The following is a 57,671-nucleotide window of genomic DNA, read 5'->3' as shown; positions in this document are numbered from 1 at the left end:
TTTCCGCTAAGCTCGCTAAGCCGCATGATGCTTTTCCCCCTCTTTTTACGCTTACTAATCTATATCCCTTTTCAGGGACAGTTAGAAGTATTTTTTTAGACGGGGAGGGCCCCCAGCCTGCAGAGAAAAAGAAAAAAGGCCTTGCAGGTATGCCTGGAACAAAGCATACGCAAGGCCCCTGTTTACTCTTTCCAACCCTCTAGGGGACTGATTAAGGAACTGGAGTAACTATCGGTAAAAATTTGATTGGCAAGCGAATTTACGCTTTCCTCTGTCACTTCATCAATTATTTCGACTATTTCATCAAGCGATTTATGTTTCTCTAAAAGCAGCTCATTTTTCCCGTTCCTGCTCATCCGGCTGTTGGTACTCTCCAGACTGAGCATTAAACTGCCCTTTAGCTGTTCTTTGCTGTTATGCAATTCTTTTTCTGTGATGCCCTCGCGCTTGAGGGTCCCGAGCGTTTCCTGGATGGTTTCATACAGGCTGTCAAGCTGGCCTGCCCCTGTGCCGCCGTAAATCGTGACAAGGCCGCTGTCCTGATAGCCGGAATGATAGGAATAAACAGAATAAGCAAGCCCACGCTGTTCCCTTACTTCCTGGAACAGGCGACTGCTCATGCTACCGCCAAGGATGTTATTAAGTACGATTAAACTATAAACATCCTTATGGCCGATTTGCAGCCCTTCAAATCCGAGGCATAAATGGGCCTGTTCCGTTTCTTTCTTTCTTGAAAGCTTGTTCTGGTGGAATACCGGCTTTACAAGTTCTGCTCTTCCGTTGCCACCCTGATACGAACCAAAATAGCTTTCCACTTCTTTTATAAAGCTCTCATTTACATTGCCCGCAATGGAAATGACAACCTTATCCGGTGTATACATTTCATGGACATATTTTTTCAACGAATCGCTGTTAAACGTATTCAATGTTTCTTCTGTGCCTAAAATCGGAAATCCAAGCGGATGTGTACCATAAACAGCCTGGCTCAGTAAATCATGGACGATGTCATCCGGAGTGTCTTCATACATTTTAATCTCTTCTAAGACAACATTCTTTTCTTTCTTTAATTCTTCTTCATCAAACGTGGAGTTAAAAAACATATCTGAGAGTATCTCAAGGGCCATGCCTGCATGGTTATCCAGCACCTTAGCATAATAGCAAGTGTACTCTTTGGAAGTAAAGGCATTTACCTGTCCGCCGATACTGTCAAAAGACTCCGCGATTTCCCTGGCATTACGGTTAGCGGTGCCTTTAAAAAACATATGTTCCAAAAAGTGTGAAATCCCATTAAGTTCCGGCGATTCGTGACGTGAACCTGTTTTAATCCAAACTCCGATGGCGACGGAACGGACTGTCGGAATATTTTCTAGTACAATTCTGGCTCCATTTTGGCAAGTATATTTCTTGATCATGAACATTCCTCCAATTCTTTGCTGCAATAAGAAGCGGACGCCCACCTCTGGGGGAACGTCGGCTAACTACTGCCACGTCCTGTGGCAAACACCGACGTCACAAATCCTCGAAAAGCTGCACTTTTCTTCGTGCGATGTAACACTAACGAATCCTTCCTTGTCCTGTGGAAGTACTTTAATGAACGATCCTGGTTTCTTCCAGAGCTTCTGTAACGGTAACTATATGAAGATTTTTTCTTTTTATTTGCTTTATTAATGTTTCTAAAGACTGGGCCGTCGAATCCGTGGGGTGCATCAGGACAAATGCCCCCGGATGGAGTTTTGAAAGCACCCTCGAGGTTAATACGTCAGGGGTTGGCTTTTGCCAATCGATCGTATCAACGCTCCACATGATTGTGCCCATTCCCATCGAATCTGCTATATTGACAGTCTCATCCCGGTAGCTTCCGCTCGGGGGAGCAAACCATTTCGCCTTTACTTTATTATTTGTCACAGCTTCTATCACTGCATTCGTTTTCTGCAGCTCGTTTGTGGACGCTTGGGATGAAAGTGTCTGCATATTAGGATGAGAGTATGAGTGGTTGCCAATTTCATGGCCGCCTTCCTCGATCATTTTCACGAGATCCGGATTATTCTTTGCCCATCTTCCTTCAAGAAAAAACGTCGCTTTTACATCATTTTCTTTAAGTGTGGAGAGCATGTCCTGTAAATACTCGTTACCCCAGGCAACATTAACCAAAAATGATACAACCGGTTTTTCTGGATGTGCCCGGTAAATCGGTGCTGGTTCCAGGTCGTCCAAATGGATTTTAGGGGAAATCTGCCTGTATATAAGTTTTTTCTCATCAAATTTCCCGGACTTTTTCATGATATGGTAGGATGCTTGAACATCCACTTTGATCCCGTTATAGCCGGGAACGGTTTTCCACACCGGATCAATTCTTGCGTCCATAGGCGGCGATTCATATTGCTGGCGTTTAGATTGAATTTCTCTATAAAGGCTGTCTTCCTGCGAAGCAGTAAAGGCCGCCTCTTCTTTTAACACAATCATATAATGATGTGTATAAGGATTTTGCACTAATAACCATGATATACCTGCAATGGCAGTTATCGCAACTATCTGCTTCCAATTATTATTCATTTTTCCGTCCTCCTTCATACAAAATGTATGAGGAAAATGGACAAGGTAGAACATTGGGTTGTGACTCCCTTGGCCAGAAGCCTGAATCATTAGAAAACTCGCCGGATGGCGAGCCTTTGTAAAAGCGAAGACACAGCGAAGTTAAGCCAACAGGATGTTGGCCACACAGGCGTTGATACAGGATCTAGCACACATAACCTGTGTTCAGCACTATGCAATCAAGAAAGTTTTATCTTGCCTGCCAAAAAAAGCATGCGATTCTAAATAAACCGCATGCATATGAATATGCCTTTGTTATTCCTTGGTGTTCTCTGCTGACTCTTTTTGCTCTTTTAGGACAGCTTTACGGGATAGGTTGACCCTTCCCTGTTTATCGATTTCCGTTACTTTGACAAGGATTTCGTCCCCGATTGCGACAACATCTTCAACCTTGCCGACTCTTTCCTCAGCAAGCTCTGAAATATGGACCAGGCCATCTTTTCCATTGAAGATTTCCACGAAAGCGCCGAATTTCTCGATACGTTTTACTTTACCAAGATACATTTGACCTACTTCCACTTCCCGAACGATATCCTCAATGATCTTCCTGGCCTTCTGGTTCATTTCCTCATCTATGGACGAGATGAAGACAGTGCCATCTTGCTCGATATCGATCTTTACGCCGGTTTCTTCAATGATTTTGTTGATTTGTTTTCCGCTTGGCCCGATTACATCCCGGATCTTATCCGGATTGATTGTCAAAGTAAGTATTTTCGGAGCATATTTGCTTAATTCCCCGCGCGGCTGGTTCAAAGTCGCGATCATCGAATCAAGTATGTGCATTCGTCCCCGTTTTGCCTGCTGGAGGGCTTCTTCAAGAATTTCTCTGGAAAGGCCTTCGATTTTAATATCCATCTGCAGGGCAGTTACCCCTTTTTCTGTGCCCGCCACTTTGAAGTCCATGTCTCCCAGGTGGTCTTCCATTCCCTGAATATCAGTCAGGATTGTATAATATTCACCTGACTTAACAAGTCCCATCGCAATCCCGGCAACCGGCGCCTTTATCGGAACGCCTGCATCCATCATCGCAAGGGTGCTTGCACAAATGCTTGCCTGGGAAGTGGAACCGTTCGATTCCAGCACCTCGGACACGAGCCTTATCGTATAAGGAAAGTCCTTTTCAGCAGGAATGATTGGTTCGAGAGCCCTTTCACCCAACGCCCCATGCCCAATTTCACGGCGTCCTGGCCCTCTCATCGGACCTGTTTCACCGACGCTGAACTGCGGGAAATTGTAATGATGCATAAAGCGCTTGGATTCTTCCGTCCCAAGCCCGTCCAGGATCTGTACATCGCCAAGAGCCCCTAATGTACAAATAGAAAGGGCCTGCGTTTGGCCGCGGGTAAATAAACCGGAACCATGCGTTCTAGAAAGCAAACCCACCTCAGAATATAGGGGCCTGATTTCGTCAGGATTGCGGCCGTCAGGGCGCACCTTCTCTTCGGTTATAAGACGGCGGACTTCTGACTTTACCAGTTTATTCAGGATTTCTTTAACCTGCTTGAGCTGGGCATCATCAGCTTCTTTTTCCTCAAACCCGGCAAGCACGCGGTCTTTCACTTTTTTGATTGCATCCTCTCGGGCATGCTTTTCCTGAACCTGAACCGCTTTATTGATGTCATCCTCACAAATTGACTTGACCTGTGCTTCAAGCTCCGCATCCACTTCGTATAGAATGATTTCCGTTTTTTCTTTGCCGATTTCATGTGCAATGCTTTCCTGGAATTCAATCAATTTTTTGATCTCTTCATGGCCGAACATGATCGCTTCAAGCATCGTTTCTTCCGGCACTTCATCAGCTCCGGCTTCTACCATATTAATGGCATCCTTCGTTCCGGCAACCGTTAAATTGATATCGCTATGTTCCATTTGTTCCACTGTCGGATTGATAATGAATTCATTATTTACCCGGCCCACAACAACCCCTGCAATCGGACCCTGAAAAGGAATGTCAGAAACTGATAGCGCAAGGGATGAACCGAACATGGCCGCCATTTCTGTTGAACAATCCTGGTCAACGCTCATGACAATGCTGATAACCTGGACTTCATTCCGGAACCCATCCGCAAATAATGGGCGGATAGGACGGTCGATTAAGCGGCTGGCAAGGATCGCCTTTTCACTTGGCCTTCCTTCCCGTTTAATGAAGCCGCCAGGGATTTTCCCGACAGCATATAATCTTTCCTCATAATTAACTGTCAATGGAAAAAAGTCCAGATTCTTTGGCTCTTTTGAAGCGGTAGCAGTACTTAATACAGCACTGTCACCATATCTGACAAGGACCGCGCCGTTAGCCTGCTTGGCCAATTGGCCGATTTCGACAGTGAGCTTCCTGCCGGCCCAGTCGAATGAATAAGTTTTCTTATCCTGTGCCATTCTTTGATAAACCCCTCTCTACTTCTTCAAATCAGGGGCCTGGTATATTACCTGAACCCTTATTAGATGAATGATATATATGTCAATGTGTTTAAACCCTATAAAACAAGCTATCCTTATTATGCACGAAAAAAACAACCGTTAACAGCGAAATGGATGAATTATGTATAAAATGACCAAATTCATTGAAATACTGCTCAATTTACTCTGGTACTGATTCCGCTTCGCCTAAAAATTAGAAAACTCGCCAATTGGCGAGCCTTTTGCAAAGGCAAAGACAAAAGCATAGTCAGGCTCGCTGGATGTAGTCACACAGGCATAGCCACAGGAGATGCGCTTAGTCTGTGTTCTGACGTTAGCAGAAAACCCGGCAAGTCCGATTCCGCGGACGACGGCAAGCCGCAAGGGGGCTATTTCACCCGGAATTATGTAAATAAGCCTAACAAAAAAGCGGGAAAATTCCCGCTTTCATGAAAGATTATCGGCGTAAACCTAACTTAGTGATAAGTTCACGGTAACGAGTAACATCTTTATTACGTAGGTATGTTAAAAGATTACGGCGTCTACCTACCATTTTAAGAAGACCGCGACGAGAGTGGTGGTCTTTCTTATGAACGCGCAAGTGGTCGTTCAAGTTGTTGATTTCTTCTGTAAGGACAGCAATCTGTACCTCTGGAGATCCAGTGTCAGTCTCATGAGTTCTGTACTCATTAATTAGTTCGTTTTTGCGTTCTTGTGTAATAGCCATCCATTTCACCTCCTGTTATTTCATGAAATCCCCGATTACCCAGCAAGCGCCGGAGAGTCGACTAGCCAAGTAATGGTTATTTTTCATACAATAAATAGAATACATCTTTTCGAAATAAAATGCAAGTCTAAACAGTAGTTTTGCTAAAATAAGCGTGTGCTTCCGCTTTGTCTGCTTCGATTTGCTTGATAAGTTCATCGAGCCCGTTGAATTTTTGCTCGCTTCTTAACCGTTTATGCCATTCGATTTCAGTTTCTTTTCCATAAAGATTTCCATCGAACGAGAGAATATGCACTTCAACGGATGGATGTTCAGGCCGTTTTTCATGAAAAGTCGGTTTATAGCCGACATTGCAGACTCCATCATGCCAGCTGCCGTCTATTTTTATACGAACGGCGTAAACCCCAGTGGCTGGGAACAAATAGTTATCGCTCACTTCGATGTTCGCTGTAGGAAAGCCAAGCTGCCGCCCCCTCTTCTCTCCATGGACCACAATGCCCTGAGTCGAATAAAAGCGCCCCGCTAAATGATGGAATTGGGCAAAGTCCCCTGCGTCCAATGTTTCCCTGATTCTAGTGGAACTGACTTTGTCGGCATCAAGCGTCTGTTTTTCGACAGTCGTATGCGAAAAGCGTCCCCTTGAATGGAAAGGCAGCGTTTCCATCGTGCCTTTTCCGTACCGGCCATACGTGTAGTCGAAACCCGCCACCACATGCCGGACATTCAAATTAATTAAATAATCATCAACGAATTCCTGTGGCAGCAAGGAAGCAAAGTCTTGCGTAAAATGTATGATAAACAGGTAATCGACACCCAAATCCTCAATAAGGGCGATCTTATCCTGAATCGGTGTAATATAGCGTACATGCCTTACATTTTTGCCGAGGACCGCAGATGGATGGGGATCAAACGTCATGACACCTGAACGAATTCCATCCAGCTTGGCTTTCTTTACGGCAGTCTGTATTACTTTTTGGTGTCCTTTATGAACACCGTCAAAAAAGCCGAGCGCGATGCATAGAGGCGGCAAATCGTCGGCATTAAATTGATGAGGATGCTCTATTGCAATTACTTTCACGGTCCATTCTCCTCTTTCTTCCGGAAAAACTTATAAATCCTGAGCTAACACCTTTATTGGCTTGATTAGATTTGCTTTATTAGGGTGAATGCTGTAAATTGCAAGTGCCTTTTGACTGCTGTCCACCATCACAAAAGGGATTCCCTTTGTAATTGGCAAATCCTCAGGCTGCTCCATGACAGCACCGTTTTTAACTTTCTTTGCTACTGTATCATTAATCTGATATTTCGGCAAATGAATTAGGCCCCTTTCCAAAGGCAGCAGAAGATCCTCTTGTCGCCCTGAGGCTGCCATTTCTTCTACTTCCTCAAAGGTCTTGCAGTCTTCTCGGGTAAAGCCGGCTGATTGGATCCTGACAAGGTCAGACATATGGGCAGGATAACCCAGCCTCTCCCCAATCATCACAGCGAGTGTCCTGATATAGGTTCCTTTGCTGCAACTGGCCCGGAAGCGAAAGGACACGGTAGCTCCCGTAAATTCTTCCCTGTCATCAAGTAATGTTAGCTCATGGATGGATACCGTCCTGGTTGGCCGTTCCACTGCAATCCCTGCCCTCGCATATTCATATAACTTCTTGCCGTTTACCTTTACCGCCGAATACATAGGGGGTGTTTGCTGAATTGCACCAGTTAGTGAAGCCAGCACTTCAAGAATCTGTTCCCTCGGGAATGCGGCGGACACAGGCTGTTCCTCCACTTTTTCTCCGCTTGCGTCTTCAGTCGTTGTCGAAAACCCTATTGTTACTTCCCCTTCGTAAGCTTTCCCGGCTTCTGTTATGTACTCGGCTATTTTTGTAGCCCGTCCAATGCATATGGGCAACACGCCTGTCACATCTGGATCAAGCGTTCCAGTATGACCCACCTTTTTTGTTTTTAAAATCTTCCTAAGTTTAAATACGCAATCATGCGATGTCATTCCTTTTGGTTTCCAAAGCGGCAATATCCCTTCCAAAAGCATCCACCTCTTTCAGTGATACATATGATTTTGTTTATTGTAGTATAAATGAAAGTCCGATTCCATTACCCATCTTACAATGTTACTGATCACCCGCCTGTTTCAGGGTGTTCCCTTCTTTCAAAAAGCAGAAAAAAAGATAGACAATGAATGTCTATCTCTAATTCAAGCCGTGTGCCACTACCGCAGCAGCAACCCCACGCAGGAAAAAATCTATTCATCATCCCTTGGGGCGGCTTTCTCTTCCGCATGGATTTGATGGATCAAGGTATCAATCCTGTTTCCATAGGCGATCGATTCATCAAATTCAAACGCGATTTCCGGCGTTTTTCGCAGCCGGATCCTCTGTCCGATTTCAGAACGGATAAATCCTTTCGCTTTTGCCAGGCCTTTAAGCGTATTTTCTTTTTGTTCCTCATCACCAAGAACCGAAATATAAACGGTTGCCTGTTGGAGATCGCCAGTCACGGCAACGTCGGTTACCGTGACAAAGCCAATCCGTGGATCTTTGATTTTGCGACCGATGATCTCAGTCAGCTCTTTCTTCATCTGTTCGCCAACACGATTTGCACGAAGGCTCATAAAATCACCTCGCTAGCTTAAAGCCATTCTATATCTGTTATTGTACGTTCAAGTTCCGGAAACGAATCTAGAAATTGCAGGGCATTCTGCAATTCTCTCTCAGTAGCTGCACGTGAAGATGCCACGGTGACAATGGCAATTTTTGTCCTTTGCCAAACATCCTGATATCCGGTTTCCGCTACCGAAACATTGAATTTTTGCTTGAGCCGTGTCATCACTCGCTGGAGCACGGCCCTCTTTTCTTTTAATGATTGGGCATCGTGAATGACGCATTCAAATTCGGCTGAGCCGATCATTACTTGCGTTCCACTTCTTCCATTACATAAGCTTCGATTACATCGCCTTCTTTGACGTCATTGAAGTTTTTAATCGTAATCCCGCATTCATAGTTTTGGGCTACTTCTTTAACATCATCCTTAAAGCGTTTCAGGGCATCGATTTCGCCTTCGAAAATTACAACACCCTCGCGGATTAGGCGTACGCCGCTGTCACGTGTGATTTTTCCATCAGTAACATATGAACCGGCAATGGTTCCGACTTTTGAAACTTTAAATGTCGTACGGACTTCAGCCTGGCCAATGATTTTTTCTTCAAACTCAGGGTCAAGCATCCCTTTCATCGCAGCTTCGATTTCCTCGATTACTTTATAAATGATGCGATGCAGGCGAACGTCGACGTTTTCTGATTCTGCAGCACGCTTGGCATTGACATCCGGGCGTACGTTAAATCCGATTACAATAGCATTTGATGCAGTTGCCAGAATGATATCTGATTCGGTAATCGCACCGACGCCTGTGTGGATAATTTTAACTTTAGCGCCTTCCACTTCAATTTTCTGAAGTGAAGCAGCAACCGCCTCTGCTGATCCCTGAACATCCGCTTTTAAGATGATATTCAGTTCTTTTATTTCCCCTTGCTTCATTTGTTCAAACAATGTATCCAAAGTTACACGTGATTTTTCGCTGCGTTGTGTGGCAATTTGTTTCTGTGAGCGTGCTTCCCCGACCTGGCGCGCTGTTTTTTCATCTTCGAATACGATAAACCGGTCACCAGCCAGCGGCACGTCATTCAAACCTGTAATTTCGACCGGAGTTGACGGACCTGCTTCTTTAACGCGGCGTCCCAAATCATTAACCATGGCACGTACACGTCCGAAAGTGTTACCAACTACGATAGGGTCACCAATTTTCAGCGTACCGTTTTGAACAAGGAGGGTTGCCACAGAACCTCGGCCTTTATCAAGCTGGGCTTCAATAACGGTTCCAATTGCCCTGCGGTTGGGATTGGCTTTATATTCTTCCACTTCTCCCACAAGAAGTATCATTTCAAGCAGGCTATCTATTCCTTCTCCGTTTTTCGCTGAAATCGGAACAAAAATAGTCTCGCCGCCCCACGCCTCTGGTACAAGGCCATGCTCAGTCAGCTCTTGCATTACGCGGTCCGGATTGGCTGCCGGCTTATCCATTTTATTAACGGCGACGATGATTGGAACCTCAGCCGCTTTCGCATGGTTAATCGCTTCAACTGTTTGAGGCATTACTCCATCGTCAGCTGCGACGACAAGTATAGTTATATCTGTGACTTTCGCACCACGTGCACGCATGGTAGTAAACGCTGCGTGTCCAGGTGTGTCAAGGAATGTGATTTTCTTATCATTAACAGTTACCTGATAAGCACCGATATGCTGGGTGATGCCTCCCGCTTCCCCTTCGGTCACTTTTGTATTCCGGATCGAGTCAAGCAAGGTGGTTTTACCGTGGTCGACGTGGCCCATGATCGTAACGACTGATGGACGTTCGATTGCATCGGCTTGATTATCGTCCGTCACCAATGCCTCAAGGTCGGTAATATCCACTAAAATCTTTTCTTCCACTTCGACATCATATTCGCCTGCAACCAACTCGATTGCATCTTTATCAAGCGATTGGTTAATCGTTGCCATTACACCTAGCATGAAAAGCTTCTTAATGATTTCAGAAGGTTCACGGTGCAGCTTCTTCGCCAGTTCGGCAACCGTCAGGGACTCGGTAAAAGTGATTTTTGAAGGCAGCTCTCTTTCTTTTCTCTTTTGAACAGGAGCAGACGTGTGCTGCTGAGGTTTTTGTCTGTTTTTATTACGGTTATTGTGGTTATTGTTCCTATTATTATTGCCCTTGAAGACTTTGGATTCTTTCTTCTGGTTTTCCTGGGAAGTTTTCTTTCCAGCGACAGGCTTAGGTATAGGCTTCTTTTGGATCTTTTCGGTCTTTTTCACTACACCAGTATTATCATCCGCTTCAGCTTCGTACGTTTCCAGTGTGGAAGGATTCTTCTGCTGCGGGCTTTCAGCCTGCTTTGGTGCTGAATTTGGTTCAGTTTTAGGTTTAGGATTGTATTTGTCATTCAACTTTTCAACGGTTGTATCTTCTAGTGCTGTCATATGGTTCGATACCTCTATGTTCATTTCTTTCAGTTTATTAATAACGTCCTTGCTTGAAACGTTTTTTTGTTTTGCATATTCATATACTCGTAATTTGGTCATGTGTTCACCCCCGTAAAATTTAATCGAGCAGCGTCTGGAGTTTTTGTGCAAAACCATTATCCAGAACGGCAACGGCGACCCTCTCCTCCTTGCCGATCGCCTGGCCGAGAATGGACCTGTTTTCCACTCTTTTGATAGGCACTTTATAATAGGCACACTTATCAAAGATTTTTTTTTCTGTATTTGAGGAAGCGTCAAGAGCAAGCAAAACCAGCTTTGCTTTTCCGTTCCTTATCTCCTTGATCACTAATTCTTCTCCGGAAATCAGCTTACGCGCTCGATTTGCCAAACCTAATAGAGACACCCATTGTTCTTGTTTCATGAATTCGGATGCTTCTCCTTTTCCGCCAATTCCAGCAATTGTTCATAAATGGAAGGATCGATTGCCGCTTCCAGGTTGCGCTCAAGCACATTCTTTTTCTTGGCAAGCTCAATGATCGCCGCATCCAGGGTCAGATAGGCCCCTCGGCCGGATTTTTTTCCGGTCGGATCAATGCTTATTTCCCCGTCTTTTGTGCGGACGATCCTGATCAATTCCTTTTTCGGCTTCATTTCACCTGAAGCGACACACTTACGCATCGGAATTTTTTTGCGGCTATTCATTATCGATCACCTCCTGTCATGCTTACTCATTGTCTTCAGAAAATTCATCGTCACTTTCAAAGCTATCCCTGCTTAAGAGAAATTCCTGTTCTTCCACAGGATAAATGCCATTCGCGCGTGCTTCTGTTTCACTTTTGATATCTATTTTCCAGCCGGTCAATTTCGCTGCAAGACGGGCGTTTTGACCCCGTTTTCCAATAGCGAGAGAAAGCTGGTAATCCGGTACGACTACTGTAGTGGCTTTTTCTTCTTCCTGGACAATGACCTCAAGCACCTTTGAAGGGCTTAAAGCGTTGGCTACAAAGACAACCGGGTCTTCTGACCATTTAACGATGTCGATCTTTTCGCCTTTCAGTTCGTTGACAATCGCCTGCACACGCTGGCCTTTTTGTCCCACGCAGGATCCTACCGGATCGACTTCTTCATTATCGGAATGCACAGAAATTTTCGAACGGTCCCCCGCTTCCCTAGCCACTGATTTGATTTCTACAGTACCATCGAAAATCTCCGGGACTTCGATTTCAAACAGGCGCTTTAAGAGGCCCGGATGTGTGCGCGACACGAAAATCTGTGGACCTTTGGAAGTTTTTTCAACTTTTGTGATAAACACTTTGATCCGGTCATGGGGCTTGTATTGCTCATTTGGCATCTGCTCGCCCGCAGGCAGCAACGCTTCGATCTTCCCAAGGGATACGTAGATAAACCGGGAATCCTGGCGCTGGACGATACCGGTCATGATATCTTCTTCACGGTCGATGAATTCGGAGTAGATGATGCCGCGTTCTGCTTCCCTGACGCGCTGGGTGACAACCTGCTTTGCCGTTTGCGCTGCAATTCGGCCGAAATCTTTAGGCGTCACTTCCATTTCCACTACGTCATCGATCTGGTAGCTTGGATTGATCGTTTTTGCTTCTTCCAGAGAAATCTCAAGGCGCGGATCGAATACTTCGTCAACGACATCCTTTCTGGCAAAAACTCTCATGGTGCCTTTTTCAAGATTTAAGTCGATACGGACGTTTTGAGCCTGGTTAAAATTGCGGCGATATGCGGAAATGAGCGCAGCCTCGATTGCGTCAATTAAAACATCCCTGGAAATACCCTTTTCCGTCTCCAATATATTGAGAGCATCCAATAAATCACTGCTCATGGTTGGTCCCCCTTATCATGATTGTTCTGTATTTACTAATTAAGAAAAAGTGACCGCCAGCCTTGCTTTTGCCACTTTTTCATATGGAATGACGACTGATTTCTTCCTGGTCTTAACCGTAATTTCCAGCGTAACTTCACGTCCGTCAAAACCGGTTAGGATACCTTCAAATTCTTTTTCATCCAGGATTGGTTCATATGTTTTTATGTACACATTTTTCCCGATCGCCTTTTCAAAGTCCTTTTCTTTTTTCAACGGCCGTTCAGCACCGGGTGATGAAACCTCAAGAAAATAGTTTTGCGGAATCGGGTCGACCTCATCAAGTTTCTCGCTAAGCTTTTCGCTGACCTGACCGCAATCCTCAATGTCCACTCCGCCCTCTTTATCAATATAAACGCGGAGAAACCAGCTTTTCCCTTCTTTGGCATACTCAACTTCCACCAACTCCAGCCCTGATTCATCCAGAATCGGAGTTACCATCTCTTCGACAATTTCAGTTACCTTTTTACTCATACGCTGCCTCCATACATGGCCGGACTTGCTCTTTTATGCCGGTGCTGGCTGAACCGTGCGTGGCAGGATTCAGCCGGCATTCCTTTTGTCCGGAGCTTCCTAAGCATTTGCAAACAAATTAGTCATTTACAACACGAAAGAGTGGGTTTCCCCACTCTTGTACTTGGTTTCTTAGTATTTCCAAATAAAATATACCATAATCAATACTTTTTTGCAAATGAACCAGCCGGGCGTATTGTAACAGCACTCATTGTAACAAGTTAAAACAAAGAAAGCTGGTTCTGGTCCGGCAGGGATTCCAGGCAGCCCTGCTTGTCGAGGTACTCAAGAATTGTTTTTGATATTTTGCCTCGCTGCTGAAGGTCTTCCTTTGAAAGAAATTCCCCTTCTCCCCGTGCACGGACAATGTTTAAGGCTGCATTAGTCCCAAGTCCAGGGATCGAATTGAACGGCGGGATTAATGTATTACCCTCGATGATAAATTCATCTGCGCTTGATTTATATAAATCGACTTTTTGGAAAGCAAAACCTCTTTCGCACATTTCCAGAGCAAGCTCAAGCACCGTCAACGTATTCTTTTCCTTCGTCGACGCGTCAAGGCCTTTCGCGTTAATCTCTTCGATTTTTGAGCGGATGGATTGTGAACCGCGTACCATTGCATCGATTTCAAAATCTTCTGCCCTTACCGTAAAATAAGCAGCATAATACAAGAGCGGCAGATGCACTTTAAAATAGGCTATCCTTACAGCCATCAATACATAGGCAGCAGCATGAGCTTTAGGGAACATATATTTTATCTTCTTGCATGAATCGATATACCATTCCGGTACTTCATTCTTTCGCATTTCCGCTTCAAACTCGTCTGAAAGACCCTTTCCTTTACGGACGGATTCCATGATTTTAAAGGCAAGCGACGGTTCCAATCCTTGATATATCAAATAGACCATAATGTCGTCACGGCAGCCGATTACCTCTGAGAGTGTACAAATATTATTGTGTATCAGCTCCTGGGCATTTCCAAGCCACACATCGGTACCATGTGAAAGTCCTGAGATCTGGACGAGTTCCGAGAATGTTGTGGGTTTTGTATCTTCTAGCATCTGGCGGACAAAACGCGTACCGAATTCAGGTATCCCGAGTGTTCCGGTTTTACACATGATTTGGTCTTCCGTAACGCCTAGCGATTCTGTCCCTGAGAAAATTTTCATCACTTCAGGGTCATCCGTCGGAATTGTTTTAGGGTCAATGCCGCTCAAATCCTGCAGCATGCGGATCACGGTTGGGTCATCGTGCCCGAGTATATCAAGCTTCAATAAGTTATCATGAATGGAATGGAAGTCAAAGTGGGTGGTCTTCCATTCCGATGTTTTATCATCAGCTGGAAATTGGATCGGCGAAAAATCATAAATATCCATATAATCCGGAACTACTATGATGCCCCCCGGGTGCTGCCCGGTCGTTCTTTTAACGCCGGTACAGCCGGCCACAAGCCTGTCTATTTCCGCTCCCCTGAGATGAAGATTATGATCTGACGCATAACCTTTTACATAGCCATAGGCAGTCTTCTCCGCCACCGTGCCAATCGTTCCAGCACGGAATACATTATCTTCACCAAAAAGGACCTTTGTATAGTTATGGGCATGAGGCTGATATTCACCGGAAAAGTTCAAATCGATATCAGGCACTTTATCGCCTTTAAAGCCCAGAAACGTTTCAAATGGGATGTCATGACCGTCCTTTTTATATCTCTCGCCGCAATTCGGGCAATCCTTGTCCGGAAGGTCAAAACCTGAACCGACAGAGCCGTCATTGAAGAATTCCGAATGCTTGCAGCTTGGGCATACATAATGGGGCGGGAGCGGATTTACTTCAGTGATTTCCGTCATTGTCGCAACTAATGATGAACCTACCGATCCACGGGAACCCACAAGATAACCATCATCCAGTGATTTTTTTACAAGCTTATGTGAAATCAAGTAAATAACGGCGAATCCGTGGCCGATGATGCTCTTTAGCTCTTTTTCCAAACGGGCTTCCACGATTTCCGGCAGCGGCTCGCCATAAATGCGCCGTGCCATGCCGTAACTCATCTCGCGCATCTCGTCTTCGGCACCTTCAATTTTAGGCGTATACAAATCGTCTTTAATCGGTTTAATCGGGTCGATCATATCGGCTATCTTGTTGGAGTTTTCGACGACGATTTCTTTCGCCTTCTCTTTGCCGAGAAATGAAAAGGCTGCAAGCATTTCATCGGTTGTACGGAAATGGACATCAGGAAGTTTATGGCGGTTTAACGGATTGGCACCGCCCTGGGAACCAACAAGAATTTTTCGGTAAATTTTATCATTAGGTTCAAGGTAATGGACATTTCCTGTTGCCACGACCGGCTTGCCAAGCTTTTCACCAAGTTTAATAATATTCGAGATAATGCCCTCCAATGATTTCTCATCGCGGACATATTCCATTTCGATCATATGCTGGTAGACTTCTTTCGGATGCACTTCCAAATAATCATAGAATTCTGCGATATCCATAACTTCCTCAAAAGCCTTCTGCATCATTCCTTCGAACACTTCGCCCTTATCACAGCCCGAGCCAACCAGGAGCCCTTCCCGGTGCTTTTGCAGCTGAGAACGGGGTATGCGCGGCACACGGTAAAAATAGTTAAGATGTGAGATTGATACAAGCTTAAACAGATTTTTCAATCCGGTTTCATTTTGGGCAAGCAATGTACAATGGGAGGGGCGTGACCGCTGATATGCATTCCCCTCACCCATATGTTCATTAAGCTGATCATGGTAAACGATCCCTTTTTCAGCTGTATCTTTCAACATTTTCATCAGCAAATAACCGGTTGCCTCAGCATCGTAAATCGCCCTATGATGCTGCGTTAATTCGATATCAAACTTTTTGGCAAGCGTGTTTAGGCGGTGATTTTTGAAATCCGGGTATAGAAAACGTCCCAATTCCAATGTATCAATTACAGGATTCTCCGCTTTCGGATGCCCTATTTTTTTATAGCCGACATTCAAGAACCCCATGTCAAAGCTCGCGTTATGCGCAACTAAAACAGCATCGCCGGCCCATTGCCGAAACCTTTGCAGAACATCTTCCACTTCCGGTGCATTTTCGACCATGTCATCGGTAATCCCTGTCAATTCGATCGTTGTTGCTGACAGCGGATGGTGAGGGTTGGCAAAATCCTCAAAGCGGTCGATGATTTCCCCGTTATGCATTTTTACAGCCGCAAGCTCGATAATCGTATCGTATACGGCAGACAGTCCCGTTGTTTCCACGTCGAAGACCACATATGTATCTTCGTCAAGGACGCGATGGGCATCATTATAGGCGATCGGTACACCGTCATCCACAAGATTAACCTCTACACCGTAAATGATGTTTATATCATTTTTCTTACCTGCCCCATAAGCCTCCGGAAAAGATTGAACCACGGCATGGTCGGTTATCGCGATTGCTTTGTGGCCCCATTTTTTTGCCTGCGCAACCAATGCGGAAACAGGAGTCACGGCGTCCATCTGGCTCATGGGTGAATGCAGGTGCAGTTCCACCCGCTTTTCGCCTTCCGGTGCCTGATCAAGCCGGCCCGCCTTGGAAATTTCATTTATATCATTGGCTATCATGACCAAATCGCGGACAAATGTATCATTCTGAATGCTCCCCTGCGCGCGAACCCACATCCCTTTCTTGACACGGGAAAGCAATGCAGCATCTTCTTTATCACGTGAAAACATCTTGACTAAAATAGAGCTTGTATAATCAGTGACTTTAAATGTCAATAAAGTCCTGCCGCTTCGCAGTTCCTTTGTTTCAGCATCAAAAACAAAGCCTTCAATCGCAATCCGTCTTTCTTCATCGACAATTTGCTCAATTTGCCTAAAATCGGCGTCATCCTTAATGGTATAACCAATTTTAACAGGACCTTGATGTTCATTGTCCCCGCCGGACTTCTCATTTTCTTTCTTTTGCATTTCCGTAATGGCTGCAAGTGCCTTGGCTTCATCTTCTTTTTGCTTCTCGAGCATAAACTCCTGGTATTCCTCCTGGGAGCCTGAAACTTCGGCATCAAGGGATAAAGACGGGAAACCAAAGTTTTGATAAATGTTCGAGATAAGCCCGGAATACTTCCGCTTTAGCTGTCCGGCTTCCGCCTCATTGCGTGCTTTTACAATCAGGCGGTGCCCCGCAACCCTCGGTTCTTGTTCATTCAAAAGAGCCAAAAGCGCTGGCGAGATCCCTTCAAGTTCACCGATGCAATTTTTCCAGTAATCCTTGATTATTTCTTCGGTAACCTGGGGGTTTTCAACATGAATGCTGAATGAAACTGTTGCGATGTGCGCAAAGGTAGCCGAAAGATGAGTAGCCAGCCGTGTGTGGACACTGCAAGGAATCAGTTCCTCCAGCTTAAAAGAGAAACGCCAGCTTTTAGCTTCCCTTTCAATTGATAGCTTTTCGATTTCAGCACGGTAAAAATACTTAACAAACGCATCCTCCGTAAGTCCGAGCTGCTGGAGCAAGAGTTGAAATCTCTCTCTTCCACTATTCGGATTGTGATCCATTTCCGCTCTCTCCTATCTTTTCAATCCTAATCTATTAATACATTCAATTATCTTTAAAACCGCAATCTATAGCATCCAATACTTTGCAACTAAATATATGGCAACAGACGTAATTATAACATATCTATGTGTCTGGAATGATAGTGAAAAAAGTTAGTAATTTCTCCGTTTGGCGACTTTAGCAGATAAGAACGCATTGTACTTTCTTCTCCGCATAAAACGCCTGGCAGAAAGAAAAAAGGTACCATCGTAATGACTGATACCTTTCTTGAGCTTTACATTTATACCCATTATTGACCTGATAAAATCTGTCCAAGCATTTCAGAGAGTTTTTCACGGTTTACCTCGTGGACTTCACCGTTTTTTCGGAGTTTCACCTCTACAATTGAGTCCGCAGCCTTTTTACCAACAGTAATCCTTACCGGAATCCCGATTAAATCAGAATCGGCAAACTTTACACCCGGCCGCTCCTGGCGGTCATCCATCAAAACTTCATAGCCCTGTTTGCGCAGATCAGAATATAAATCTTCTGCAAGCTTCGCCTGGGATTCATCCTTCACATTGACCGGTATGACATGAATCTTGAAAGGAGCCAGATTTTCTGGCCATAGAAGGCCGTTTTCATCATTAAATTGTTCAGCAACAGCCGCAAGCGTGCGGGAAACCCCGATTCCATAGCATCCCATGATCATCGGCTGGCTACGGCCGTTTTCATCAAGGAACGATGCTCCCATTGCCTCGCTGTACCTGGTGCCAAGCTTAAAAACATGGCCTACTTCAATGCCTTTGGCAAATTGGATTGTGCCCTCTCCATCCGGGGACGGGTCCCCTTCAAGGATAAAGCGAAGATCCGTATAGGCAACATCACTGAAATCACGCCCCGGATTTAGATTTGTATAATGATAATCCTCTTCGTTGGCTCCGCACACTCCATTGACGATAGCTCCAACGGCATGGTCAGCGAGGATTTCCACATCACCGGACACATTCACCGGGCCGAGCGATCCAATCGAACAGCCAAGTATTTGCTTTGTTTCTTCCGGTTCTGCCAATTCTACGACTGAAGCGGCATAATAATTTTTCAATTTGATGTCATTCACTTCATGGTCGCCGCGTACAAGAACAAGAACATTCTTCCCGTCCACCTTAAATAGCAGGGATTTGATGCAGTCCTTTGCCTTTGCATGTATAAATTCCGACACTTCTTGAATCGACTTTTTGCCTGGTGTGTGAACCTTTTCAAGCTCTCTTTCAGCTTCTGTGGGTTTCTCGTACTTGGCCACAACAGGAGCCATTTCGATATTCGCTGCATAATTGGATGTATCAGAGTAGGCAATGGTATCCTCACCAACATCTGACAGCACCATAAATTCATGCGTATCTTTCCCGCCCATTGCCCCGGAATCCGCAATGACTGCCCTGAAGTTCAAACCGCACCGGCGGAAAATATTTGAATAGGCAGTGAAAAGCTTTTGATATACTTCATCAAGGCTTTCCTGATTGGCATGGAAGGAATAGGCATCCTTCATGATAAACTCGCGGCCTCGAAGCAAGCCAAAACGTGGACGCTTTTCATCGCGGAACTTCGTTTGGATTTGGTACAGAGACAAAGGCAGCCGCTTATAAGATTTCACTTCATCCCGGATCAGGCTTGTAATTACTTCTTCATGTGTGGCACCGAGGGCGAATTCGCGTTCATTCCTGTCTTTCAATCTCATTAATTCTGGCCCGTAAGAATACCAGCGCCCTGATTCCTGCCACAATTCAGCTTGCTGCAGCGCAGGCATCAAAAGCTCCACCGCACCTGCTGCATCCATCTCTTCCCGGATAATGGCTTCAATCTTTTGCAGCACCTTTTTTCCAAGCGGCATAAAGCTATAGACCCCGCTTGCGTTTTGCCTCATAAATCCTGCTCTCAATAAAAGCTGATGGCTCTTAATCTCTGCATCAGCCGGAACCTCCCTTAGTGTAGGGATCAGCGTCATACTCTGCTTCATCTATTGCACCTCATCATCATCTTCTAATTGTTGTGTTGCAGCAGTTACATATTTAAAATGAATATATTAATTTAGGGCGGCCTGCCAATACTTTGGGCTTTTTCATGTGAAACTACGGTTATACATGCTCGCTTTTTCCCTGGCCTATGCAGTTGAAGCCTTTAATGAGCCAAAAATCAACTACTTTATTTATTTTTAGGTAATTCTTTAGTTCACTTTATATAATGTGCAAAAAGAGGCAGCAGGGAACCTCGATTCTCTCCGGTTAGTTCAGGAAAAAACGCTGGATGTCATTCCATGTAACAACAATCATTAATAACATCAAGAGCGCAAACCCGATCAAATGTACCAGCCCTTCTTTTTGCCTGTCGATCGGTTTGCCTCTCAAAGCTTCCACTAGGAAGAATAAAAGGCGTCCGCCGTCAAGTGCCGGAATTGGCAGCAGGTTCATGATTCCCAGGTTGATGCTCAGCACGCCAGCCCATCTCATCAATGAGAATACCCCGGATTCAGCTACTTCTTCGGTTGATTTATAAATGCCGACAGGACCGGATAACGCATCAATGGTAAATTGCCCAGTCACTAACATGCCGAGCATTTCAAAAATTTTGATTGTCCATAAATACGTTTCCGTAAAACCATGGGTTATGGCCTTTAATGCCGATTTTTCCACAGGCGGATAAACACCGATTACACCGACCGTTTGGCCATCCCGTTCTACCTCTTTAGGAGTAACAGGGACCTCCAGCGTTTCACCGTCCCGCTCGACGACAAACTCGATTTCTTTGCCCGGACTTTTCTGGATGCTTTCCTGAACATCTATCCAGGTGGATACTTCATTGCCATCAATGGACTGGATTTCATCCCCTGCCTTTAAGCCTGAAGCGAGGGCAGCGCCATCCTTTGTCAACTCTCCCAACCGCGCTTCATCCACTACTATGCCCTGGAACAAGCCAATGACAAGAAAGATGACAAAGGCCAAAACAAAGTTCATCATCGGGCCGGCAAAAATGGTCATAGTTCGGTGTCCAAGTGATTTTGAGGCGAACTGGCGTTCAAATGGCGCAATTTGGGTTTCTACGCCATCTTCTACCGTCACAGCCTCCTTATGGACAGGGAAAGTTTTTAAAATATCTTCCTCGCCCTCCTCATAGCCTTGTATGGACAGCCCATGTTCCAAATCTGCCTTTTCCACTTCAATTATTCGGATATCCTGATATTTTTCTTTATTATTCAGAATGATTTTCTCTACAAATAAATCCTTATTCAGAATGAGGCCTACACGGTAGCCGGGCTTAAGTTCGACAGTTTCGGGATCTTCGCCCGCCATGCGAACATAACCCCCGATTGGAAGCAGCCTGATTGTATATAGCGTTTCCTTCTTTTTGAAGGTGAAGACTTTTGGTCCCATTCCAATCGCAAATTCCCGGCAAAGGATCCCTGCCCGCTTCGCAAAATACAGATGTCCTAATTCATGGAAGAAAACCAGGGAGCCAAAAATAATGATGAAAGAAATCACTGTTTGAATAGTTTGCACTTCTAATCACCTCTGTTTCAATAGTGTTTTTACAAATCCGCGCGTTTCCCTATCAATTCCTTGAATAATATCTAAATCCGGGGCAGCAATAGTGTTATGATTAGTAAGTGCTTTTTCAATTATCGTTTCTATTTCCAAAAAAGAAATCCTGCCATCAAGGAATCCAGCGACGGCTTCTTCGTTGGCGGCATTTAAAACGGTTGGCATTGAACCGCCGCTTTTCCCTGCCTCATACGCAAAACGAAGGCACGGATAGCGAACAAAGTCCATATCGGCAAAATGCAATTTCCCTATTTCAGCCAGGTTAAGCCGGTTTGAATTCATAAGCGGCAATCGGTCCGGATATGTCAGTGCAAATTGGATCGGCACCCTCATATCAGGTGTTCCCAGCTGTGCCATCACGCTTGAGTCGTGAAATTCGACCATGGAATGTATGATGCTTTCCTTATGCAGCAATACATCGATCTTTTCATATGGGAGACCGAACAGCCAGTGCGCTTCAATAACCTCCAGGCCTTTATTCATCATGGTTGCAGAATCAATGGTGATTTTCGTACCCATGGACCAGTTAGGATGATGAAGGGCCTCTTCAACGGTGACATTCTGAAGCTGTGCCCTGGTACGATCCCTGAAGCTTCCTCCTGAGGCAGTGATCACAAGCCGCTCAATATTCTTTTCTTTCTCACCTTGGAGGGCCTGGAAAATGGCTGAGTGCTCACTATCCACCGGAAGCAGCTTTACTCCCGCCCTTTTGGCTTCTTCGATGACTATATGTCCCGCTGTTACAAGTGTCTCCTTATTGGCGATCGCTATATCCTTTTTTGCCTTTATCGCCTGTAAGGTTGGATTGAGCCCGACACTGCCGATGACCGCATTCACAAGAATATTGGCCTTTTCGTGTACAGCGGCTTCAATAAGCCCTTGATCCCCATAAGTAAAGGCAATCCCGGATCCTGCAAATTCATTCTTTAAAGCTTCACAATCCTGCCGAAACTGGACAGAGACAAGCTCAGGCTGAAACTCTTCGATAAAAAGCCTGGCCTGAGGAAGATTTGTCCCAAGAGACATGGCCACGATCTTAAATTGCCCGGGATGCTGCCTTACTACATCCGCCGTCTGCCGGCCAATTGAACCGGTAGCACCTAATAGGCTGATATATTTCAAATTTATTCAACTCCTAAATAAGAAATGCGGAAGCACCCTTTTTCAAGTAACGCCGTCTTACCACTGCCAATCTGTGGCAAGCGTAGACGTCAGGACAAGGATTGGGTCACGAAGACACTTGGCTGCCAAAAAAATTTTTTTTGGTGACATCCTCGAGAAGCACGCTTCCATTCTCCAAGCTTTCCTTGTCCAGTGCAAGTCAATTAACCAAATGCAATAAATGCAAAATCGGCAAAATAAAAATCAAGCTGTCAAGCCTGTCTAAAATCCCTCCATGCCCTGGAAGGAGCTTCCCGGCGTCCTTGACACCATAGTGCCTTTTGAAGGCAGATTGCACCAGGTCGCCCATTTGTCCAAATATCGAAATCAACACACTCATCAATAATAAAGTTGCAAGGGTTGCATCAAGGCTGCTGAACATAAAAAAGAGCAGTCCTACGGCCAAACTGCTTCCAATTCCGCCAATGAAGCCTTCAACCGTCTTATTGGGGCTGATTTCGGGCCATAGTTTCCTTTTTCCCATAGCTCGCCCAACAAAATAAGCACCCGAATCAGTAGCCCAAATCGTAAACAGAGCGAAAAAAACATAAGCCAGGCTGGCCTCGCGGGTTTGATACAAATAAAAGAACCCCATTCCAACATATATAACGGACAACAATAGGAATCCAGCGTCATCAAATGTAAAACTGTTTTTGGTGGCGACTGTACTGATTAAAAATAAAATCACTGCCCAAAGGATAAGCTCCATTTTGCTGTAATCGAAATCCTTGATAAAGCCGGTGTAATGCTCAGGGAGCAAGACCAGCCATAACAGCAAGAATGAAATAATGGAAGGGAAAGAAAAAATGTGGATTTTTTTCATTCTAATCAATTCGGATAGACCAATTGTTGCCATTAGATATACTAAACTGAGGAATGGCAGCTTGCCCAATATTACCATTGGCAAAAAAATAGCTGCTGCGATGATTGCTGTGATGATACGTTGTTTCATTATTTTATGTTCCCCGCCTTCTTGAGCTAGACCCCGCCATATCGCCTGGAACGTTGTTGGTAAACTTCGATAGCTTCCAATAAATGTTCTTCCCTAAAATCTGGCCAAAGGACATCAGTAAACCAAAATTCCGAGTATGCCGCCTGCCAAAGCATAAAATTGCTCAAGCGAATTTCCCCACTGGTGCGAATAAGCAAATCAGGGTCAGGCAACTCGCTGGTCATCAAATACTCGGAAAATAAGTTCTCAGAAATATTTTCCCCTATTATACCATTTTTAGAATCGATGACTACTCTATTTACAGCTTCTATTATTTCGGCCCTGCTTCCATAATTCAGTGCAAAATTCAATATCATGCCGTCATTCGCTTTTGTGTCTTCAATTGCCTTGTCCACAGCCTTACGCGTGTGATCGGGCAAAGCTGATTTGTCACCGATCATAGAGACTTGGACATTCTCAGAAACAAGCTCCGGAAGGAATGTACCGAGAAATTCCTGGGGAAGCTTCATTAGATATTCCACTTCACTTTTTGGGCGTTTCCAGTTTTCTGTAGAAAATGCGTAAACCGTCAAGGTTTTGACACCCAGTTCATTTGCAAGCCTGGTAATCCTGCGGACGACCTTCATTCCTTCATGATGCCCGGCTACACGCGGGAGGGCCCGTTTCTTTGCCCAGCGCCCGTTTCCATCCATGATAATTGCGATATGGCGCGGAACTTCAACCTTCTTCACACTTTGAATTCTATTTGTCACATCCGAAGAAGCATTTTTTTTGAACCAACGCTTCCAAAATGAATACATACTTTTTGTCCCCCATCAGGTTGTACTCTATATCTACATCATATCGTTTTTTTCTCTATGTATGAATGATAATGGCAGATCTCTTCTATAATACCAAAAAAACAGTTCTTCTCCTAATTATTATAAACAAGGCTATTGCACAAGAAGGAGATGCTTTTAGTAATTGGCCCGCCAATGTAGAATGGCAGCTGCCCTAAATTATCTTATAGAATACTTTTCCGGACTTCAAGTTTTCTCTTTCACAAATGTGGTATCCGCGCCTGGCATAAAAAAAGGCGGCCTAAAGTGCGAATGGACAGATATGCTTTTAGCATGCTGCATGATGAACCAATAATGATTTGGATCATGCCGCGTGATCAGCAAGGGTCTGACAGCATTTACACTTTTGGCCTGCCAAGGTTTCAACAATCCATATGCGCGGGCGAAAAAAACACTTATTTATAGCCTAATGATTTTACTTATGATCAAACTTCTAGTATTTCTTTCTCTTTATTCTTTGTAATATCATCAATCTTACTGATATAGCTGTCCGTCATTTTCTGGATATCATCAGAATAGCCCCTCAGGTCGTCCTCTGTAATCTCACCATTTTTCTCCAGCTTTTTAAGGTCATCATTTGCATCCCTGCGGATATTTCTAACAGCGATCTTCGCTTCTTCCGCTTCCTTTTTGACGACCTTCACCAGTTCTTTACGACGTTCCTCTGTCAATGCCGGGATCGCAATGCGGATGATCGATCCATCACTTGAAGGATTCAGGCCTAAATCGGATTTCAAAATCGCTTTTTCAATTTCACCCAGAATTGTTTTATCGTAAGGCTGAATAACTAAAAGACGGGCCTCAGGAACTGAGACACCTGCCAACTGGTTAATCGGTGTCGGAGCGCCATAGTAATCAACGGAAATTTTATCAAGCAATGATGCGTTAGCCCTTCCCGCACGAATGCTTGCTAACTCCCGGCTATAAGCGCTTATTGCTTTTTCCATTCTTTCCTTTGAACTTGCTATCACGGTTTTTGGCATTATTATTTCCCCCTCACAATAGTTCCAAGCGTTTCACCCAAAACTGCCCGTTTTATATTTCCTTTTTCCATTAATGAAAAGACAATCAGCGGTATATTGTTATCCATGCAAAGCGAAGATGCCGTGGAATCCATGACCTCCAGGCCTTCCTTCAATACATCCAGGTAAGATAGCTCATCATATTTCTTCGCGTTCTTGTCTTTCACCGGATCAGCACTGTAAACACCGTCGACGTTGTTTTTTGCCATCAAGATCACTTCGGCTTCGATTTCCGCTGCACGGAGCGCTGCTGTTGTATCCGTGGAAAAGTAAGGATTTCCTGTTCCCGCGGCGAATATAACGACACGTTTCTTTTCCAGGTGCCTTATCGCCCTGCGCCTTATATAAGGTTCCGCTACCTGTCTCATGTCAATTGAGGTCTGGACTCGTGTTTCGATCCCAAGCTGTTCCAGGCTGTCTTGCAGGGCGAGGGAATTCATCACCGTGGCCAGCATACCCATATAATCGGCATTGGCACGGTCCATCCCCATTTCACTGCCTATTTTGCCTCGCCAGATGTTTCCGCCCCCAACTACTACGGCAACTTCTACACCCAATTCCGCAACCTCTTTGACTTGTTCCGCAATTGATTTAATTACCGAAGGATTTATCCCAAAACCTTCGTCCCCGGCCAAAGCCTCACCGCTTAGCTTCAATACGACACGTTTATATTTCGCGCTGCTCATCCAGAACCTCCAACTATGTATTCTTTATGTTCATCTTGATGCCTAATCGCTTTGAAAAGTGCATGACAAATTACAATTCCATTCGAAAATAGGGAACACTGGAGTGTTCCCTATTAAACAATTTATGCAAAGCAAATATAATCAGTCTTTTTTAACCTGGCTCATAACTTCTTCAGCGAAGTTGTCCTGGCGCTTTTCGATGCCTTCGCCTACTTCGTATCTTACAAAACTCTTGATTGTGCCGCCTTTTGACTTAACAAACTCGCCCACCTTTTGGTCTGGGTTCTTAACGAAGGATTGGTCCACTACGCAAATTTCTTCATAGAATTTTCCAATGCGGCCTTCTACCATTTTAGCTACGATCTTTTCAGGTTTACCTTCATTTAAAGCCTGTTGGGTAAGAACTTCACGCTCACGCTCGATTTCATCGGAAGAAACCTGATCGCGCGAAACATATTTTGGCCTTAAAGCGGCAATGTGCATGGAAACATCTTTTGCAGCTTCTGAATCAGTTGTACCTTCCAACAATGTCAATACAGCGATTCTACCACCCATGTGAAGGTATGCGCCGAACGCGTCGTTGTCACTTTTTGTCATCACTTCGAAACGGCGGAGGGTAAGTTTTTCACCAATTTTAGCGATTGCTGCATTGATGTGTTCTTCAACCTTTGTTCCGTTTTCCATAGTTTGTTCCAAAGCCTCTTCAACAGTTGCCGGTTTTTTAGCAAGCAAGTGTTCAGCCAATTCTTTCACTAACACCTGGAAGCCTTCATTTTTGGCAACGAAATCTGTTTCAGAGTTCACTTCAAGGATAACCGCTTCGTTACCTTCAGTAAGGATGTAAGTAGAACCTTCAGCAGCAATGCGGTCTGCTTTTTTCGCGGCTGATGCAATTCCTTTTTCACGAAGGAAGTCGATTGCTTTTTCCATATCACCATCAGTTTCTGTAAGTGCCTTTTTGCAATCCATCATGCCGGCACCAGTTTTTTCACGAAGTTCTTTTACCATTTGTGCAGTAATTGCCATAATTGGAAATCCTCCTCATATTATGTAAGTTTTTTTCATCTTTTACCATTTTGCCCGAAATTAAGCCCGGATTACAAGTTTCCGGCCGATTTTCGGCTCTAAAACCTTGAGAAAACAATGCAGATTGGCATAGTTAAAAGGTCCAGGAGCAAAAAAGCTACTTCCTGACCCGTCAAAAAAAGGTGATAAAAGGCCTTATCCTCTTATCACCTTCCCCTAACTAGTTAAGCAGTTGTTGTTTCAGATTCTGTTTCAACTTCCGGTGCTGCTGTTTCTTCGCCTTGCTTGGCTTCTAAGATAGCGTCAGCCATTTTCCCTGTCAACAATTTAACAGCGCGGATTGCATCGTCGTTCGCAGGGATAACTACGTCGATTTCATCCGGGTCGCAGTTAGTGTCAACGATACCTACAAGAGGAATGTTTAACTTATGGGCTTCAGCAACTGCGATGCGTTCCTTGCGAGGGTCAATCACGAAAATTGCATCCGGAAGGCCCTTCATATCTTTAATGCCGCCCAAGAATTTTTCTAGGCGTTCCCATTCTTTTTTGAGTTGGATGACTTCTTTCTTAGGAAGTACATCGAATGTACCGTTTTCTTCCATCTTCTCGATTTCTTTAAGACGGGAGATACGCTTTTGGATTGTTTCAAAGTTTGTTAAAGTTCCGCCCAACCAGCGCTGGTTTACATAGTACATACCGGAACGGATTGCTTCTTCCTTAACAGACTCTTGAGCTTGCTTTTTCGTACCAACGAATAGGACTGTTCCGCCGTTAGCAGCAAGTTCTTTCACGAAGTTGTAAGCTTCTTCAACTTTTTTTACTGTTTTTTGAAGGTCGATGATATAAATGCCGTTACGCTCAGTGAAGATATATTTCTTCATTTTTGGGTTCCAGCGGCGCGTTTGGTGTCCGAAATGCACACCAGCTTCAAGCAATTGCTTCATAGAAATTACTGACATTTTGTTTCCTCCTAAATGGTTTTGTTTTTCCTCCGCCCCGATCATTTCCAAACAGAAACTGTTTATTACAGCACCATCCGCATGAATCACGAAGCGTGTGTATTAACACCATGTCATAATATAGCACATTAAAGGTTTCCTGGTCAAGCGATTTCTAATGGCTTACATACGGAATTTTAGCAACAGCTCAATTTCGGTTTTTCCCCGGTTCAATCTTTTCGCTATTTCATCGACAGTCATGCCATTGCCGTGCATTTCATAAATTTGCTCGGATAGCGTTGGCTTCCCTTTTGTTAAAGAGGATTTCAGAGCTTCCTTGAAAGCCTCCTTTTCGATTCGTTCCCTGTCGGCGGGTACGGGGGTTGAGTCATCCCTATCGTTCAAAACGGTAATTTCAACTTTGTCTTTCTCCTCTGCCAATCCAGCGGGCTGATAGCCTGAAATGCCTTCAGTTTCATCTTTTAAAGGCTGTTTTTTATAGGCGGATACAGCGATATTTTTGGAAAAGATGACCGAATTGGTTTGGTCGATTCCATCCGCTGTTTCCTTTTTGGAAGAAGGCATTTCCCGATGAACATCCCTGTTGAGACCCGAAGATCCTTTTTTATCACCAGGGACCTTCGGCTGCCTGACTTTCTTAAGCAGCAAATCATTTTCTTCCTTCATTTCCATAATGAAGGCAGCCAGTAATTCTTCCATTTCAGCAACTGTTTCCTTTTGGCTTCTTTCTGCCTTGAGCAAACGGTTTTGGCGTTGAAACAGGATGATAACGGCCAGAATTGTGAGGATGTTTAGTATAAAAAGAATGAACATGATAAATGCGGACATATTACCCCTCTTATCCGGAAAAGTCAATGCTTGTTCCTTTATAAGGATGTTGTGAATTTTTTCGTTTCGTTCCTGTCGTTTTCTTCTTTTCATGTTGCCGTCCGCCAGCGCCCTGCCCGCTGCTGCCATTGCCACTGTGGAAGGAGGGCTTCTCTTTTTGTTCCTGCTTTAAGACGGCGGACCTTTGTTTCTCATCTTCCTTTTGCATTTCATTTGCCGCGTGATGAAACGCAACCTGATCACGGAGCTGCCACCCCTCCTGAATTTTTGCGGCCTCATGGGTACACGGCAATGCTATTTGCATCTCTATCGCTTTTAAACTCATAACTTCCCTTCCTTTACAACGGAATGGAATTAATTTCACCCTGGTCAAGGAAGATTATAACGGAAGAGATCGGATGATGAATTAATTTTGAGTATGTGGCAAAGTGAATCTCGTTATTCGGAAGCAGCTAGCCGTTCACTTTTAAGCAGCAATTGAATTCCGGCACAGTTTTAAGTTCAACCAGCTACATCTCCAGTGTTTGAAGCGGGTTTTTTTGGCCATAAACATCTTTCCCCGGGAATCCGGGAGTTGGGGGATTGTACGTGCCAGTAATTGGCCATCTTTTATGGAGGGAATCGTCAGTACATTGCGGAAGTTACATTCGAAATGAGCGTGGTTTTGGTATTGAATTCATTCAGCAAATAGGCATGCTTCCCGGATTTTTCTAGAAAACCCTCCGCTATCAGTGCTGGATACATCGGAAAATGGGTCTTTGCAAATTTGCTGAATTATTCCATGTTTATATCCCAAAACAATTTTCCTCGCACGAAGCACATCCAGAATGGAGTCCTCGTTAAGGGACAAATCGGTTTGGGCATCCGCTTTTGAAGATAATTTCACAGACAAACGGTCCTTTGAAACAGCGATATCGAACAGTTGATCCATCCACTCCACCGTCCCGCTATATTCTTTAATGCTTTACGTCCTGCAAAATGTTTCTTAATTTGTAAATGGCCCTTGAATGTATCTGCGATATTCTGGATGTGGAAAGGCCCATAACCTGGCCGATTTCGGTTAATGTCAATTCTTCCTTATAAAAAAGCTGCAGTACCAGCTGCTCTTTTTCATTTAATGTTTCTATTACTCGCAGCAGTTCCTTGTATAGTTCTTCCTTGACTAGATTGTCCTCCGGCAGCACAGCCTTATCGTCTTTTATATGGTAGTTGTTTCCCTCTTTATCTTCCTGATCCTGGGGAGTCTCATCCATAGAAAGAACGTTCGCGAAAAAGTTTTCATTGAGCGCTGAATAGACTTCATCTTCTGAAATTTGCAATGATTCAGCAATCTCCTTTGGAGTCACATTCCTCATGAATTTTTGTTCGAGTTCATAGGTGGCGGCTTCAATTTTTTTTGCTTTTTCTCGGGCGCTTCGCGGCAGCCAGTCTTCCTTGCGCAGACCGTCAAGAATCGCCCCGCGGATCCGGAATGATGCATATGTATCAAATTTCAAATCCCGCTTTGGATCGAACCTTTCTAAAGCCTCGAACAACCCCATCATCCCCAGGCTCCTGATATCATCCCTGTTAACATTCCTAGGCAGGTTGACGGAAATTCTCTGAACATGATAGGAAACAAGGGGGATATATTTCTTCACCAAAATGTCCCCTGCTTGAGGATCACGGCAGTCGATCCAATTTTTCCAATGTAACTGCTCTTCTCCGGTAGTCAGTTGAGACATGGGATTCCTCCTAACACTTTATCAAAAAAAACATTCTTAAAATCTGTTAATTCTGTTTTTCTATTACTATTATAACAATAAAATCCAATGTATTATATAATCAGTTGGATATTCGCGTCCTGCAAATTTATTCCTATTTTTAAACATTCTTCCATGCTTATAGACTTAAAATTAAATTTCAATACTGCCTTTATTGACCGTCCTAATATTCAACTTACATGTTTTCGGATTGAACTCAATCGTTCTCCCGTTACTTCCGCCAACATCTTCAGAAATAATCTGAATCCGTAAATCGGTGAGCTTTTTCCTGACTGCCTCTACATTTCGCGGGCCGATTCTCATTAAATCGTTTCCCGAAGAAAACTGGAACATTTGGGCACCACCGGCTATTTTCGCTTTTAAGGAAGAAACCCTTGCCCCCTCATCCTGAAGCTTTTCTACCATTTCCTGAATCGCCGTATCCGCATACTTCGCTGTATTGATCCGGACTCCTTTTGAAAGGGATGAATCAGGAAGCATGACATGCGCAAGGCCAGCAATTTCTTTGATTTGGTCATATACAACTACGCCCACACATGAACCCAGCCCCGAGGTCCTGATTGTACCCGGCGGCTTTACAATGGCCATATCCGCAATGCCGACTTTGGTTATTCTCAGAATATCAGCCATTTCCCGCAACTCCTAAAGAGGCAAAGATAATCTCAAAGGACTCCGGATCCGGCAGGAGAAAAAAGTGGCCATTAACACTGTTTGCATCAAAGCCATCCTCGGAAAGTGCAGTATCGATCACAATGGCAAAATCACTCACCTGGGACAGTTCAATCAAGCCATAGCCAAGAATCGCACCGACCATATCCAGGCTTAATGCCGGAACTGACGGGTAGAGATTCAGCCGTGTAAAATCAGATAAAGCTGAAAGATAGGAACCTGCAAGAATATTTCCCAATTCCTGAAGAGCGGACATTGCAATCTCGGAAAACGGTGGCTTGTCAAAAGAAAACTCACTTTCTTCCGTCATTTGATGGATAAAATAGGTGGCCTGCGGCAAAGGCAGGATAAAAAACATGCTTCCAGGTGCATCTCCCTCAATCCTGAGGAAGACACTCGCTACGACCGTTTCCGGCCCGCCGGCCAAATCCATCATGTCGTCAAAGGACAAAATCCTGACATTGGGCACTTTCATATCAATTTTTTTATTTAAAAGGGTGGAGAGAGCTGTAGCAGCGTTTCCGGCTCCAATATTACCTATCTCCCTCAAAATATCCAGGTGGATAAAAGAGATCTTCTCTAAAAAAGACATGGCATTATCCTTCTATCATAATCGGTTCTTTTAATTCCGCCGGGTTCAAAATCTTCTCTAAATTCACCAGGATCATCAGCCGTTTTTCAACCTTGGCAACCCCTGAAATATATTCCGCTTCAACCGTGCCGACGACCTCAGGCTGAGGTTCAATATTAGCCGCGGGGATATCGACTACATCATTTGCGGCATCTACGACCAATCCAACTTCCATATCCTCTAAAGAAACAATAATGATTCTCGTGCTTTCAGTGTATTCTGTTTCTTCAATTTCAAAACGTGCCCTAAGGTCAATGATCGGCGTTACCACACCGCGCAGATTGATGACCCCTTTGACGAACCGGGCCGTTTTGGGGACACGTGTAATATGCAGCACCTTCTCAATGGCCCGGACCTGGTTTACCGGAATTGCATATTCTTTTTCCTTGATTTGAAAAACGATTACTTTTATTTCTTCTCCATCTATTCGTATTGACACCGGCTTTCTCCCCCTTAATCATAATGTACAATTGGCAGTAAACCATCTTTTTCATACTGAGTCCCGGAAGACTAATGGGGCTCCAGTTCCGCAGGGCGGAACTGGAGGAGCCCCATGCAATAGAACCGTCATTTAATCAACGAATTGCAATCCACAATTAAAGCAACCTGCCCATCGCCAAGGATGGTGGCTCCCGAAATGGCAAAGGCTGAGTTTAAATAATTTCCAAGCGACTTTAGCACAATCTCCTGCTGGCCGATAAACGAGTCAACCACAAGTCCTGCCATTTTATCCCCTTTTCTCACAATAACAACAGACAAAAATTCCTCATCCTCTGAAAAAACAGGCACTTCAAAAATATCTTTCAGGAAAATAAGCGGCAATACTTTGCCCCTGAAATCAATGACCTGCTGGCTATGGGCATTCATAATATCTTCTTTTCTTATAATCGCCGTTTCTATAATGGAAGAAAGCGGGATTGCGAATTTCTCTTTTTGGATTTCAACGAGCATGACGGAGATAATGGACAGAGTAAGCGGCAGCTGTATAAGGAAAGTGGAGCCGTCGCCTTCCCTGGAATCTATTGACACCGTTCCGCCCAACGATTCAATTGTATTTTTCACCACATCAAGGCCTACGCCCCTGCCTGATACATCAGAGATCGTTTCTGCTGTTGAGAAACCGGAGGCGAAAATTAATTCGTATACCTGCTTATCGGTTAGGGACGCTGCAGTATGTGCTGTCACAATTCCGTTATTCAACGCCTTTTTTAAGACCCTTTCACGGCTAATGCCCGCCCCGTCATCTGTAATTTCAATAAAGACATGATTCCCGCTGTGATAAGCCTTCAGCACGACTGTCCCTACTTCATCTTTTCCGCTTGCGCGACGAACCTCCGGCGTTTCTACGCCATGGTCAATCGCATTCCTGAGCAAGTGAACAAGCGGGTCGCCGATTTCATCGATGACAGTCCTGTCTAGCTCTGTTTCCGCCCCGACAATTTCAAGGTGGATTTTCTTATTGAGATCCCGTGCAAGCGTTCGGACCATTTTCGGGAATCGGTTGAACACCGTCTCGACCGGGACCATTCTCATATTGAGGATAATCGTTTGCAAATCACCGGAAATGCGCGACATCCGTTCGACTGTTTCATGCAATTCCTGGTTGTTCAAATCACGTGAAATTTGCTCAAGCCTGCCTCGGTCGATAACAAGCTCCTCAAATAAATTCATGAGAATGTCGAGCCGTTCAATATTTACACGAATCGTTTTGTTATTTGACTGCCTGCTGTTTGAAACCTTCTTATTGGTTTCTACTTGACTTGCTTCAGGCTTGGATGCATCCGCCTGTGGCAGTAATTCTCTGCCTGTTTGTTCTTCAGCCCGTTCGGAGCCCTGTTCCCTTAATGTAAGGTGGTCCATTTCCCTGATTTCAACCCTTTGCACTTCGGAAACCTTCATGATTTTCTTTGAAAGATCTTCTTTTGTCTCCTTCGTAAGGAAGGTAACCATAAAATCCTGGTCAAACTGTTCTTCCTCTAGCTGGTCAGCAGAAGGCAAGGATTTAATTACTTCACCCGACTTTTCAAGAACTTCAAACACCATGAATACGCGCGCAGCTTTCAAAAGGCAATCTTCGTTCAGCGCAATAGTAATTTCATAACTTTGAAAACCTTGCTCCCAGGATTGCTGGAGCACTGTTAATTCGAACTCATCATAAATGCCTTTCATGCCTTCTTGTTTTACAGGCGCCGCTGTGGCTGCAACTTCAGCATTGGCATTTGCACCGGCAAGCGGCGATTCTCCCTTTTCAATAAGCTGCAGCTGCCCGACAACTTTCGATACATCCCTTTTACCGTCCCCGCCTTCAGAAATCGATAGAACCATAGCTTCGAGGTCATCGACAGCTTGAAAAATCACATCAAAAATTTCCGGATTCAACGTGATTTTGTTATTGCGGATGCCATCGAGAACATTTTCCATCTTATGTGTCAAATTCGCCAAATCTTCGTAACCCATGGTTGCGGACATACCCTTCAATGTATGTGCAGATCGGAAAATTTCATTTACAATAGAAAGATTATCCGGATTTTTTTCAAGCTCCAATAATTGCTCGCTGCATGTTTGAAGGTGTTCTTTGCTTTCATCTATAAAGACCTCTAAATATTGGTTCATATCCATCGGAACTGCACCCCTCACTGATTACAAAACTTCACAATCGCGTTTGCTATTTTCTCTACATTTTCCACTGAATCAACTAAACCTGTGGCAATTGCAGCCTTGGGCATCCCGAATACGATTGAAGTTTCCTGGGATTCCGCAATCGCCTTGACGTTCCCTGTTTTCTTCATTCTAATCAACCCAGCTGCCCCGTCGCTTCCCATCCCCGTCATAATGACTGCAACTTTGGAGTAATCGGGTATTTCGCTTACTGACTCAAACAAAACATCCACTGATGGCCGGTGGCCTCCCCTAATCTCAGACCCATCAACCGAAACTGCAAGGGCCATGCCGATCCTTTTCACTTTCAAATGCCAGCCCCCGGGAGCGATATAAGCAGTGCCTTTATGAATAATCTCACCGTCTTCCGCTTCTTTGACTGTAATCTCAGACAGAGAATTAAGCCTTTCTGCAAGTGATTTAGTAAAACCGGGAGGCATATGCTGGATAATCAGGATAGGCGCGTCCAAATTTCCTGGAAGCTTTGTCAACACTGCTTGCAATGCCCTGGGTCCGCCTGTCGACGTACCGATCACTATTATTTTTTTTGATTCTGGATTCCAATTGTTTAAAATGGTTTGCTTTTCTTTTTCTGGTTCTATTTTACTACATTTGTTTTTATCTGGCATAAAACTTTCGACAATTCTGGGATTTTTTTGCAACATCTGAATGCTTGTCTTGCTTGCAGCAATGACTTTATCGATCAGTTCCCGTTTGATCTTATGTAAATCAAGGCTGATGGCGCCGGATGGTTTCGAAATGAAGTCAAAGGCGCCGATATCCATGGCTGACACTGTGTTTTCTGCTCCTTCCCTTGTCGTGCTTGAAAGCATGATGACAGGTGTAGGACACTGCTGCATTATTTCTTTCAAAGCCTCAAGGCCATTCATGATCGGCATTTCCACATCAAGTGTAACTACATCCGGCTTTTGCTCTTTGATTTTGCTGATGGCTTCTTTTCCATTCCTGGCCGTTCCAATCACTTCAATCCGTTTATCTTCCGCAAGGAATTCAGAGATCAGTTTTCTCATAAACGCAGAATCTTCGACAATTAGCACTTTTATCCTTTTCATTTTCAGGGACCTACCTTCATTGGAAACTTGCCAGTTGGCAATCCTTTTTAAGGCACAGCCAGAGGCAAGTCGCACTTTTCTTAAATCCAGAAACCCTTGATCGGTTTTGAAATGTACAATAGACCGCTAAAAAGCCATCCATTCTAATGTGACAGAAAGTAATTCTTTAGTTTCCCAAGAAAATTATTTTTCTTCATTGTAAGGCCTTCCCGGAAATCGCTAATTTCATAGCGTGCTGCTATCTCTGACAGTGCCTTGGATACAACAGAACCATTGTTATCAATCATAAAAGGCACTTGCTTCGCCACTGCCTTGGAAACTGATTTATCGTCCGGCAGGAAACCTAGCGGAATGATTTCTTTCTGCAAGAACTTACGCAATGCATTCTGCAAGCGTTTAATCGTCTCATGGCCTTCCATTTCCGATTGGACCCTGTTGCAAATCAGGAATAATGAGAGGCTTTGGCTGACTGAATTCAAGTATTTCATCACCGAATAAGCATCCATCACTGCAGTAGGCTCAGGTGTCGTCACAACAAACAGGTCATCGACACATAGCATGAATCTGGAAGATTCATAGTTTATCCCGGCACCCATATCAAAAATAATATATTCATACTGATGCAAAAGTCTGTTGAACTCCGCTAGGAAACTGTCAAACTGTGATTGATCCAGTTCAAACAGTTTTGTCAGACCCGTGCCGCCGGCAATCACGGAAATATTATCCGGCCCTTTCGAAATGATGTCTGAAAGAGGCGTACCGTGTTCAAAAAAATCTATGATACTGTGACGTGAGGAATTCCCCATCAAAATATCGATGTTTCCCATGCCGATATCCATATCGAAAAGCAACACGCTATGGCCTTTTTTGGCTAAGGTAATAGAGAAGTTAAGCGAAAAGTTGGATTTCCCCACTCCGCCTTTCCCGCTGATCACAGCAATCGTTTTAGCCGTCTGCACATTATTCGCCTGTCGTACCCAATTTCGTAGATGTTCAGCCTGGTCCTTCATTTCTTATTCGCTCCCAGTATAATCTCTGTTATCAAACGCGGGCTGGCCTTTTCTATATCATCCGGTACATCCTGACCGTTTGTTATATACGCTGCGCCGATGCGATGCTTGATAATGAAATTCAGCATCGGGCCGAAGCTTGCAGTTTCATCAGCTTTTGTAAAAATCACCTGCTTGATCGGGATGGTGGAAAACTGCATGAATATTTCTTCCATATCCCTTTGTTTGGCGGTCAGCGATAACACCAAATAAGTTTCCATCTCTCGCTCAAAATCAATGATTTTTTGCAAATCGCGTACATACTCATGATTCCGGAAATTCCTCCCGGCTGTGTCGATGAATACCAGGTCATAATGAGAAAATTTTTCTGCGGCATTTTTGAAATCTACCAGATTGTAAGCTACCTCTATCGGGACATTTAAGATCTTGGCATATGTCTGCAGCTGATCGATTGCAGCAATCCGGTAGGTGTCTGTCGTAATGAAGGCGACCTTTTTGTTTTGCTTCAGGATGCTTTCCGCCGCAATTTTAGCAAGAGTGGTAGTTTTGCCGACCCCTGTGGGCCCGACAATATTGATATATTTCTTTTCAAAGCTTCCCCCAAAATCAGAAACGGCAGAAATCTTTGCATCAAGCTCAGCTTTCAGCCAGCCTGTTATCTCATCCATCGGACTGTCATGGTGGCCAGAAAACCATTTTGTTAGCAATGCATCCATCATTTCTGCCCGGATGTGGCAGTCAATCTCCTGCTTTTCCATCGTTTTATATATTTCCTGTAACGGATCCGGGTATTTTTTATCATTATTGGCAGATTCATAGTTGATCCCTTTTACCATTTCCCTTAGCTGAGCTAATTCTTTTAAAATTTCTCCCGCCGGCAGGCTTTTGGCCTGCTCAGATTCTGGTGCAGGGGAGTGTATTTTTAATCCGGAATCAGCCTGTTCTGACTCGGCGCCGGGATTTGCGGCTGATACCGTTTTTTCCGCAGGCATCTTTTTCTGCTTTTGCTTTTTTATCGGTGGATTATGCTTCTCTGACGGGTCGATTGCTGCGACCACTTCAATATTCCTTTTTCTAAACAACCCTAGAAATCCGCTGGAATAGACAGGCTTAGAACTGAGAATGACGGCATCATTTCCAAGCTCTTGGCGGATGTCCTTCATTGCTTCCGACATAGAAGAAGCCAAATATTTCTTTACTTTCACTCCACGTTCACCACCCCTATGCTTTGGACTTCAACATTCGATTCCAATTCGTTATAAGAAACAATAGGCACCTGAGGAAAATAGCGTTCTGTCAATTGGCGCACGTACATACGGACCGCCGGGGAACAAAGAACGACCGGTGTTTGTTCCATTAATGCCAGCTCTTCGAGTTTGGCCGCCATGGATTCCAGGATCGTTTGGGAATCATTAGGGTCGAGCGATAGATAGTTCCCATGCTCCGTTTGCTGGACGGCATCCGCAATCAGTTTCTCTACTTTTCCGGACAAAGTAATCACCTTTAAGCTTTCGTTGCTGACAGCCAACCCGTTCGTTATTTGCCTGGCCAAATTCTGACGTACATACTCGGTAAGCAGGTCTGTATCTGTGCTTAAACGGCCATAGTCTGCGAGCGTTTCAAAAATAACAGGCAGGTTCCGGATCGAAACTTTTTCTTTCAACAGTTTGGCCAATACCTTCTGTACCTCGCCCACCGTTAACGGGTTTGGCGTTACTTCTTCAACCAGGATCGGGGCTGATTCCCTCAAATGGTCGATCAACTGCTTCGTTTCCTGTCTTCCCAGCAATTCGTGGGCATTTGACTTGATCACTTCCGTAATGTGTGTGGATACAACACTTGGAGGGTCGACCACTGTATACCCCATCATTTCGGCGTGTTCCTTCATTTCTTCAGAAATCCATTTAGCAGGGAGGCCGAAAGAAGGCTCCACCGTATCGATCCCTTCGATGGAATCATCTTCAATACCCGGGCTCATCGCCAGGTAATGGTCAAGGAGAAGCTCGCCCCTTGCCATTTCATTTCCCTTAATTTTCAAACGGTATTCGTTAGGGTTCAACTGGATATTATCGCGGATCCTAACAACCGGGATGACAAGGCCCATCTCAATCGCAAGCTGGCGGCGGATCATCACGACCCTGTCAAGCAAATCCCCACCCTGGTTCGCATCCGCAAGTGGAATCAGGCCGTAGCCGAATTCAAACTCAATCGGGTCAACGCTCAACAGATTCACGACGCTCTCAGGGCTTTTCATTTCATCGCTTTCAATTTCTTCTTCGATATCCTGAAGTTCCTGTTGATCTGCTTCAGGCGTCTTGGATATCATATATCCGCCAAATGCCAGCAAGCCCGCGATAGGGACAGTCAGCAAATCGGAAATCGGAGTGAACAATCCGAGCAAGAAAATCGTGCCTGCCGTTACATAAAGCATGACAGGAAATCTAAATAGTTGTTCGGTAATATCCGCTCCGAGGTTCCCATTTGATGCGGCGCGGGTCACCACTATACCCGTCGCAGTTGAAATTAGAAGGGCTGGTACCTGGCTGACAATGCCATCGCCAACAGTAAGCAGGGAAAAGTGCGATGCCGCCTCTGCAAAGGCCATATCCTGCTGCATTACACCAATAACCATGCCAAAAATCAAGTTGATCAGCACGATGATTATGCCCGCGATGGCATCACCTTTCACAAATTTGCTCGCTCCGTCCATTGAACCGTAAAAATCCGCTTCGCGCCCGACCTTTTCACGCCTCTCGCGCGCCTCCACTTCAGAAATCATCCCGGCATTCAAATCGGCATCAATGCTCATTTGCTTTCCTGGCATCGCGTCCAATGTAAATCGGGCAGCCACCTCGGACACACGCTCGGAGCCTTTCGTGATGACAATAAATTGGATGATGATCAAAATTAAGAAAACAACCATTCCGACAATGATATTTCCTCCGACAACAAATGTCCCAAAGGTATGGACTACCCCGCCAGCATCGCCATGGGTCAAAATGGAACGTGTTGTAGATACATTCAGACCGAGCCTGAACAGTGTCAACAGCAGCAATAATGATGGAAAGATGGAAAACTCCAGCGGCTCTTTCATATTCATCGACGTTAGAAGAACCATAAGGGCGAGAGAAATATTCAACAAAATCAAAATACTAATCAGCCAAGTTGGCAATGGGATAATCAACATGGCCACTACCATGATCACGCTTATTAAAACAGTCAAGTCTCTTGCTGACATTTTCTTCTCTCCTAACCTGGTAAAGCAATGCTAAATATTCTTTTAAATCTTGCCTTTTGTCTTATACACAAATGCCAATACCTCGGCGACCGCCTTAAAAAATTCTTCCGGGATTGCCTGTCCGATCTCCGATTGGTCATATAGCGCGCGGGCAAGCGGGCGGTTTTCCATCATGACAATATCGTTTTCCTTTGCTACATACTTGATTTTCTGGGCGACAAAATCCACGCCCTTGGCTATAACGTACGGCGCATCAAACTTTTGATCATCGTATTTTAACGCGATGGCATAATGGGTAGGGTTTGTAATGACGACATCCGCCTTGGGAACTTCCTGCATCATGCGCTGCATGGCCATCTCCCTTTGTTTTTGCTTTATCTTTGATTTAATCAGCGGGTCGCCCTCTATATTTTTATATTCGTCCTTGATATCCTGTTTGGACATCCGAATACTCTTTTCAAAGTCATATTTCTGGTACATATAATCGAGCAGTGATAAGAACAGTAATGCAGCCGAAGCGTACAACCCTACTTTAACGGTTATATCAGCCAATATTGCCATGGCAGCGGCCGCATTTTTTTGTGACAGCGTCATGATTTCTTCCATGCGCTGCCATATCACAAGAAAAGTAACAAGTCCTACAATCGAAATCTTCAAAATAGATTTCAACAACTCTACTATGGCCCTCATGGAAAAAATCCTTTTAAAGCCTTTAATCGGATCTATTTTTTCAAGTTTGAACTGAATAGCTTCTGTTGAAAACAAGAAACCCGTTTGCATTATGTTTGCCGCCACTCCTGCTATTAGAGCAACTGCCATGATTGGCGCCAATATGATGGCGGTCTTCCTAAGCATCTCTAAAAAAATTGTTTGTACATTTTCTTCTGTAAGTTCTGTAAGCATCGGCTCCTGGAATGATTCCGTAAAGATCCCTAAAATGGAATCCCTCATAAAAGGCCCAATCGCTGTGAAAAGCATAAATACAGCAAGTAGAACGATTGCCGTATTTACATCTTGGCTTTTTGAGACCTGCCCTTTTTTTCTCGAATCCTGCCGCTTCTTAGGTGTGGCTTTTTCTGTTTTTTCACCGGAGAAGAATTGAAGGTCAAGCTGTATCAGTTTCATATTATGTTCCTCCGACTAGCTCCATTAACCCTCTCATCGTAACAATCAGATAATCAAACATCTGCCCTACAACAGCCATCATCATTCCCATCACGATTATCAGGACTACGAAACTGACAATAATTTTCACCGGCATCCCGACAACGAAAATATTCAGCTGTGGAACCGTTCTCGCTACAATACCCAGCCCGACATCGACTAAAAACAAACTTCCGACAACTGGTATGGACATTTGAAACGCAATGATAAAAGTCTGGTTGAAAGCCTTGGCGACAAACTCGAGCATATCCTCGTTCCCGAATGAAATCCAGACCTTATCAATCGGAATAAACTGATAGGAATAAAAGATTCCATCCAGCAATAAATGATGGCCGTTAGCGCCGAGCAAAAATAATAGAGAAATTGTATAGAGATATTGTCCCGTCAGCGGGCTTTGCACCCCTGTTTGAGGGTCGATCACGTTTGCTATTGCAAATCCCATCTGAAAATCTATAAATCCCCCGGCAATTTGGACAGCCGTCAGGATCATATACGCAACAAATCCGATTAGCAGACCAACAAGGACTTCCTTTATGATCAACATATAATAAGTTCCATTTATATCGAATACGGGCGCATCTATCGTGTAATACATAATCCATGCAAGGAAAAAGCTAATGCCGATACGATGGGTTGCCGGAATTGTGCGATATGAAAAAATCGGCATGGTCACGAAAAATGTGGCCACACGAACAAAAACCAATAAAAATGCTGGAAACTGCGGAATGATGTCTTGCATAATTAACCTACGAATCTATTTAAATTGCTGAAAATTTCATTCGCGTATGACAGCATATGTGACAGCATCCATGGACCTAGAAGGATAATCCCAAGCAGGACGGCCACTATTTTTGGAACAAACGCCAGGGTCTGTTCCTGTATTTGCGTCGTCGCTTGAAAGATACTGATCAATAGCCCGACTCCAAGCGCGATGATAAGTAAAGGCCCACATACAATCAAAACAGTGTAAATGCCGCGTTCAGCGACTTCAATAACAAAATCAGGACTCATTTTTTCACCTGCTTAAAAGCTCTGTAGTAAAGATTTCACAACCAAATACCAGCCATCCACCAATACAAACAGCAAGATCTTAAACGGCAAGGAGATCATTACCGGCGGCAACATCATCATCCCCATCGACATCAAAACACTTGCGATGATCATATCAATGACCAGAAACGGAATAAATATCATGAAGCCAATTTGAAACGCCGTCTTGATTTCACTGATCGCAAAAGCAGGAACAAGGGCGGTCAAGGGAATATCCTGGATGCTTTTTGGCTTTTCGATTTTGGCATAATCCAGAAACAAGGCAAGGTCTTTTTGGCGGGTATGTGCGCTCATAAACTCTTTGAACGGACCCGATGCCCGATCATAAGCCTCATCCAGATCGATTTTTTCCTCAAACAAAGGAGTTAGGGCTTGTTTATTCACTTCCTGGAAAGTCGGCGCCATTACGAAGAAGGTCATAAATAATGCAAGGCCAATGATCACCTGGTTTGGGGGCATCTGCTGGGTTCCCAAAGATGTCCGGACAAACCCGAGGACTATCACAATCCTTGTAAAACACGTCATCAAAATCAAAATGCTTGGCGCTAGCGACAAAACTGTAAGCATCAAAAGAAGCTTGACGGAAGTAGAGACATTTGAAGGATCACTGGTGTTGAATATCTCCATGAACTCGTTCATCGCTGTCTCTCCTCCCCTTCCAGTTCTTCCATCACTTTTTTCCTGTTTTTCGATAACTCCTCGAGCTCACTTTTCAACTGTGAGGAGAAACCTTGTGATACAGGGGTAGAATCTTGAAACCTTTTCTTCATTGTGGACAACAGATTGCCTGGCTGTATCATAAGTTCCATTTTGTCATTATGTTCTTCCAGCAGGGACTTGTACTCATCTTCATCGTCTATTTCCTTTAAGAGCTCGATGGATTCACCAACACCAAGGACCAGAATGGAATTGCCTACTTTAATCAACTGGACGGATCGGTTCGAGCCAAGACTTGTCCCGCCAATATTCTCAATATGGTTTGCCTTTTGGTAGGCCCTGCTTTTTTTATTGATGAACCTTAGGGTGGCATAGAGGAGCACAACAACAAAAATCAAAGCAAAAACCATACGCAGGAAATCCCAAAAAGAAAGGTCAGTGCCCGTAGATGAGTCTGTTTTTTCATTGCTCCCGGCTTGGGTCTTTTTTTCTTCCGGATTTTCCGGCTGTTCATAAAAATCCTTTACGCTGCCATCTAGGCTTTCCGCTTTTGCCGCAAGGCCAGAAAAAACAGCCTGACCCAATGCAATCACCAGAAGAATCTGCAATACCTTTTTTATTGAAAACAAGCTGTTTACACCCTCGTTCTATTAACTTAACGTTTTGTTGATGGCTTCGAGAACCCTGTCTGCCTGGAATGGTTTAACAATGAAATCCCTTGCCCCAGCCTGGATGGCGTCGATAACCATTGCCTGCTGGCCCATTGCTGAACACATGATTACTTTTGCGTTTGGATTGATTTTCTTAATTTCCTTAAGAGCTGCTATGCCATCCATTTCTGGCATCGTGATATCCATCGTTACCAAGTCTGGCTGTGTTTCCTTATACTTTTCAACTGCCTGCGCCCCGTCCGCTGCTTCGCCTACGACCTCAAAGCCGTTTTTAGATAAAATATCCTTGATCATCATTCTCATGAATGCCGCATCGTCCACTATCAAAATCTTATGTGCCATTAAAAAAACCCCCAATTTAAATTATCTTAATTTTTTTAATCGATCTGTCTGGCTCACTATGTCCGTTACGCGAACACCAAAATTCTCGTCAATGACGACAACTTCCCCTTTTGCAATCAACCTGTTATTGACCAGGATATCGACCGGCTCCCCGGCAAGCTTATCCAGCTCAATGATCGATCCTGAAGAAAGCTCGAGTATTTCTTTAACCGACCGTCTGGTCCTGCCTAGTTCCACTGTCACCTGCAGCGGGATATCCATGAGCATGCTTAAATTCTTAGATTCTGAATCCTGAAGCTGGTACGGCTCAAAATTCGAAAAGCTTGCTGGCTGGACATTTACCGGTTGTCCCGGCGGCGCATAGGCGGCCCCAAAATGCTGGGGAGGGTTGTTATAAGGCGCTTGCTGCTGGGCTTGATTCGCCCAGCCTTGGGCTGGCTGTCCATACCCACTTTGGTGCTGATTGCCATATTGATCATACGGTGCCTGAGGATAACTCGGAGCTCCCGGAGCCATCTCCCATTGTTGTGGTGCCGGTTGCTGAGGTACCGCTTCCTGTTGGACCGCTTCCTGTTGGTTATGTGCAGCGGTGTCATTGGTTGCGGTTCCTGTTGCCCCGTTCACATCTTCGCCGCTGTCGGCGGGCGCTTCATTTGCAGCCGTAGGATTTAAAAGCTCGTCCACAAGACTTTTCGCAAATTGGAGCGGCAATAATTGCATGATGCTTGAATCGATTAATTCTCCGACCTTAAGCCTGAATGATATTTTAGCCAATAAATCTTCCTGAGGGATTGCGGCTTCTCCCTGGCCTTCTTCTACATTCAATAAGTCAATGCTCGGCGGGGAAATATCCACCTTTTTATTAAAAATCGTCGACATCGATGTCGCTGCGGATCCCATCATTTGGTTCATCGCTTCCTGAACCGCGCTTAGCTGGATTTCCCCCAGAAGGTCTGCCGGATTCACTCCATCTCCGCCAAGCATCAGATCCGCTATGATTGCAGCATCACTTTGCTGGATGACCAGCAGATTCTCGCCGGAAAATCCCTCTGTATAATTCACCTGGATTGCGACATAGGGATGCGGAAATTCCTGCTGAAGCATACTTCTTTCTATTAAAGTAACTGTAGGTGTCGTAATGTCCACCTTTTGGTTCAATAATGTTGACAAAGCGGTCGCTGAGCTTCCAAATGAGATATTGCCAATTTCGCCGAGCGCATCCTGTTCCATTGAAGATAAATAGTCTTCAACCAGGGGAGAAGCTGCCTGTTCATCTGAAGTATCAGCAGTCCCTCTTAATAGGGCATCAATTTCATCCTGTGAAAGCATTTCATCACTTACCATCTTCGTCTCCCCCTTTCAATGTATCTAGAATTTGGACGGCTAATTTTTTCCCTGCCTTGCCCGGCTGTGCCGTAAACTTCGGCACTTCACCGACCTTGATGGTTAAAGGGTAATCAATTCCCTGGTTCAATTCTATGACATCCCCTACATCAAGCATAAGAAAGTCGTGGATAGAGATATCTGTCGAACCGAGTTCTGTTGTTACTGGGATGTCGGCCGTTTTAACCCTTTTTTCCAGGGATTCAATTTCTTCGGGGCTTCTTTCTTTTTTCGAAGTCTGCATCCAGTAATGTACAGAAAGCTTTGGAATGATTGGCTCCAATACGACATGCGGTATACAGATATTGATCATGCCTGTTGTATCCCCTAATTGGGTGTTGAGCGAGATGACGACCACTGTTTCATTTGGCGAAACCATTTGCAAAAATTGCGGGTTCACTTCAAAATCGGTCAATATCGGATCAATATCGGCAACGGTCGACCATGCCTCCTGCAGGTTTTCAAAACCCTTTTCAAAAAGATTGGACATGATCTTCGTCTCAATCTCCGTTAAATTTTCCACTTTGTTGACGCTCACGCCTTTTCCGCCAAGGACCCTGTCCATCATTGCATAGGCGATGTTCGGATTGACCTCCAGCAGAATCCTTCCTTCTAAAGGCGGAACTTCAAACACATTCAAGATCGTCATCTTCGGGATCGAACGGATAAATTCTTCATACGGAATCTGGTCTGCGGATGCAACCGAAATTTGGATGTATGTCCGCAGCTGTGCTGAGAAGTACGTTGTCAAGAGCCGTGCGAAGTTCTCATGAATCCGTGTCAGACTCCTGATTTGATCTTTTGAAAAGCGGAGCGCTCTCTTAAAATCGTAAACTTTTACTTTTTTCTCTGTCTCTTCTTTCTTTAGCTCATCAGCATCCATCTCACCCGTGGAAAGGGCGGAAAGAAGGGCGTCGATTTCACTCTGTGATAAAACATCTCCAGACAATAGCCATCACCTCCCCTGTTTTTGTTCTCCTGAAGCGTATTCTTTTATTGAAGGATGGAGGAGGTTATATACACCTTTTCGACTTTTCCTTCTTGCATAAGTTTGTTCACATTAGCCTCTACTTTTTCCTGGAATTGTTCTTTCCCGGCCTTGCCCTTTAACTGGGCAGTTTTTGTATCAGATAGCTCGGTAATAATGATATTCTTCACCTGGAAGCCTCGTTGCTCCAGCTCCTCTTTTCCTTTTTTGCTGTCGGTCTGGATTGTAAACGAAATTTTAATGAAATCGCCGCTCGCCAGATTTGTAGTTATTTCGGGAATTTCCACGGAAGATTCTACTATTTCTTTTGCCGATGGCTCTTTTTGGGCTGAGGCATCACCTGAAAACTTAGTCACCACCACTACCGCGATCACTCCGACAAGCGTTATCGCGACCAGCATGATTACCATGATTGTAACCAGCTTATTTTTCATCGTCATTCTCCCCCCTATCATCACGAAGACCCAGAACGTTTATAGTACGGTAAAAATGAATAATAGATTGAATGATTGCTTCTTCTTTTTCACTTACTACGATTTTCTTACCGTTTGTGAAAGTGATTGTCGTATCAGGAAGAGACTCTACCATTTCAATAAACAAAGCATTTACTGTAAAACTTTTACCATTCAATTTAGTAACCTTAATCAATAAATGTCAGGAGCAGGGGCGAAGAATCACCCCAGGCTCCTTCCCTCCCTTAATCTATCGTTTTAAGTTCACTAGCTCCTGCAGAATCTCGTCAGAAGTCGTTATAATCCGGGTGTTAGCCTGGAAACCGCGCTGTGCTGTGATCATTTCCGTGAATTCCTCGGATAGGTCGACGTTGGACATTTCTAGGGTACCGGCGACAACTGAACCGGCTCCTCCAGTCTGTGCCAGATTCGCAACAGCAATACCTGAGTTCGGTGTTTCTTTAAACAGATTTTGTCCAGTTTTTTGTAAGCCCTCCGCATTTGGAAACTTGGCAAGGAGTACTTGTCCGGCATATTGCAACTTTCCGTTACTATCTACGTACTGAACTTCACCTTTATCAGAGATACTAAAACTTTGTGCATTTGTTGGGATGTTTATCTTATCGATTTTTGTAGTGTCAACAGTGAAAGTAGGATTAGCTGCCCCATCACTTTTATTTGTAAAACCTAGTAGATAAAGTCCATCACTATTAACAAGATCGCCATTCTGATCTAAATAAAGATTCCCTGCACGAGTATAACTTTTATTCATGGCATTAAAATCAGTAGGTGTACCAGCAACGAAATTGACTGCTGCTGCTGGTTTTGGTCCCACCATAAAATAACCGTCTCCTGAAATCGCTAAATCCAGTGGTCTACCAGTAGTTTGAAGACTTCCTTGTGTAGCAACTGTATCAATGGTTGCCATAGATGATCCCAATCCAACCTGTTTAGGGTTCACACCTCCCATTGTCGCTCCAGGGGCACTAGCTCCTGAAATGGATTGTGACACCATATCTTTAAAAGTGACCCGCCCTTTTTTATAACCAAACGTATTTACATTCGCAATATTGTTCCCAATCACATCAAGCTTCGTTTGGAAGTTTTTCATTCCGCTGATTCCTGAGTACATTGAACGTAGCATATTTTTTCTCCTTTCGATTTGGCTGCTTCAGTCATTCCGCAAGCCTCGGCCTCCTTATGAAAGGTCCAGCCTCTTAATCTATAAGTATCGTTGCGTTTATATTGGTGAAGATTTGTGAAGAAGCTTCTTCACGGTCCATGGCGGTTATCACGGTATTGTTTTTTGCGCTCACCACGAGGGCTGCTTCTTGTGTAAGAACAAGTGAATCCCTGACACCCATTTTTTTGGCTTCTTGAACCTTTTCCCCAATCCGGTTCCAAGTGCTTTGGTCGATATTTATATTTCTTTGTTCCAACCGCATTTGAGCGTGTTTGCTTACGACCAATTTATTTGCCTTTCCAACCACGGCCGACTGCAATTCATGGGCAAATCCATTAAGCGCTAGTTTACGGGTTTTGACCGCAGAGGAAGCCATTTGGATGGGATGATTCGTTATCGGCCTGAAAATCGGCTTGTCCATAAACCCACCCCTTATGCAGTTGCAATTTTAATGATTTGGTTGGACGAAATTTTCGTATCGTGTTCATCATTAAGTTCAAACTCTGTTTTGCCATCCTTCATTCCTACGGATTTTACGATAGCCGACTCTTCCTGCTTGGCCGCATTTAACCAGCTGATTTTCTTCCCAATGAGTTCGCTTGCAGCAATGATACTGTTAGCAGGGCCTGGCTGATTGACCTGCGAGATGTTTCCAGGCTCCAGTTTTGTTCCATCTTCCAATAGCAGATAAACACTATCATCCTTAAATTCTATGGATGTAACCAACCCTGTCCCATTTTCTACAGTTGGCTGTCCATTCGGATCCTCACTCGGCACGATTTTATGCCATGTAACATTTTTTCCGACAAATTGGTTGTAGGAAATCAGCTTGTTCTGCTGCTCCATCTGGACAAATTTGTCGATGCTCTTTCCCATATTCGTGATTTGCTCCAACGTCGAGAATGTCGCCATTTGCGCAACAAAATCCTTATCCTGCATCGGGTTCATAGGATCCTGGTTTTGGAGCTGTGTCATCAATATTTTCAAAAAGTCATCCTTGCCTAAAATATCGCTTCCAGTTTTCCGCTGTTTTGCCTGATAGCTGGATAACAATAGTGATGTATCGACATTAGTCATGTTTTCACCTACACTTTCGCATTGAGCAATGCATCTTCAAGGTCTGCCGTAAATCCGGTTTCCGATTGTTCCTGTCCGTTTTCCTGCTCCTGCTGTTTTCTTCTTTCATGTTGCTGTGATCCATCGGAATCCCTCTGCAAAAATCTTTCTTGCGTAAACGAGTTCAACGTTTGGGAAACTTCTATCTTATCCACTTGAAGATTTTGTCCATTAAAGGCATGTTTCAAACCCTGGAGCTGGGACTCCAATAATTCCTTTGCTTTAGTACTGGTTGCCATAATCCGGGCAGTAAGAACGGCATCCTTTTGGATGAGTTCTATCCGCAAGGATCCTAGATGCTCCGGATTAAGCTTGATCAAAAGCTTTTGCATGCCATTTCCATTTGTAAAATTCGACTTAGATAAGATATTTTCAAACGCTTTAATAAATTGCTCTTGATTCACTGGCTGGCCGCTTTTTTCTACTGTCAGGACAAATTGTTCAAGCTTGGATATCTGAAAATGCTGCGGTTGGGATTGATGCAACTCAAGCTGTTTTACATTCGAAGCTTCGTTGACCTTGTTATTGGGAGCAGATGAATTTGCCTGGTGTACTTCCTTCGCCATCCGCTGATAGACACCTTTTAACAAAGCGATATTTTGCCCGTTGTCACTGCCCGTTAACTTTGTAGACGCCGTGCCACCGCTTTTGCTCTCCGTACCGCCATCCAAAAGCTGCTGAACTTTGGCAGCTACCTGCTGCAACAGGTTCTTAATCTCCTTGCCAATCGCCTCTTTTTCTGAAGACATGTCTTGATAAGCAGATAAAAGCTCATGAATCTTGGCAAATTTTAAAACATTTGAAGCTGAATTCAGATCAATTTGCGCAAGCTGTTCCTCGTTCATTCCGGCAAGTGCCTTTATGATGGAAAGTAAATCGATTGCTCCCATTGATAGGAAGGGCATTTCTTCAATCTTTTCAATATCGGTATCTTTTGATTGGCCTGACTCTTTTAATGAATCTACCAGCTTGTTTAACAGTTTTTCATCTATCAGATTGCCGTTTAACAACGCTGCGACAATGGGGTGGGTTTGTATCTGCATCCCCTCAAGCATAATGTCCCTGCCTAACTCATGGCCACCATCCAGTTCACTTAAATTCCCTATTTGTAAGAACTGTACCAATTCCTGCAACAGCGTAGCCTGGTCAGCCTGGAGAACAGGTGTTTTTCCTTCCGTTGGCAAGTTGGCCGTTGAAAGTGCAGTTAGTACAGACCCAAAACCCGCAACATTGCCATTAGGGACTGCTGCTAGATTGCCTGAAGCAGTTGTACTTGAAATTGCAACTTTGGGCAATGGCATTCCTGCGTTCATAATTTCACCTCCCTTCAATATTGACGTGCCTCATTGGGGATTTGAATTTTCCTGTTCTGAATTGACAGTCAGCTTATTCGTGAGCCTGGCAGCATCCCCCGGCTCCATCTGTTCCATAATTGCAGCCAATATGTCTGCTTTCATGCTCGACAAAATCTTAACAGCTTCTTCATCCTCAAGCTTTGTGATGATCGGTGCCGCTTTTTTTGCCGACATCGTTTCATAAGTGCTGACAATATCCTTGAAACTCTGGTTACTTTCATCCGGGGCGGCCTGCAATTCCTCGATTTGCTTTTGCAGCTGCTCTTTCTCCACTTCATTCCGCTGGATCGTTTGTTCACGGTCATCGATGATATCCTCTAGTTTCGCCTTTTCTTCTTGGCTTTTGTCTATTTCGGACTCAAGCTCCGTTATCTTTTTTTCTAACTCGGGAGTCGATTGGGCCACCTCTTGTCCTTTATCCTCATTATCAAAGATGCCGGATACAAAAGGGATTTTCTCGCCAACCTTTTTGCCCTCTTCCAATACATTGACACCGACAACAGTCAGGACGATCAATACGATGGCAACGGTAAATATAAGAGGTATGAACACGACGAAAAGAAGCCACTGAAACCGGTTGTACTCTTTTTCTTCATTTTCTATTGGTTTTTCCATTGCATTCACCTAGTTTTCCTTGCTTAAAAATTGCTGTATCGAGATTTCATCCATATTTTTATTCTCCGCTTCCTTAATGGCTTCAAGGAATCTCCCAAAATCCCGTTCCCGGATTTTTTGGTACTTTTTCACTTCAATATTTCTTTCCATCAGTTTTTCTTGCTGCAAGTTCATCCTATAGCGGGCATCAATTACTGACTTTTGACAGTGCTCGATAATTTTTTCCAGGTTGTCCATGAACAGCTGATTATGACGGATTTCCTGTACCGTAAGCCCTTTATGCAGTTTTTCCTGTTGGAAAGCTTGAAGGTCTTCTTTTTTTCTCAACAGCTTATATAGTTTCTCGGCAGCATCTTCAAACTTCTTAAGTGCCTCATTGTATTTGGAAAGAGCGTCATTCTTCTCTTTTTCTTTGATGGTGAGAATTTTCTCAAACTTATATTGGTAAATCATCAGGCTATTCTCCCTTTTCCATCAGTTGAATAAGATTAAAAACACTTTCTTCTTTGGTCATCTTTTCATGAGTTCCTTGTTTCAAAAAGGAGATAATCCGCGGCTGCATTTTAATGGCATGGTCAATTTCATTCGAAGAACCCCTTTTGTATGCGCCGATATTAATCAAGTCTTCTGATTCGATATAAGTAGAGAGAGTCGCCCTTAAGCTCTCGGCGGAGCTTTTGTGCGTTTCATCCACGATATTGTTCATGACCCTGCTGATACTTTTCAGCACATTGATTGCCGGAAACTGCCCCTTATTGGCGAGCTGCCTGTCAAGGATAAAGTGGCCGTCCAATATACCACGCACCGTATCGGCAATCGGCTCATTCATATCATCACCATCCACAAGCACCGTATAAAAAGCCGTTATCGTACCGGAATGGTTGGTGCCTGTCCGCTCAAGAAGCCTTGGCAGGATTGAAAAAACGGAAGGTGTGTACCCTTTTGTCGTCGGCGGTTCACCTACAGCCAACCCGATTTCCCGCTGAGCCATGGCAACCCTTGTAACTGAATCCATCATCAGCATGACATTAAGTCCTTTATCCCGGAAATATTCCGCGATAGCGGTGGCAGTCATTGCCCCTTTTATTCTCATCAGTGCCGGCTGGTCTGAAGTTGCTACGACAACGATCGACCTTGCCAGCCCTTCTGGCCCGAGATCCTTTTCTATAAATTCGCGGACTTCCCTGCCCCGCTCGCCAATCAATCCAATGACATTCAAGTCAGCAGTCGTGTTCCTTGCCACCATTCCAAGAAGCGTACTCTTTCCCACGCCGCTTCCGGCAAAAATCCCGACACGCTGCCCTTTGCCGACTGTAAGCAAACTGTCTATCATCCTCACGCCAACGTCTATCGGTTCGTTAATCGGCGGCCTTTGCATAGGATTGGGCGGATCCTGCTCTGTTGATACGGATGCCAACCCCTTAGGCAAGGGGCACCCATCCAGGGGGTACCCCAGCGAATCGACGACACTCCCGATCAAACCTGCTCCAACCTTAATTTCCAGAGAGCGGGAGGTAGCTTCCACAAGACATCCGGGAGAAATTTCACTCACTGCCGTATAAGGCATGAGAATCACCATCTCATCCCTGAAGCCGACCACCTCGGCTCGAATCTTTTTTTTCTGCCCTTTGTTCCTGCATGTATGTAGCAAACGTCACCGACGGAGCTTTCAGGGCCCTGCGACTCGATCATCAACCCGACCACTCTTTTGACTCTGCCGTAATGTTTTAAGGATTCAAGGTCTTCAATGAGGGGCAAGAGATCGGCTGCCTTCATTATTTATTCCCCTTCCAGCATTTCAACAAGTTTTTGCTTGATTTCATCCAATTGGCTGTCAACACTGGCATCTATTCGGCCGTGTGCCGATTCAATAATACAGCCTTTAGCAGGCAATTCCTGATCCGGATATATATACAGCCCCGCATCTTTAGGAAATATCGACATTAATTCTTCCTTCTGGGAAAGGATGTATTCATAATGGTCTGGATGAACATGAATCTCGACATCCAGATAATCCCTTGCTTCTTTTATGGCCTGCTTAACCAGGGATAAGTATACTTCCCCGGAGTCCTGCATCTTATTGCCGATAATCCGTTCGGCCACTTTAATCCCAAGCTCCAGAATCGTCCGTTCCGATTCTTCGATATGTGATTGATAATCGTTTTTCGAAGCGGAAACGATTTGTTTGGCATACTCAAGAGTTTCGGCCCATTCTTCATAGCCCTTCTTTCGGCCAGTTTCCAACCCTTCATTGAAACCCTGTTCGCGTGCTTCCTGCACCATTTGCGGTTTCTCTACTTCCTCAAAATGCCTACGGCTTTCTTCTGCATGGCCAACGATTTGTTCTGCTTTCCGGGTCGCTTCCCTGACCATCGCTTCGGCATCTATACTTGCCTTTTCTATCAGCAATTGGGCATCCGTGGATTGAAAAACTGGCCCTTCCCCCGGATTGGTCTCTTGAAATAAAAATTCCAAATTACGGATTTTAATTGTTTTATTTCCAGTGTCGGTCCGCCTAGCATATTGAGATTTGATAATCCTAGACAATGATATCATCTCCTCCACCGCGGGCTATTACGATTTCACCAGACTCTTCCAACCGGCGTATAACTGCGACGATACGGGACTGCGCTTCTTCGACATCACGCAGACGGACAGGCCCCATATATTCCATTTCCTCCAGAAAAGTGTCCACCATACGTTTAGACATATTCTTAAAGACAATTTCTTTAACTTCCTCACTGGCAACCTTTAGCGCCAGTTTAAGATCTTCATTGTCAGAATCGCGGATAACCCGCTGGATCGCCCGGCCGTCGAGGGTAACGATGTCCTCGAAGACAAACATCCGTTTCTTGATTTCTTCCGCCAATTCCGGATCCTGGATTTCAAGGGAATCGAGAATCGTACGTTCCGTTGAGCGGTCAACCCCATTCAGCACGTCAACTACAGCCTCTATCCCTCCAGTTTGTGTATAATCCTGGGTTACGGTAGCGGAAAGTTTCCGCTCCAAAATTTGTTCGACTTCATTGATGATTTCCGGAGAAGTGCTGTCCATTACCGCTATTCTTCTCGCTATATCCGCCTGGACCTCCTGGGGCAATTCAGACAGGATCTGGCCTGCCTGAGCCGGGTCAAGATATGATAAAATCAGGGCTATTGTTTGCGGATGTTCATTTTGGATAAAATTCAGGATCTGTCCCGGATCAGCCTTTCTGGCAAAATCGAAAGGCCTAACCTGCAGGGATGAAGTCAGGCGGTTGATAATTGCCGCTGCCTGGTCACTCCCGAGCGCCTTCTCCAATACTTGCTTGGCATAGCCGATACCGCCCTGGGTGATATAGTCCTGGGCCAGCGCGATATTGTGGAACTCCTCCAGCACTTCTTCCTTTTCTGATGAATCTACTTTCCGGACGCCTGAAATTTCTAGTGTCAGCCTTTCAATCTCTTCCTCTGAAAGATGTTTATAAACAGAAGCAGAGACATCCGGGCCAAGGGAAATGAGCAGGATGGCCGCCTTCTGTTTTCCTGTAAGCCCGCCTTTTTTCTTTCTGTCTGTCAACGTCATTTCCTCCTAGTCTTCCGCTATCCAGCTTCGGAGCAGCTTCGCGAATTCTTCCGGCTTTTCTTTTGCCAGTTTTTCCAGCTGTTTTCGTTTCAGGGACGATTCTGTCTCTTGTTCATCGTTTAGATCCGGTACCTCCAGGACCTCTTGTTCTTCTATGATTTCTTCTTCATAATCATCCCGTCTTTTAGAGCGGATAAATAAGAATATCAGTACGATGATTGCAACCAGCAGAACGCCACCAACAATGTAGGCCCATAATGGCAGCCCGGTTTCCTGTTGCTGGTCAAACTTGACCTTACCATTAAATGGCTGCACGGATACAGCGATCTTTTGATTAATGTCTTCATCGGTCAGGGCTTGTGCCGCGTCATCTTTGTTGATTGTCGTACGGACGATAGTGTTTAAAACCTTAGTAATGTCATCAATGCTTTCCTGTGGAAGCGATGCAGGGTCATTTGGCTTTGGTGGCTCCACCATGACCTGGATCCCCAAATCCTTTACTTGATAAGGGCTTTCCACAATTTGTTTTTTGATTCGGTTTACCTCATTATTAATGGTTTCTTCTACCCGCTCATAATCCCCGGTTCCGTTTTCGCCAGCCTGGTAAGTATATCCTTGGGCGTCGGCAGGATCTTCAGCTTGGGGAGCGCCTCCCGGAGGAGTGCCTGTCCCAGTATATGTTTCATTAATTCTCTGTGCGGAAATGGCTATGCCTTCCATATTTTCCTCATCGACAGGAGCTACAAGGTTTTCCTCCCTGTTTTCCTGGGTAAAGTCGACGTCCGCCGTAACGGAAACCACGACTTTGTCCCTGCCCATTAGTGTACCGAGCATATTTTGCACCTGTCTTTGAAGATCGCGTTCGATTTCTTTTTTAATTTCGTGCTGGGTGGCGAATGATGCCCCCGGTTCAGAATTATTTTCATTTTTTAAGTCATAATACTCAAAATTTTGATTCATGATGACGATATTATCAGTAGGCAGGTTGGGCACACTTTTCGAAACAAGGTGGTATAAAGATTTAATCTGGGCATCCTCGAATTGATAGCCCGGTTTGGTATTCAATACGATTGACGCGGACGCTTCTTCCGGAGTATCGCTGACGAATACACCTTTCTCAGGAAGTGTAACCATGACCTTGGCTTCTTCCACTCCGTCTATCCCTTTGATTAAATCGGCCATCTCCGTCTGCATCGCTTCCAGCTTCATGACATTAAACTCATTCTCAGTCATGCCGATGCCGGCATTCTGGCTAAAAAACGAGTAATCAATGCTGCCCGACTTCGGAATCCCCTCTGCAGCAAGCTCCACTTTAAGGGTATCAACGCTTTCCTCAGGAACCATTATCGCTTTGCCCCCATCTGCTATTTCAGATGGAATGCCCCTGCCGTCCAGGTTCTCCTTAATGCTTCCCGTTTCAGAAGGTGATAGGTTGCTATATAACGGGACCATCTTGGTTTGGGAAGCAAGGATGGAAGCCACCACGATCACTGTTACGGCAAGTATGGAAGAACCGATCATGAGAAGCTTTTGCTTCTTGCTCCGGCTCCCCCAAAAACCTGTAATCCTGTTCTTTAGTTTTAAAAAAGCTTCCTTCATCTTAATCCCCCGGTTAATCTTTGTTATTTAGAGTCAACATCTTCTGGATCAATAGGAAGATGCCATCAAGCGCTTTTCTACGTATGAGGTTTTAAGATGCAGCTTATACACTCATTCTCATCATTTCCTGGTAAGCTTCTACAACTTTGTTTCGAACCTCAAGCGTCGCCTGCATGGTTATGCTGGCTTTTTGGGAGGCGATCATCACCTGGTGCAAGTCTATGTTCTCACCCTTGGCCATCTTTTCTGTTAAATTATCAGAAACGCCCTGAGCCTCATTCACTTTATCAATAGATTGTTTCAATACCGACGCAAAACTTTGCTGGGCTTCGTATGGTTTATATGGATTGGTTTGAATCCCTTGATTGCTTGTATCGAACACTCTATTCCCCGGAGAAAGATTAACTCCTTGCATTTGTTTTTCCTCCTAATCTACTTGCCAATTTCAAGCGTCTTCATCATCATCCCTTTAGAAGCGTTAAAAACAGTAACATTTGCTTCATAGGAACGGGTCGCGCTCATTAAATCTACCATTTCCCTTAATGGGTCGACGTTCGGCATTTCAACATAGCCATTTTCGTTCGCATCCGGGTGTTCAGGATCATAAACCATTTTAAAGGGGGTATCTCTGTCTTCCTCGATACGGGTTACCCTCACGCCTTCACCCGATGCACCGGTACCTCTTTTTCCGGCTGCAGCATGTAAGAAGCTTGCAAAGCTGCCTTCGTTCGGCTGCAATACGACTGTCTTTCGGCGGTATGGTTCCCACGTATCCGGCCCAATCATCCTGGCCCGGGTTGAATCCGCGTTTGCCATGTTTGAAGACACGACATCCATTCTTAGCCTCTGCGCCGTCAAAGCGGAGGCCGTAGTGTTCATTCCTGTGAACATGCCCATTACTTGCCACCCCTTATCACATTCTGCAAAGATTGAAATTTCCCGCTCAAGCGGTCAGTAACCGCGTTGTAATAAATCTGGTTTGTAGCCATGTCACTCATTTCCTGGTCAATGTCAACACTGTTCCTATTATTGTTGTATTGGAAGTTGTTCTTTGTAACGATAGCGGACGGAACAGATGGAGTAATCTTAAAATCATAATGCCTTCTGTCTGTGCGGTAAGCATTGATAGAAGCATCCAGCATTGTTTGGAAGGAATGATCCATCCGCACATCCTTCGCTTTATAATTGGGTGTATCAACATTGGCAATGTTTTGAGAAATCACTTTTTGTTTTGAACTGGAATAATTCAGTGCATTTTCAAGCGTTTGGAATGTGTTTGAAAAAAGTTTCATATCATTCACCCCTTGCGGTAAAAGAAAAGTAATATAAATACCCATTTTTGTAACAGAATAAACATAATATAGTAACTATTGTAAAGAATAACAAACCGCCTGTCTACGAAGAGTCGACAAATCTTTCCGTGATAAAAGGACTATTTTTGTCGTTTATTGCTATATTTTTCCTATAAGTGATACTATTTCCATTAGAAACCGCCATTTCTGTCGACTGGGATTAGGCCTTTTTAACCACAAGAAGAAATAACGGGACCAATCACTTAATAATAGTAAAAAAAACAAAAACTAAAGGAGGGTCTTTAGACCCAAGCTATATTACGATTTTGCAAAACCATTTTATTCCACTTCTATATTACATAAAATTGAAAGCAGAAATTTGAAGAAAAAGGGAACATTTTGTGTTATTTTAGGTTCTCCGTCAAATGTTGGGGTGATGACTGATTGTCGTCACCCT

General features: G+C 44.4%; 59 protein-coding genes and 1 pseudogene (1 of these 60 running past the window's edge). All 60 read right to left on the bottom strand.

Annotated features, from left to right (window positions below; all coding sequences use genetic code 11):
* Positions 1-26 carry the 5' end (the start) of a YlmC/YmxH family sporulation protein gene (locus D0466_RS17395; RefSeq protein WP_117323823.1) on the bottom strand. The gene continues 259 nt to the left of window position 1, outside the view, so the window shows 26 of its 285 coding nt (coding positions 1-26); its start codon is at positions 24-26; its stop codon lies beyond the left edge, outside the window.
* A 156-nt stretch (positions 27-182) separates the two neighbouring features.
* Positions 183-1,412: a M16 family metallopeptidase gene (locus D0466_RS17390; RefSeq protein WP_117323822.1), complete on the bottom strand. Its 1,230-nt coding sequence runs from the start codon at positions 1,410-1,412 to the stop codon at positions 183-185.
* Between the two features lie 175 nt (positions 1,413-1,587).
* Entirely contained in the window at positions 1,588-2,553 is a 966-nt protein-coding gene (locus D0466_RS17385; protein WP_117323821.1) for a polysaccharide deacetylase family protein, read from the bottom strand.
* A gap of 294 nt (positions 2,554-2,847) precedes the next feature.
* Positions 2,848-4,968 (bottom strand): polyribonucleotide nucleotidyltransferase, encoded by a 2,121-nt coding sequence (gene pnp / locus D0466_RS17380; RefSeq protein WP_117323820.1) that lies wholly within the window; start codon positions 4,966-4,968, stop codon positions 2,848-2,850.
* A gap of 228 nt (positions 4,969-5,196) precedes the next feature.
* Positions 5,197-5,373, bottom strand: coding sequence for a hypothetical protein (locus tag D0466_RS22305; protein WP_158555937.1), 177 nt, complete (start codon positions 5,371-5,373; stop codon positions 5,197-5,199).
* A 73-nt stretch (positions 5,374-5,446) separates the two neighbouring features.
* Complete coding sequence (gene rpsO, locus D0466_RS17375) at positions 5,447-5,716, bottom strand: 30S ribosomal protein S15 (protein ID WP_117323819.1); 270 nt, start codon at positions 5,714-5,716, stop codon at positions 5,447-5,449.
* A 127-nt stretch (positions 5,717-5,843) separates the two neighbouring features.
* Positions 5,844-6,794 carry a bifunctional riboflavin kinase/FAD synthetase gene (gene ribF / locus D0466_RS17370; protein ID WP_117323818.1) on the bottom strand — a complete coding sequence of 317 codons (951 nt, stop codon included), beginning with the start codon at positions 6,792-6,794 and terminating at the stop codon, positions 5,844-5,846.
* A gap of 30 nt (positions 6,795-6,824) precedes the next feature.
* Positions 6,825-7,745 carry a tRNA pseudouridine(55) synthase TruB gene (truB, locus tag D0466_RS17365; protein WP_117323817.1) on the bottom strand — a complete coding sequence of 307 codons (921 nt, stop codon included), beginning with the start codon at positions 7,743-7,745 and terminating at the stop codon, positions 6,825-6,827.
* A gap of 216 nt (positions 7,746-7,961) precedes the next feature.
* Positions 7,962-8,330 (bottom strand): 30S ribosome-binding factor RbfA, encoded by a 369-nt coding sequence (gene rbfA, locus D0466_RS17360; protein ID WP_117323816.1) that lies wholly within the window; start codon positions 8,328-8,330, stop codon positions 7,962-7,964.
* Between the two features lie 17 nt (positions 8,331-8,347).
* Positions 8,348-8,626 (bottom strand): DUF503 domain-containing protein, encoded by a 279-nt coding sequence (locus D0466_RS17355; protein ID WP_117323815.1) that lies wholly within the window; start codon positions 8,624-8,626, stop codon positions 8,348-8,350.
* Positions 8,626-10,851, bottom strand: a complete 2,226-nt coding sequence (gene infB, locus D0466_RS17350) for a translation initiation factor IF-2 (protein ID WP_117323814.1) — start codon at positions 10,849-10,851, stop codon at positions 8,626-8,628. The genes D0466_RS17355 and infB overlap by 1 nt, the downstream gene beginning before the upstream one ends.
* A 19-nt stretch (positions 10,852-10,870) precedes the next feature.
* On the bottom strand, positions 10,871-11,173 hold the full coding sequence (locus D0466_RS17345) for a YlxQ family RNA-binding protein (RefSeq protein ID WP_117323813.1): 303 nt from the start codon (positions 11,171-11,173) through the stop codon (positions 10,871-10,873).
* On the bottom strand, positions 11,170-11,454 hold the full coding sequence (gene rnpM, locus D0466_RS17340; RefSeq protein WP_117323812.1) for an RNase P modulator RnpM: 285 nt from the start codon (positions 11,452-11,454) through the stop codon (positions 11,170-11,172). Before rnpM ends, D0466_RS17345 begins: the two co-directional genes overlap by 4 nt.
* A gap of 22 nt (positions 11,455-11,476) precedes the next feature.
* Positions 11,477-12,601: a transcription termination factor NusA gene (gene nusA / locus D0466_RS17335; protein ID WP_117323811.1), complete on the bottom strand. Its 1,125-nt coding sequence runs from the start codon at positions 12,599-12,601 to the stop codon at positions 11,477-11,479.
* Positions 12,602-12,640: 39 nt separating this feature from the next.
* Positions 12,641-13,114 (bottom strand): ribosome maturation factor RimP, encoded by a 474-nt coding sequence (rimP, locus tag D0466_RS17330; RefSeq protein ID WP_117323810.1) that lies wholly within the window; start codon positions 13,112-13,114, stop codon positions 12,641-12,643.
* Positions 13,115-13,374: 260 nt separating this feature from the next.
* Positions 13,375-17,691 (bottom strand): PolC-type DNA polymerase III, encoded by a 4,317-nt coding sequence (locus D0466_RS17325; RefSeq protein WP_117323809.1) that lies wholly within the window; start codon positions 17,689-17,691, stop codon positions 13,375-13,377.
* A 290-nt stretch (positions 17,692-17,981) separates the two neighbouring features.
* On the bottom strand, positions 17,982-19,688 hold the full coding sequence (locus D0466_RS17320; protein ID WP_117323808.1) for a proline--tRNA ligase: 1,707 nt from the start codon (positions 19,686-19,688) through the stop codon (positions 17,982-17,984).
* A gap of 265 nt (positions 19,689-19,953) precedes the next feature.
* Positions 19,954-21,216, bottom strand: a complete 1,263-nt coding sequence (rseP, locus tag D0466_RS17315; protein WP_117323905.1) for an RIP metalloprotease RseP — start codon at positions 21,214-21,216, stop codon at positions 19,954-19,956.
* 15 nt (positions 21,217-21,231) lie between these two features.
* Positions 21,232-22,389: a 1-deoxy-D-xylulose-5-phosphate reductoisomerase gene (locus D0466_RS17310; protein WP_117323807.1), complete on the bottom strand. Its 1,158-nt coding sequence runs from the start codon at positions 22,387-22,389 to the stop codon at positions 21,232-21,234.
* 199 nt (positions 22,390-22,588) lie between these two features.
* Positions 22,589-23,380, bottom strand: a complete 792-nt coding sequence (locus tag D0466_RS17305) for a phosphatidate cytidylyltransferase (protein WP_117323806.1) — start codon at positions 23,378-23,380, stop codon at positions 22,589-22,591.
* 26 nt (positions 23,381-23,406) lie between these two features.
* Positions 23,407-24,180: an isoprenyl transferase gene (locus D0466_RS17300; RefSeq protein WP_117323805.1), complete on the bottom strand. Its 774-nt coding sequence runs from the start codon at positions 24,178-24,180 to the stop codon at positions 23,407-23,409.
* 464 nt (positions 24,181-24,644) lie between these two features.
* A complete protein-coding gene (gene frr / locus D0466_RS17295; protein WP_117323804.1) occupies positions 24,645-25,202 on the bottom strand; it encodes a ribosome recycling factor in 558 nt (185 codons plus the stop codon).
* 2 nt (positions 25,203-25,204) lie between these two features.
* Complete coding sequence (gene pyrH, locus D0466_RS17290) at positions 25,205-25,927, bottom strand: UMP kinase (RefSeq protein ID WP_117323803.1); 723 nt, start codon at positions 25,925-25,927, stop codon at positions 25,205-25,207.
* A gap of 141 nt (positions 25,928-26,068) precedes the next feature.
* Positions 26,069-26,953, bottom strand: coding sequence for a translation elongation factor Ts (gene tsf / locus D0466_RS17285; RefSeq protein ID WP_117323802.1), 885 nt, complete (start codon positions 26,951-26,953; stop codon positions 26,069-26,071).
* A gap of 224 nt (positions 26,954-27,177) precedes the next feature.
* Positions 27,178-27,912, bottom strand: coding sequence for a 30S ribosomal protein S2 (gene rpsB / locus D0466_RS17280; protein ID WP_117323801.1), 735 nt, complete (start codon positions 27,910-27,912; stop codon positions 27,178-27,180).
* Positions 27,913-28,074: 162 nt separating this feature from the next.
* Positions 28,075-28,740: a DUF6115 domain-containing protein gene (locus tag D0466_RS17275; protein WP_117323800.1), complete on the bottom strand. Its 666-nt coding sequence runs from the start codon at positions 28,738-28,740 to the stop codon at positions 28,075-28,077.
* 10 nt (positions 28,741-28,750) lie between these two features.
* Entirely contained in the window at positions 28,751-29,065 is a 315-nt protein-coding gene (locus D0466_RS17270; RefSeq protein WP_117323799.1) for a hypothetical protein, read from the bottom strand.
* 351 nt (positions 29,066-29,416) lie between these two features.
* On the bottom strand, positions 29,417-29,671 hold the full coding sequence (locus tag D0466_RS17265) for a hypothetical protein (RefSeq protein WP_117323798.1): 255 nt from the start codon (positions 29,669-29,671) through the stop codon (positions 29,417-29,419).
* Between the two features lie 25 nt (positions 29,672-29,696).
* Positions 29,697-30,464, bottom strand: coding sequence for a FliA/WhiG family RNA polymerase sigma factor (locus D0466_RS17260; RefSeq protein WP_117323797.1), 768 nt, complete (start codon positions 30,462-30,464; stop codon positions 29,697-29,699).
* Positions 30,465-30,635: 171 nt separating this feature from the next.
* Complete coding sequence (locus D0466_RS17255; protein WP_117323796.1) at positions 30,636-31,133, bottom strand: chemotaxis protein CheD; 498 nt, start codon at positions 31,131-31,133, stop codon at positions 30,636-30,638.
* Positions 31,126-31,764: a chemotaxis protein CheC gene (locus D0466_RS17250; protein WP_117323795.1), complete on the bottom strand. Its 639-nt coding sequence runs from the start codon at positions 31,762-31,764 to the stop codon at positions 31,126-31,128. The genes D0466_RS17255 and D0466_RS17250 overlap by 8 nt, the downstream gene beginning before the upstream one ends.
* A 4-nt stretch (positions 31,765-31,768) precedes the next feature.
* On the bottom strand, positions 31,769-32,242 hold the full coding sequence (locus D0466_RS17245) for a chemotaxis protein CheW (protein WP_117323794.1): 474 nt from the start codon (positions 32,240-32,242) through the stop codon (positions 31,769-31,771).
* Positions 32,243-32,370: 128 nt separating this feature from the next.
* Positions 32,371-34,422, bottom strand: coding sequence for a chemotaxis protein CheA (locus tag D0466_RS17240; RefSeq protein WP_117323793.1), 2,052 nt, complete (start codon positions 34,420-34,422; stop codon positions 32,371-32,373).
* 14 nt (positions 34,423-34,436) lie between these two features.
* Positions 34,437-35,534, bottom strand: coding sequence for a protein-glutamate methylesterase/protein-glutamine glutaminase (locus D0466_RS17235; RefSeq protein WP_117323792.1), 1,098 nt, complete (start codon positions 35,532-35,534; stop codon positions 34,437-34,439).
* Positions 35,535-35,677: 143 nt separating this feature from the next.
* Positions 35,678-36,544: a MinD/ParA family protein gene (locus tag D0466_RS17230; RefSeq protein ID WP_117323791.1), complete on the bottom strand. Its 867-nt coding sequence runs from the start codon at positions 36,542-36,544 to the stop codon at positions 35,678-35,680.
* Positions 36,541-37,749 (bottom strand): flagellar biosynthesis protein FlhF, encoded by a 1,209-nt coding sequence (gene flhF, locus D0466_RS17225; protein WP_117323790.1) that lies wholly within the window; start codon positions 37,747-37,749, stop codon positions 36,541-36,543. The genes D0466_RS17230 and flhF overlap by 4 nt, the downstream gene beginning before the upstream one ends.
* On the bottom strand, positions 37,746-39,782 hold the full coding sequence (flhA, locus tag D0466_RS17220; protein WP_117323789.1) for a flagellar biosynthesis protein FlhA: 2,037 nt from the start codon (positions 39,780-39,782) through the stop codon (positions 37,746-37,748). The genes flhF and flhA overlap by 4 nt, the downstream gene beginning before the upstream one ends.
* Before the next feature lie 42 nt (positions 39,783-39,824).
* Positions 39,825-40,907: a flagellar biosynthesis protein FlhB gene (flhB, locus tag D0466_RS17215; protein WP_117323788.1), complete on the bottom strand. Its 1,083-nt coding sequence runs from the start codon at positions 40,905-40,907 to the stop codon at positions 39,825-39,827.
* Position 40,908: 1 nt separating this feature from the next.
* Positions 40,909-41,685 (bottom strand): flagellar biosynthetic protein FliR, encoded by a 777-nt coding sequence (fliR, locus tag D0466_RS17210; protein WP_117323787.1) that lies wholly within the window; start codon positions 41,683-41,685, stop codon positions 40,909-40,911.
* Positions 41,686-41,687: 2 nt separating this feature from the next.
* Positions 41,688-41,957, bottom strand: a complete 270-nt coding sequence (fliQ, locus tag D0466_RS17205; RefSeq protein ID WP_117323786.1) for a flagellar biosynthesis protein FliQ — start codon at positions 41,955-41,957, stop codon at positions 41,688-41,690.
* Positions 41,958-41,969: 12 nt separating this feature from the next.
* The gene (gene fliP, locus D0466_RS17200) at positions 41,970-42,635 is read right to left on the bottom strand and encodes a flagellar type III secretion system pore protein FliP (RefSeq protein ID WP_117323785.1); all 666 of its coding nucleotides are present in this window, start codon (positions 42,633-42,635) and stop codon (positions 41,970-41,972) included.
* The gene (locus D0466_RS17195; RefSeq protein WP_117323784.1) at positions 42,632-43,282 is read right to left on the bottom strand and encodes a flagellar biosynthetic protein FliO; all 651 of its coding nucleotides are present in this window, start codon (positions 43,280-43,282) and stop codon (positions 42,632-42,634) included. Before D0466_RS17195 ends, fliP begins: the two co-directional genes overlap by 4 nt.
* A gap of 21 nt (positions 43,283-43,303) precedes the next feature.
* On the bottom strand, positions 43,304-43,666 hold the full coding sequence (locus D0466_RS17190; RefSeq protein ID WP_117323783.1) for a response regulator: 363 nt from the start codon (positions 43,664-43,666) through the stop codon (positions 43,304-43,306).
* Positions 43,667-43,687: 21 nt separating this feature from the next.
* Complete coding sequence (fliY, locus tag D0466_RS17185) at positions 43,688-45,010, bottom strand: flagellar motor switch phosphatase FliY (RefSeq protein WP_117323782.1); 1,323 nt, start codon at positions 45,008-45,010, stop codon at positions 43,688-43,690.
* Positions 45,000-45,998 (bottom strand): flagellar motor switch protein FliM, encoded by a 999-nt coding sequence (gene fliM / locus D0466_RS17180; RefSeq protein ID WP_117323781.1) that lies wholly within the window; start codon positions 45,996-45,998, stop codon positions 45,000-45,002. The genes fliY and fliM overlap by 11 nt, the downstream gene beginning before the upstream one ends.
* A 44-nt stretch (positions 45,999-46,042) precedes the next feature.
* Positions 46,043-46,471: a flagellar basal body-associated protein FliL gene (gene fliL, locus D0466_RS17175; protein ID WP_117323780.1), complete on the bottom strand. Its 429-nt coding sequence runs from the start codon at positions 46,469-46,471 to the stop codon at positions 46,043-46,045.
* Entirely contained in the window at positions 46,461-46,685 is a 225-nt protein-coding gene (locus D0466_RS17170) for a flagellar FlbD family protein (protein ID WP_117323779.1), read from the bottom strand. Before D0466_RS17170 ends, fliL begins: the two co-directional genes overlap by 11 nt.
* Positions 46,686-46,739: 54 nt before the next feature.
* Positions 46,740-47,633 (bottom strand): flagellar basal body rod protein FlgG, encoded by an 894-nt coding sequence (flgG, locus tag D0466_RS17165; protein ID WP_117323778.1) that lies wholly within the window; start codon positions 47,631-47,633, stop codon positions 46,740-46,742.
* A 73-nt stretch (positions 47,634-47,706) separates the two neighbouring features.
* Positions 47,707-48,093, bottom strand: a complete 387-nt coding sequence (locus tag D0466_RS17160; protein ID WP_117323777.1) for a TIGR02530 family flagellar biosynthesis protein — start codon at positions 48,091-48,093, stop codon at positions 47,707-47,709.
* 11 nt (positions 48,094-48,104) lie between these two features.
* The gene (flgD, locus tag D0466_RS17155) at positions 48,105-48,749 is read right to left on the bottom strand and encodes a flagellar hook assembly protein FlgD (protein ID WP_117323776.1); all 645 of its coding nucleotides are present in this window, start codon (positions 48,747-48,749) and stop codon (positions 48,105-48,107) included.
* Positions 48,750-48,757: 8 nt separating this feature from the next.
* A complete protein-coding gene (locus D0466_RS17150; RefSeq protein WP_117323775.1) occupies positions 48,758-50,101 on the bottom strand; it encodes a flagellar hook-length control protein FliK in 1,344 nt (447 codons plus the stop codon).
* 30 nt (positions 50,102-50,131) lie between these two features.
* Complete coding sequence (locus tag D0466_RS17145) at positions 50,132-50,758, bottom strand: MotE family protein (protein ID WP_117323904.1); 627 nt, start codon at positions 50,756-50,758, stop codon at positions 50,132-50,134.
* A gap of 9 nt (positions 50,759-50,767) precedes the next feature.
* Entirely contained in the window at positions 50,768-51,211 is a 444-nt protein-coding gene (gene fliJ / locus D0466_RS17140) for a flagellar export protein FliJ (protein WP_117323774.1), read from the bottom strand.
* A gap of 4 nt (positions 51,212-51,215) precedes the next feature.
* Positions 51,216-52,534 (bottom strand): annotated as a pseudogene (gene fliI, locus D0466_RS17135) (flagellar protein export ATPase FliI).
* A gap of 3 nt (positions 52,535-52,537) precedes the next feature.
* Complete coding sequence (gene fliH / locus D0466_RS17130) at positions 52,538-53,305, bottom strand: flagellar assembly protein FliH (protein ID WP_158555936.1); 768 nt, start codon at positions 53,303-53,305, stop codon at positions 52,538-52,540.
* Entirely contained in the window at positions 53,298-54,323 is a 1,026-nt protein-coding gene (fliG, locus tag D0466_RS17125) for a flagellar motor switch protein FliG (RefSeq protein WP_117323772.1), read from the bottom strand. The genes fliH and fliG overlap by 8 nt, the downstream gene beginning before the upstream one ends.
* 6 nt (positions 54,324-54,329) lie before the next feature.
* Positions 54,330-55,922, bottom strand: a complete 1,593-nt coding sequence (fliF, locus tag D0466_RS17120; protein WP_117323771.1) for a flagellar basal-body MS-ring/collar protein FliF — start codon at positions 55,920-55,922, stop codon at positions 54,330-54,332.
* 103 nt (positions 55,923-56,025) lie between these two features.
* Entirely contained in the window at positions 56,026-56,337 is a 312-nt protein-coding gene (gene fliE, locus D0466_RS17115; protein ID WP_117323770.1) for a flagellar hook-basal body complex protein FliE, read from the bottom strand.
* A gap of 17 nt (positions 56,338-56,354) precedes the next feature.
* Positions 56,355-56,819 (bottom strand): flagellar basal body rod protein FlgC, encoded by a 465-nt coding sequence (gene flgC, locus D0466_RS17110; RefSeq protein WP_117323769.1) that lies wholly within the window; start codon positions 56,817-56,819, stop codon positions 56,355-56,357.
* Positions 56,819-57,214 (bottom strand): flagellar basal body rod protein FlgB, encoded by a 396-nt coding sequence (gene flgB, locus D0466_RS17105; protein ID WP_117323768.1) that lies wholly within the window; start codon positions 57,212-57,214, stop codon positions 56,819-56,821. The genes flgC and flgB overlap by 1 nt, the downstream gene beginning before the upstream one ends.
* Positions 57,215-57,671: the final 457 nt, after the last annotated feature.

Origin of the sequence: Peribacillus glennii (genome assembly GCF_003429105.1) — a bacterium.
Classification (GTDB): domain Bacteria; phylum Bacillota; class Bacilli; order Bacillales; family DSM-1321; genus Peribacillus; species Peribacillus glennii.
This window is presented reverse-complemented; position numbering and strand designations above follow the sequence as displayed.

Excerpts from the sequence above, each read along its gene's own strand:
- fliJ (WP_117323774.1), bottom strand. The coding sequence starts at position 51,211 with ATGATTTACCAATATAAGTTTGAGAAAATTCTCACCATCAAAGAAAAA.
- D0466_RS17270 (WP_117323799.1), bottom strand. The coding sequence starts at position 29,065 with ATGAGTTTAAAAGCGATAGAGATGCAAATAGCATTGCCGTGTACCCAT.
- D0466_RS17305 (WP_117323806.1), bottom strand. The coding sequence starts at position 23,380 with ATGAAACAACGTATCATCACAGCAATCATCGCAGCAGCTATTTTTTTG.
- D0466_RS17150 (WP_117323775.1), bottom strand. The coding sequence starts at position 50,101 with ATGAACGCAGGAATGCCATTGCCCAAAGTTGCAATTTCAAGTACAACT.
- flhA (WP_117323789.1), bottom strand. The coding sequence starts at position 39,782 with ATGTCAGCAAGAGACTTGACTGTTTTAATAAGCGTGATCATGGTAGTG.
- flgD (WP_117323776.1), bottom strand. The coding sequence starts at position 48,749 with ATGACTAATGTCGATACATCACTATTGTTATCCAGCTATCAGGCAAAA.
- D0466_RS17355 (WP_117323815.1), bottom strand. The coding sequence starts at position 8,626 with ATGATCGGCTCAGCCGAATTTGAATGCGTCATTCACGATGCCCAATCA.
- fliY (WP_117323782.1), bottom strand. The coding sequence starts at position 45,010 with ATGGTAAGTGATGAAATGCTTTCACAGGATGAAATTGATGCCCTATTA.
- D0466_RS17235 (WP_117323792.1), bottom strand. The coding sequence starts at position 35,534 with ATGAAAAGGATAAAAGTGCTAATTGTCGAAGATTCTGCGTTTATGAGA.
- D0466_RS17320 (WP_117323808.1), bottom strand. The coding sequence starts at position 19,688 with ATGAAGCAGAGTATGACGCTGATCCCTACACTAAGGGAGGTTCCGGCT.
- rpsO (WP_117323819.1), bottom strand. The coding sequence starts at position 5,716 with ATGGCTATTACACAAGAACGCAAAAACGAACTAATTAATGAGTACAGA.
- fliE (WP_117323770.1), bottom strand. The coding sequence starts at position 56,337 with ATGCAAGGAGTTAATCTTTCTCCGGGGAATAGAGTGTTCGATACAAGC.
- D0466_RS17345 (WP_117323813.1), bottom strand. The coding sequence starts at position 11,173 with ATGAAACAAGAACAATGGGTGTCTCTATTAGGTTTGGCAAATCGAGCG.
- rimP (WP_117323810.1), bottom strand. The coding sequence starts at position 13,114 with ATGAGTAAAAAGGTAACTGAAATTGTCGAAGAGATGGTAACTCCGATT.
- fliP (WP_117323785.1), bottom strand. The coding sequence starts at position 42,635 with ATGAACGAGTTCATGGAGATATTCAACACCAGTGATCCTTCAAATGTC.
- nusA (WP_117323811.1), bottom strand. The coding sequence starts at position 12,601 with ATGAGCAGTGATTTATTGGATGCTCTCAATATATTGGAGACGGAAAAG.
- rnpM (WP_117323812.1), bottom strand. The coding sequence starts at position 11,454 with ATGAATAGCCGCAAAAAAATTCCGATGCGTAAGTGTGTCGCTTCAGGT.
- D0466_RS17255 (WP_117323796.1), bottom strand. The coding sequence starts at position 31,133 with ATGGCTGATATTCTGAGAATAACCAAAGTCGGCATTGCGGATATGGCC.
- fliF (WP_117323771.1), bottom strand. The coding sequence starts at position 55,922 with ATGAAGGAAGCTTTTTTAAAACTAAAGAACAGGATTACAGGTTTTTGG.
- D0466_RS17260 (WP_117323797.1), bottom strand. The coding sequence starts at position 30,464 with ATGTCTCAACTGACTACCGGAGAAGAGCAGTTACATTGGAAAAATTGG.
- fliR (WP_117323787.1), bottom strand. The coding sequence starts at position 41,685 with ATGCAAGACATCATTCCGCAGTTTCCAGCATTTTTATTGGTTTTTGTT.
- flgB (WP_117323768.1), bottom strand. The coding sequence starts at position 57,214 with ATGAAACTTTTTTCAAACACATTCCAAACGCTTGAAAATGCACTGAAT.
- D0466_RS17190 (WP_117323783.1), bottom strand. The coding sequence starts at position 43,666 with ATGGCACATAAGATTTTGATAGTGGACGATGCGGCATTCATGAGAATG.
- D0466_RS17230 (WP_117323791.1), bottom strand. The coding sequence starts at position 36,544 with ATGAAGGACCAGGCTGAACATCTACGAAATTGGGTACGACAGGCGAAT.
- D0466_RS17390 (WP_117323822.1), bottom strand. The coding sequence starts at position 1,412 with ATGATCAAGAAATATACTTGCCAAAATGGAGCCAGAATTGTACTAGAA.
- tsf (WP_117323802.1), bottom strand. The coding sequence starts at position 26,953 with ATGGCAATTACTGCACAAATGGTAAAAGAACTTCGTGAAAAAACTGGT.
- rbfA (WP_117323816.1), bottom strand. The coding sequence starts at position 8,330 with ATGAGCCTTCGTGCAAATCGTGTTGGCGAACAGATGAAGAAAGAGCTG.
- D0466_RS17250 (WP_117323795.1), bottom strand. The coding sequence starts at position 31,764 with ATGTCTTTTTTAGAGAAGATCTCTTTTATCCACCTGGATATTTTGAGG.
- flgG (WP_117323778.1), bottom strand. The coding sequence starts at position 47,633 with ATGCTACGTTCAATGTACTCAGGAATCAGCGGAATGAAAAACTTCCAA.
- fliQ (WP_117323786.1), bottom strand. The coding sequence starts at position 41,957 with ATGAGTCCTGATTTTGTTATTGAAGTCGCTGAACGCGGCATTTACACT.
- D0466_RS17240 (WP_117323793.1), bottom strand. The coding sequence starts at position 34,422 with ATGGATATGAACCAATATTTAGAGGTCTTTATAGATGAAAGCAAAGAA.
- D0466_RS17145 (WP_117323904.1), bottom strand. The coding sequence starts at position 50,758 with ATGGAAAAACCAATAGAAAATGAAGAAAAAGAGTACAACCGGTTTCAG.
- fliL (WP_117323780.1), bottom strand. The coding sequence starts at position 46,471 with ATGAAAAATAAGCTGGTTACAATCATGGTAATCATGCTGGTCGCGATA.
- infB (WP_117323814.1), bottom strand. The coding sequence starts at position 10,851 with ATGACCAAATTACGAGTATATGAATATGCAAAACAAAAAAACGTTTCA.
- flgC (WP_117323769.1), bottom strand. The coding sequence starts at position 56,819 with ATGGGCATGTTCACAGGAATGAACACTACGGCCTCCGCTTTGACGGCG.
- flhB (WP_117323788.1), bottom strand. The coding sequence starts at position 40,907 with ATGAAACTGATACAGCTTGACCTTCAATTCTTCTCCGGTGAAAAAACA.
- D0466_RS17275 (WP_117323800.1), bottom strand. The coding sequence starts at position 28,740 with ATGTCCGCATTTATCATGTTCATTCTTTTTATACTAAACATCCTCACA.
- pyrH (WP_117323803.1), bottom strand. The coding sequence starts at position 25,927 with ATGAGCAGCGCGAAATATAAACGTGTCGTATTGAAGCTAAGCGGTGAG.
- pnp (WP_117323820.1), bottom strand. The coding sequence starts at position 4,968 with ATGGCACAGGATAAGAAAACTTATTCATTCGACTGGGCCGGCAGGAAG.
- frr (WP_117323804.1), bottom strand. The coding sequence starts at position 25,202 with ATGCCAAAAACCGTGATAGCAAGTTCAAAGGAAAGAATGGAAAAAGCA.
- D0466_RS17265 (WP_117323798.1), bottom strand. The coding sequence starts at position 29,671 with ATGGATCAACTGTTCGATATCGCTGTTTCAAAGGACCGTTTGTCTGTG.
- fliG (WP_117323772.1), bottom strand. The coding sequence starts at position 54,323 with ATGACGTTGACAGACAGAAAGAAAAAAGGCGGGCTTACAGGAAAACAG.
- D0466_RS17385 (WP_117323821.1), bottom strand. The coding sequence starts at position 2,553 with ATGAATAATAATTGGAAGCAGATAGTTGCGATAACTGCCATTGCAGGT.
- rpsB (WP_117323801.1), bottom strand. The coding sequence starts at position 27,912 with ATGTCAGTAATTTCTATGAAGCAATTGCTTGAAGCTGGTGTGCATTTC.
- D0466_RS17300 (WP_117323805.1), bottom strand. The coding sequence starts at position 24,180 with ATGTATTCATTTTGGAAGCGTTGGTTCAAAAAAAATGCTTCTTCGGAT.
- D0466_RS17160 (WP_117323777.1), bottom strand. The coding sequence starts at position 48,093 with ATGGACAAGCCGATTTTCAGGCCGATAACGAATCATCCCATCCAAATG.
- D0466_RS17325 (WP_117323809.1), bottom strand. The coding sequence starts at position 17,691 with ATGGATCACAATCCGAATAGTGGAAGAGAGAGATTTCAACTCTTGCTC.